The following is a 57,671-nucleotide window of genomic DNA, read 5'->3' on the forward strand; positions in this document are numbered from 1 at the left end:
AATTGGAGTTGAATGGGGTGACGGACGTGAGGATGACCATCGGCATCTGACCGGACGCGATCGTGGCGTTAAACTTCTCGTCGTAGGTGCCGTTCGGCACCCATTGAATCTGAAGGTCCGTATTCGTCAGCTTCTCGACCTCGGCGATCACAGGGTCGTTCTCCTTCGGCGGTTCGGCCAGTACCGACAAGTTCATCATGGTGATGACGAAAGGCTTCTCCGCCGCCGCGGGCGTATCCGAGTTCGTCGGCGTATCGTTCTCCTTCGCGACGGGCGCCGTCCCTCCGCCGCTGCAGCCCGCAAGCGCGATCGCCAACGAGAGTCCTGCGGCCCACCATTTGATCGAATTCGCGTTCCCCATCTTCGTCATACCCGACCCCTCCTTAATTGGATGCTTCCAACGCCAGTTCGTCAACGCGACGCGCGAAGAATGCGTTCGCGTGCAGCAAGTGGCCGACGGCCGCCCGCAGCGCTTGCCCGTATCGGCTTGCCGGAACCGCGGCGAGCGCCGCCTCGCGTTCCTCGGCCGTCGTCGTCCCACCGTTCCTAAGCCTGCTCGCCAGCGCCACGATCGCGTCGTCCGCCCGGTAGAAGTTCGTCTCGAGGACGTGCCGTCGTTCCCCGTCGGCGTCGGGCTCCGCGACAGCCTTCGCGAAGCGATCCATGTAGGCGTCCCATTCCTGCATGCCGGCGTACAGCGCGTCGAACCAGCCCTCGATGTCGTCGCCGTCCGGCTTGAACGTATGCATCTCGATGAAGTACCGCTGCTTCAGCACCTCGAACAATTCCGAGAGCGCGACGGCGTCGAGCGTCGCGTCCGGCGCCGCGTAGCGGGCTCGGAACAAGTAAGCGTCCCGGTACAAATCCGCTTCTTCCGAAGAAGCCGACAGCCGGCGATCCGCGACGCGGTGCGCAAGCCAACCAAGCGCGAGCGCCAGGACGGACTCGGCTTCGGTCTTCGTCGCGAGCGGCGCGGACCGGAAGCCGACGTCCTCTCTCACTGTCTTATATGTGTCCCAGTGTAAGCGATACCGGTCCAAGTAGGGAAGGGCGAACGCGTCGTCCGCGCTTCGCAGCGCGCCGAACTGCAGGAATGCCGCATGCTCGCCGGCCGCCTCCGCCAATGCTTCGCTCACGCCGTCCGTCGCGAGCAGGATTGCTGCGCTGTCTTCGATCAATGCGGTACGCGTCAGTTGGATGACCATATCTCAACCTCCATAATGGAAATAAGTTCCTTCTACCCTTTCACGGAACCGATTAAGGCGCCCTTCGCGAAATGCTTCTGCAGGAAGGGGTACACGAGCAGAATCGGCAGCGTCGAGATGACGATGACGGCCATCTTGATAATCTGTCCGGGCGGTACGATGTAGTTGGAGTCGAAGACGGCGGAATCGCCGAGGCCCCCGGAGGACAGAATGACGATCTGTCGCAGCCACACCTGAATCGGCCATTTGTAGTTGTCGTTGATGTACAGAATCGCCTGGAAGAACGAGTTCCAATGGTTCACGGCGTAGAACAACGCGAATGTGGCGATCGCCGGCAGCGAGAGCGGCAGCACGATCTGCCACAGAATGCGAAGGTCGTTGCAGCCGTCGATCTTCGCCGCCTCCTCCAGCCCTTCGGGGAGCTGTTGGAAGAAGTTCTTCAGCACGATCAAGTTGAACGCGCTGATCGCGCCGGGCAGCAGCAGCGACCAGTACGAGTTGATCAGGCCGAGCGACTTCACGACCAAGAACGTAGGAATCATGCCTCCGCTGAACAGCATCGAGAAGACGACCCCGAGCAAGATGATTCGTCGTCCGTCCAGGTCCTTCCTCGCGAGCGGATACGCCATCAAGCATGTGAACAGCAGATTGATCGCGGTGCCTGCGATCGTAATAAAGATCGTGACCCCCAAACTCCCTAACAGCACCTCCGTGGAGAAAATGTATCGGTACCCCTCCAACGAAAATTGCGTGGGAAATAACACGATCTTCTTGGTGATGAACTCCTGCGGCGAGGTGAACGAACCCGCGACGACGTACACGAACGGCAGCAACGTCGCTAACCCATACAACCCTAAGAACGTGTAATTAAAAGCATCGAAGAGCTTGCTTCCGATCGACGTTTTCATACGAACCTCTCCTTCCCTGCATTCGTCGCGCCGCCGTCTTAGAGGATGCCCTCCTCCCCGACCTTCTTCGCGAAATAATTCGCTCCCAGCACCATCACGAACCCGATCACCGATTTAAACAAGTTGACCGCCGTTGAGTAGCTGAAGTCGCCAAGTTGGATGCCTCGTTCGTACACGTACGTTTCGAACACTTCGCCGACGTCCCGGTTCATCGGGTTCAGCATAAGGAAAATTTGTTCGAAGCCGAGATCCAGGAACGAACCGAGCCGTAAGATGAGCAGCACGACAATGGTGCTTCGGATCGCCGGAAGGGTGACGTGAACCATCTGCTTCCAGCGGCCGGCGCCGTCCATCCGGGCGGCTTCGTACAGCTGCGGGTCGACCCCCGCCAATGCGGCCAGGAACAGGATCGTGCCCCAACCGGTCTCCTTCCAGATCATCTCGCCGACGACCATCGTCCGGAACCAGCTGTTGCTAAGCAGGAAATTGATTTTTTCGCCGCCGAGCTGAGCGATCAGCTCGTTGACGATGCCCCCTTCGGTCGTGAACAGGATGTACGCGAGACCGACGACGACGACCCAGGAGAGAAAATGGGGGATGTAGATTAGACTTTGGATCGTTCGTTTGTACGCCTCGACGCGCAGCTCGTTCAGAAGCAGCGCGATGACAATGGGCAGCGGAAAGAAGAACAAGATGTTGTAGATCGCCAGGATAAACGTGTTGCGGAACAATAACCAAAACTGAGGCTCGCCGAAGAACGTTCGGAAATGCTCGACGCCGACCCAGTCGCTGCTCCAAAATCCCCGAAACGGGGAGAAATCCTGGAACGCGATCAGCACGCCCCACATCGGGACATACTTAAAAATAATGAAGTACAGGACGCCGGGCGCCAGCATGTAGTACAGCCAGCGGTTCTTGAACAATCGTTTCTTTAAGGAATCTCCTGTGGCCGCGGTCAGCTGACTCCCCCGTTGGATCGTAGAAGTCGTTCTCAGTGCCTTCACCTTCCCTTCCGTATGATTACAGCCGCGTTCCGCTGTTACGATGAATCATAGCACCGGGTGTTGTAACCGGATACAATCCGCAAAGGGTCAAAATGAATACGTTTCCAAAACCGCCGCTGCGTCTGCGGTTCGGTCCGCGGCACCCGGGTTCGATAATCATTAGAGATCCACCGATAATCATGAGAAACTGTGCCGTAACGAAAGAAAGAGCCGACGCGTTGAACGCCGACTCCTTGGTTATGCCGTATGAATCGATTCGGATTATACGCGTTGTGCCAATCGCGCCTTGTATTCCTTTCTCCGCCGGTGCAGAATCGGCTCCGTATATCCGTTCGGCTGCTTTCGTCCTTCCAGAATCAACTCGCCGGCCGCTTGGAACGCGATCGAGCGTTCCAAGTCCTCGGTCATCGGACGGTACGACGGATCCGCGGCGTTCTGCGCATCCACCACGCTCGCCATCCGCCGCAGCGTCTCCTTCACTTGCTCCTCCGTACAGACGCCGTGATGCAGCCAGTTCGCGATATGCTGGCTGGAGATGCGCAGCGTCGCCCGATCCTCCATCAGGCCGACGTTGCGGACATCGGGCACCTTCGAGCAGCCGACGCCGTGATCGATCCAACGGACGACGTACCCCAGAATGCCTTGGACGTTATTGTCCAGCTCCTCTTGTATTTGTTCCTCCGACCACGACGTCGACGCCGCCGAAGGCAATTCGAGCATGCCGTCCTTCTCGGGGCGGGTGGCCGCCCGCTTCGCCCGTTGGACGTCGGCGACGTTCACCTCATGATAATGGAGCGCATGGAGCGTCGCCGCCGTCGGCGACGGCACCCAAGCCGTATTCGCCCCGGCCCCGGGATGCGCGACCTTCTGAACCAGCATCTCCTTCATCAGGTCCGGCATCGCCCACATGCCCTTGCCGATCTGGGCGCGACCTTGCAAGCCGCATTCCAGGCCCGTGTATACGTTGGCCGCTTCATAGGTTTGCAGCCATGCGGAGGATTTCATGTCGCCCTTGCGAATCATCGCCCCCGCTTCCATGGACGTATGGATCTCGTCCCCGGTGCGATCGAGGAAACCCGTATTAATGAAGACGATGCGGTCTTTCACCGCTCGAATACAAGCCTTCAGGTTGAGCGAAGTGCGCCGCTCTTCATCCATCACGCCGATCTTCAGCGTATATCGTCGCATGCCGAGCATATCTTCGATCCGATCGAACAATACGTTCGCGAAGGCGACTTCCTCCGAACCGTGCATCTTCGGCTTGACGATATAGATCGAACCGCGCTTGCCGTTCGGATACGGCGTCCAACCTTCGGCGTTCCGCTTGGCGATCAGGCTCGTGACGACGCCGTCCAAGATCCCTTCGGGGATTTCCCTGCCGTCCTTGTCGAGAATCGCGTCGATCGCCATCAGATGCCCGACGTTCCGTACGAACAACAGCGACCGTCCGGGCAAGCGAATCGGCTCGCCGGACGGAGCGCGATATTCGCGGTCCGGCTGCAGCGTCCGCGTCGTCCGGCGCCCCCCTTTCTCGAAGACGGCGGTTAAATCCCCTCGCATGAGCCCCAGCCAATTCCGGTACACCGCCACCTTGTCGTCCGCGTCCACGGCCGCGACCGAATCCTCGCAATCCATAATGGTCGTAAGCGCGGCTTCCAGCAGAATATCTTTCACTCCGGCGCCGTCCGTCCGGCCGACGGGATGCTCGCGGTCGATCTGGATCTCGAAATGAAGCCCGTGATTCCGGAGCAGCACCGCCTCCGGAGCGGACGGATCGCCTCGATAACCGGCGAGACGGCTTTCATCCTGTAGGCCGGTCGTCGATCCGCTCCGCAGCGCGACGCGCAGCCGGCCGTCCTCGACGGCATAACCGGCCGCCTCGGCATGCGAGCCTTCGCCGAGCGGCGCCGTTCGATCCAGGAACGACTTGGCGAAGGCGATGACGCGTTCCCCGCGAATCGGGTTATAGTCGTTCCGCCGCTCGGCCCCGTCCGCATCGTCGATCGCGTCCGTGCCGTACAAGGCGTCGTACAGGCTCCCCCAACGCGCGTTGGCGGCGTTCAGCGCGTAGCGCGCGTTATTGACCGGAACGACGAGCTGCGGCCCGGCCAAACGCGCGATCTCGTCGTCGACGCCTTCGGTCGCGACTTCGAAATCCGCGGGTTCCGGCTCCAGGTAGCCGATCTCCTGCAGGAACGCCTTGTACTCCTCCGGCGCGGAGACACGGTTCCGCTTGTGCCACGCGTCGATTCGCGCTTGCAGGTCGTCGCGCTTCTCGAGGAGCGCCCGGTTCCGCGGCGACAGCTCGTGAATCAACGCATCGAATCCGCTCCAGAACGCTTCCTCGTCCACCCCGCTGCCCGGCAGCGCCTCCGCGCGAATAAATTCGTAAAGCGTCGCGGCCACCTTAAGGTTCCCGACCGTCACGTACTCGGACATTGAAACGACCTCCTTGTTGTTCATAATAATGAACCAAGTTCATCAAGATGTTTGGTTCAGTTTACCATCGGCATTTCGGAGGGTCAATCGGAAAATCGGATCGGGACACCGGCACCTTTGACGCGAAAAGACCGCAGTGGTAGGATCAACTTAGTTCAAAATACGGAACGATAACCCAAAGGAAGGAGACGTGTTCGCGTGGATGAGCAAAAATATAGCGTTCCCGCCCTGGACCGGGCCAACGCGGTGCTGACGGCGCTCGTGGACGAACCGTACCGTTGGAAGCTGTCCGACCTATCGAAAAAGCTCGACATCAGCAAGAGCACGTTGTACTCGCTGCTCGCCACGATGGAGCGGTTGCAATGGATCGCCCGCGACCGCAACGACGCTTACGCGATCGGAAGCGCCATGGGGCGGCTCGGCGGCGCTTATTTTCGTCAATACGATCTTGTCGAGGCGTTCCGCACGCTGGCCGATCCCGCGATGCGCAAGCTCGAGGAATCGATTCAGCTCGCGGTGCTCGAGGGATCCGACGTCCTTTATTTGGCGAAGGTGGAGGCCCCGGGCCCGGTGCAAATGGTGTCCGGCCCCGGCGTACGGTTCCCCGCCCATGCGACCGGACTCGGGAAGGCGCTCCTGGCCGGAACGACGGAAGATCGAATAAGGGAACTGTTTCCCGAAGAATCGCTGCCGAAAATTACGGTTCACACGGTAGGCTCCCGCGAAGCGCTGCTTCAAGAAGTGAGAAAAGGCGAGCGGGAGGGGTATACGACGGATATCCAGGAAGGGGTCATGGGCTTCTGCTGCGTGGCCGCCCCCGTTCGCGCTTCGGGCGGCGGGGTCGTCGCGGCGGTGAGCTGCTCCATGCCGATTCACCGGTGGGAGGGCAAGAAAGAAACGGCGTTGCGAGAAATGCAGGAGCTGGCGAAACGGTTATCCCCCTTATAACGTGCGGCAAGTCGGACGCGTCCCGAAATTTCGGGCGCGTCTTTTTTTATTTGCCCATTGACTTTCCAACCGAATTGGTAGACGATGGTCTTATCAACATCTGGAACATTGTTCCGTATTATGAACGAAAAGGGGTCATTCCTGATGAAGTTGGTTCGGTATTCGATCGCGGGCGAAGCTTCCGTCCGCGGCGGAACGCTCGAGGGGGACGTCATCCGCGAATATGCCGGCGATTTGTTCGAGGGCATCGAGCTCACGGGGAGAACCTGCCGATTGGAGGAGGTAACGCTGCACGCGCCGTTCTCGCCCCGGCATATTATCGGCATCGGCGCGAACTTCGCCCCGGAGGGCGTCCCGAAGCCCGACATGCCGGAGCTCCCGGTTCTATTCTTCAAACCGACGACCGCGGTTATCGGTCCCGGCGCGCCGATCCGGCTGCCGCCCGGCGCGAAGAACGTGAAATTCGAGGCGGAGCTCGCCGTCGTCATCGGCCGAACGGCCAGACGGGTCGATCCGGAACGCGCGGGGGAGTACATCTTCGGCTTTACCGTCGCCAACGACGTCAGCGCGCCCGAATTCTTCCACCCGAACGGCCATTGGACGGTCGGCAAGTCGTTCGATACGTTCTGTCCGTTGGGACCCTGGCTCGACACGGCGTTCGACGATCGCGACGCCCGCATCCGAGCGACCGTGAACGGCGCCGAGAAGCAGAACGGCTCCGTCGAGCGGATGATTACGCCGGTACGCCATATGATCAGCCGCGTAAGCGAATTTATGACTTTACAGCCGGGAGACGTCCTGCTGACGGGAACGCCTCCGGGCGCCGACGTCATCCGGGGCGGCGATACCGTCATCTGTTCGATCGAAGGGCTAGGGAGCTTGAGCAATCCGGTGCTAGGCGCTGACGCGAAATAATCCATAAGGGGGATCTCGACATGTCTATCAGTACGACGATGATCTATCGCATCGAGATGAATACGGAGCAAGTCACGTTCGGGGAAGTCGCGACGGCGGTGAACGGGGCGGGCGGCGACGTGATCGCCGTGGACGTCATCCGCGCCGGGAAGCCTTATACCGTCCGGGATATTACCGTACAGCTGAAAGTCGACGTTCACCGGCGCGTGGCCGAAGCCGTCGCATCGCTTCCCGGCGTTCGGCTCGTCCACGAGTCGGACAGCACCTTCCTTGCACATCTCGGCGGCAAAATCGAAGTGGTGCCGAAGACGCCGATCAAGAACCGGGACGACTTGTCCAAGGTGTACACGCCGGGCGTCGCGCGGGTGAGCATGGCGATCCACGAGGACCCTTCCAAGGCGTTCACGTTAACAGCCAAGCGGAACACCGTCGCCGTCGTCACGGATGGCTCCGCGGTGCTGGGCCTCGGCAACATCGGACCCGAGGCCGCCATGCCGGTCATGGAAGGGAAAGCCGTGCTGTTCAAGCAGTTCGCCGACGTCGACGCGTTCCCGATCTGCCTGCGGACGCAAGATCCTGACGAGATCGTCGAGATCGTGAAGGGCATCTCCCCTACGTTCGGCGGCATCAATCTGGAAGATATCAGTTCTCCACGCTGCTTCGAGATCGAACGGCGTCTTCAGGAAGCGCTGGACATCCCGGTCTTTCATGACGACCAGCACGGCACCGCGGTCGTCATGCTGGCCGGGCTGCTCAACGCGCTGCGGCTCGTCGGCAAGACGATCGAGACCGTCAAGGTCGTGGTTTGCGGCGTAGGCGCGGCAGGCGCCGCTTGCATCGAGATGCTGCTGGCCGCCGGCGCGCGGCGGCTGATCGCCGTGGATCGTTGCGGCGCGCTGCTGCCGGGCGTCGATTACGGACAGCCGACGTTGAACCGAATCGCCGCCCGGACTAATCCCGAGCGGCTGAGCGGACCCGTCGACGAAGCGATCCGCGGCGCGGACGTGTTCATCGGCGTGTCCGGTCCGGGCGTGTTGACCGTCGCCGACGTACGAAGCATGGCGCGGGACGCGATCGTCTTCGCCATGGCGAATCCGGAGCCGGAGATCGATCCCGAGCTGGCGGAGCCGTTCGTCCGCGTGCTGGCGACGGGCCGCAGCGACTACCCGAACCAAATCAACAACGTTCTCTGCTTCCCCGGCATTTTCCGCGGCGCGCTCGACTGCCGCGCTTCGCGCATTAACGACGAGATGAAGCTGGCGGCCGCCAAAGCGATCGCTTCGCTCGTAACGGACGAGGAATTGAACGAGCAATACATCATTCCCAGCATTTTCAACGAAAAAGTGGTTAAACACGTGCAGGCGGCCGTCGTCGCCGCCGCCGTCCGAACCGGCGTCGCCAAGCGGATTCCTCCCGAGTACCCGATGGAAGTCGGCATGAGCGTCGTCCTTCCGTAATACCGGCGTTTCGGCAGCGCCATCCATTTTCAATCAGCGGAACAACTCGTAAAGAAATGCCGCGCGCGTCCGCTCGCACGCGTTGCCGGCGGAGGCGTTCGGGATCGGGTGACGGCGGGGTCGCGGCGAGGGGGATTATCGGTTCACGACGTTTACCGGGGCGCCGGCTTGATATGCGCTTATATTTCGAACGACGGATTGCAGCAACCGGCTCCGCGCCTCCTGCGTCGCCCATGCCACATGCGGCGTGATCACGCAGCGCTTCGCCGACGCCAGCGGGTGATCCGGATCCGGTGGCTCCGCCGACAAGACGTCCAGGCCCGCGCCGGCGATCCTCCCCTCGTTCAAGGCGTCTGCAAGATCCCGCTCCGCGATCAGCTTGCCGCGGGCCGTATTGATCAACAATGCCCCGGGCTTCATCATAGCGATCGTCGACGCGTTGATCATCCCTTCCGTCTCGGCGGTTAACGGGCAATGCAAGCTGACGACGTCGGAAACGGAAAACAGCTCGTGCAAGCCCACCCAGGCGAAATCCGGGGACGGAAGCTCCGTCGGGGGCGACCTGCGGTACGCGGCGACCTTCATGCCGAATCCATGGGCAATCCGAGCCGTTCGTTCCCCGATCGCTCCGTACCCGACGATGCCCATCGTCTTCCCCTCGAGCTCCGCCAGCGAAGACATCCGGCGGCACCAGTCGCCGCTTCGGCTCCACTCCCCGTCCGTCACGGATCGGGAATGGAGACCGACCTGATTAGTGAGCTCTAAGAGGAGCGCGAACACGTGCTGAGCGACCGAAGCGGAACCGTAGCCGGGGACGTTCGTTACGATCATGCCGCGCTCGCGCGCCGCCTTCGTATCCACGACGTCGTACCCCGTGGCGAGCAGGCCGATATAGCCCAATTCCGGCAGCTTCGACAACACGTCTCCAGGTAGGCGCGTCTTATTGGTCAGGATGATATGCGCGCCCCGGGCTCGTTCCATGACTTGCTCAGGAGACGTGCGCTCGAACACTTGCAACTTTCCGAGCGCGCCCAACGGCGCCCAGTCGAGATCGCCCGGATTCAGAGCATAACCGTCCAAAACGACGATGTTCAACATGGATCCCCCCTCGTTGCATAGAGATGGAACCTCTCTTCGTCCCGGATCGGACGAAGAGAGGTTCCATACGTTGTACGATTAGATGTATACGACGACTTTATTCGCCTCGATCTGCACCCTATAAGTTTCTACCGAAGGCTCTTCTTGCTCTTCCCGCACTTCTTCCACGGCCACCTCGTACGTCTTCACCAAGCATTTGTGCGGATCGAACAAGGATTTGCCGTTGGTCAGATCGAATTCCCAGCCATGCCAAGGACAGCGAATAATTTCTCCTTCGCGCGCATACCGGTACTCGCCCGGCTTAGAGGGTAAATTCGTTCCCTTGATCGGACCGGCGCACAGCGGCGCCGCCTGGTGAGGACAACTGTTCTTCAGGGCGTAGTAAGCGCCGTTCACATTAAATACGCCGATGCTTCGATTTTCCAGCGTTACGATCTTACGGGACCCCGGCGGAAGCTCCGCGGCATTCCCGACGACATGTCTTCCCACTTCGCACCATTCCTCCCGACGCTCTACAATTTGTAAAATTCCTTCGCGTTCTCGTAGAAGATCCGCCGCGCCATGGCGTCCGGCAGCTTGGGAAACGCGTGCTTCGGCGAATCGAAATCCCAATGCGGGTAGTCGCTCGCGAACATGAGGATATGCTCCGCGTCCATCATCGTCAACATTTGGAGCAGATGGCCGTCGTCGTCCGGCCGCTCCAACGGCTGCGACGAGATGCGGACGTGATCGCGCAAATATTCGCTGGGCCGCTTGGTCATCCAAGGCACCTCATACCGGAGCGCCTTGTACTCCTGGTCCAGACGCCACATCAATCCGGGCAGCCAGGAGACGCCGCCTTCCACCAAAACGATCTTGAATCCCGGAAACCGTTCGAACACGCCCTCCGTCAAGAAACTGACGAGATGCGCTTGGAACGCAAGCGAGAGGCAGGTATGCCACTCGATGTAATGCGTCGGATAACCCGGCGACGGCTGAACATTGATCCCCATGCCGTCCGTCCCCGGATGAATCGCGAACGGCAGACCATGTTTCTCGCACGCTTCGTATATCGGGTAATATTGCCGTTGTCCGAACGGAGCGCGCGCCCCCGAATCCGTCATGACCTGCACGAAATGCGGATGACCGGCCCATCGTTCGATTTCCCGCGCAGCGGCATGCGGGTCCTGATGGGCGATGGTGATTGAACCCTTGAATACGCCGTCGGCGTTATGTTTACCGAGCCAAGTGTCCGCCAGCCATTCGTTATAAGCCGCCGCGATCGCTGTCGCGTAATCCGGATCGGGCAGCAGATTGCAAAAGGCTCTCGGCATCAGGACGGCGTACTCGTGGCCGAACGGTTTCAAAAGCTGTTCCCGCACGAAATCCGGGTCCGTCCCGGCCCCGCCGCCGTTCGGCGGCGTCGCATCCAGCCGCATGCCGTGCACGGGATTGTCGAAGAACCCTCTGCCGCTCCCTCTGTACCGGCTCTTCCACGGCTCCTGCATGTACGAACGGATTTCGTCGACGCTCTTCGGATAAGGGTGAACGTCGCAATCGATGATCGCTCTCCCTGTGCTTCTGGTCGCCTTCATCTCTTCAACCTGTTCCATCGTAGTCCTCCCGTCGATCAAGATACTCTGTGTTTTTGGATATAAGCTTCCCGCACCTCCGTTCCCATGCCGGGAACGGAGGGCAGCAATATGCTTCCGTCAATCAATTGCAGTTCGGTCGCGAACATTCCTTGTTCTTGGTGCTTTAAACTGCCCGACTCAAGGAAGACGGCGTTCGGGAGAGCGCAAAGAATGTTCACGTTCCCGGCTCCGCCTCCGTGGCTGGCGATTTTCCTCCCGGCCGCCTCAGCCAGCGCACCGATCTCCATCCATTCCGTTACGCCGCCGGTTCTTCGATTATCCGGTTGATAGATCGCTCCGGCGTTCATGCGGATGGCGTCATAAAACTGGTGCCGCGTGTAATAGTTTTCTCCGAGAGCGATCGGAATGTCCAACTTTTGGGACAAGCGGACGTAGCCTTCCGTACGATACGGGGCAAGCGGTTCTTCGTACCAATAGATCCCCAGTTCCTGATATGCTCTTCCCCTGCGCAACGCTTCCGTCTCGTCGAAAATCTGGTTCGCGTCGACCATCAGCGTCACGTCCGGACCGACTTCGTTCCGGACGGATTCGATTCGCCGAATGTCGTCCTCCAACGAATGCTTGCCGACCTTGAGTTTAATCGCTTTAAAGCCTTCCTCCACCGCGGCGACGCAATGTTCCAAATAATCCCGTTCGCGTTCGTAGTACCACCCCACCATCGCGTACGCCGGAATCCTGTCGCGCGCGCCGCCAAGCAGATGACAGACCGGTTTCCCGCTGGCCTTCCCGACAATATCCCATAGACAGATGTCGACGGCCGCGACGGCGAACTGCGTAATCCCGGTCACACCGTAATATTCCGTCGCAAACCAAAGCTTCTCTCTGACTTTGCGGGAAAAATGCGGGTCTTCGCCGATCAAGAGCGGAGCGATCTCTTTATCCAATATCGTCTTAAGGATCGCCGCTCCGGCTTTCGCTCTGCCGAAGTGAGTCGTCGCGCAGCCGACGATCCCTTCGTCGGTATGCACCTTCGTGACGACCGTCGTCCCCGCGTCGAACGTATGCAGCGCGTCCGACACGGGACGCTTCACTTCGGACTGCAGCACGATGGATTCCAATCCGACAATGTTCACAGTCTCACCACCAACGGTTTCATATTGGCCTTCTTATTTCGCGCTTTCGTACCAATCGTTCGCTTCCTTCGTCAACTGCTCCCCGCCGTCTTGATACCATCTCGCGACCATGTCGTCGAACGTGGAATCGATGTCGATATCGCCGGCGATCGTCTTGATCACGTACTCCTTCACCCGAGTATCCAAGAGTTCCGAGTAGGTCGCCTGAGAAGGCAAGGATACCTTAAGTTTGTTTTCGTAGAACGCCCGATCTCTGACGACGTCCGCGGTTTTCTCGTATCGTTGTTTCGGCCGCGCCCCGCCGACGATCGCAAGCCAGTCGGGATTCGTCCATCGCATCGGATTCACTTTCCATTCGAGGCCGACGTTGGCCAACTGCGCATCGTAGAGCTCATGCTCGTTCCATTTCGGATTGTAGATCAGTTCGCCGTCGGCGTCCTTGACCAACAGCACTCCCTCGGGGCCGGCTTCGAGCATCTTGTAAGTCTCTTCGTCGGTGTGCAAAAACTCCATGATTTTCAAAAGCTTTTCGTATTTCCCCGGGTCCTCTTCCAACGGCTTGCCGAACAAGAGAATGGTCTCCTGATAACCCTGGCGCTGATAACCGGCTTGCCCGTTCGGTCCTTTCACGGGGGGCAAGAGAATGTAGTAAGGAGCTACCGGATGATCCGAGAAGTCGACGTCGACGGTTTTGGAATAAAACTCCTCCGGGTTTCCTTGTCTCTCGTCGAACCACTGTTTCCATTCGGGAGTGTTCGTGACCCATTTATAATTGACGTGACCGTCGTAATCCCACTGATAATCATCGAAGGAGACATGGTCCATATAACCGATCTTGTGTTTCGCGAACTTGGCGGCCACGTCTTCTTGATCCACGCTTCTCCCCAAATCCGTGATGAATTCCGGATCGATCAGCTCTTGTTCGTACCAGCTATGGAGACGCTTTAACGCCTGTTTCGCCTCCTCCGTCGTTAAGCCGAACTGCAGCTTGCCGTCCCGTTCGACCCACATGAAGGGATTGGCGCCGAACGCTCCGAAGATAGACTGGAACCAATATTGGCCGTCGTAATCGCTCGGATTGGAAAGCGCGTACGTGTCCTTGACTCCGTTGCCGTCCGGATCTTCGTTTCGGAATTTCAAGAAGGCCGCTTCCAGTTCGTCCAGCGTTTCCGGCAGCTTCGTAATGCCTACGTTTTCGAGCCAATCCGCGCGGATCGCCGCGGGGCGCGGAACGCCGCCGTTCGGGTAAAATCTCGGCAAGCCCATGTTCTTCCCGTCCACTCTGGCGACCGACAACAAACCCGGGTCATAGGTTTGCAGCGTATTGTAATATTCCGGCATATGCTCCTTAAGCATGTCCTCGGGGATCTCCGCGAGCAGCCCTTGCTTGGCGTATTCCGGGACCAGATTTAAAGTCCCGGCGACGAGATCGGGGATCGTCCCCGTGGCGTACATCAGGTTCAACTGCTCGATCCGGTCTCCGCCGTCGAGTCGGATCACCTTTAACTTCACATTAAACTTCTTCTCGAAATACCGTTGACCGAACGTCTCGTCGTTCGTCACGCTGTCGCCGAGCTGTATCGTATATTCGTAGGCCGGCGTATTCTTGAAGTAGTCCGGCGTAACGGTTTCGTCCAACGTCTTCTGAAAGATTTGTTCGGCGTATGCTTTGGACAAGGGGTCGTCGGCATTGCCGGTCGAAGGACTATCCGCGTCGCCGGATTCGTTCGCCGTTCCGGTTTCCGCGCCGCTGTCGTTACAGCCGGCCAGCAACCCGCCGATCAAACATGTTATCAATGCTAAGGGGATCAACTTTCCTTTAATAGTAGTCATTGGACATCCTCCTATAAGGCAACGATTGATTTACGGAATGAGATTTACTATACTTCAAGTCGGGTGCTTCCCTATTCATGGTTATTGCAACCGCCAAGTCCAGTATCCGATGGTTCGGGAGCACTCCTACCTGCGCTTTCGACGCTTCTCGTTTTCCATGCAATCGCCTCCTTTCGTCGCCGCGAACGTTGCCGATGCGGGAAATCGCTTGCCTCACCTCCCTCGAGAGAGATCGATTTCGCAAGGGACACTATCCTTTCACGGCCCCCATGACGACGCCCTTCACGAAATATCGCTGGACGAACGGGTATACGCATAGAATCGGAAACATCGTAATAAGAATGGCGGCGGCCTTGATGCTTTCCCCGGTCGGCGCCTCGGCTTTATCGAAGAAACTCACCGTTTGGCTCATCATTCGCGCGCTTTGTTCGATAATTAACTTCCGAATATGCACCTGAATCACTTGTTTTTCCGGGGACTGCATGTAGATGATCGAATCGAACCACGAGTTCCAATGGTTTACCGCCACCCAAAGACTGATCGTCGCGATGGCCGGCGCCGCGAGCGGAACCATGATCGTAAAGAAGAGGCGCAGGTCGTTCGCCCCGTCGATCTTCGCCGATTCTTCGAGGCTGCCGGGGATCGTCATGAAGAAGTTTCTCAAGATCAGCATATAGAACGTGTTATATAAGAACGGCGGAGCCAAGATGTACACCAGCGGATTATCGATGAGTCCCACATTTTTAATGAGCAGATAAGTCGGGATTAACCCTCCGCTGAAAAACATCGTTAGGATAAAGTAAAACGTAATCGATTTCTTAAACGGGATATATTTCGACAACGCATAACCCGCCAAGGACATAAACAGGACGGAAAGGAAGGTGCCGATCAGCGTTCGGCCTACGGTATAAGCGTAGCCGGTGTAAATATAGCTTTGTTTTACGAACCCCTCGTACGCCCCCCAAGAAAACCCTTGCGGCCACAGCAATATGGAGCTGCTTGCCTCGGCCAAGCCCTCGCGCGTGCTTACCGATAGAAAGAAGAGATACATGATCGGATAAAGCACGGAAGCGCAAAGGACGACCATGAACAAATAATTGACGTAATCGAAGAGCGTAAATCGTCTTCTTTGTCCTACGATGGCCAACTTCCATCGCCTCCTACCATAATCCGGTTTGACCGTACCGATTCGCCATGCGATTGACGAGCAAGACAAGGATCAAGCCTATAACGTTCTTGAACAATCCGACCGCCGTGGAAAAACTGAAATCCATCTGTACGAGACCGACGCGGTACACGTACGTATCGATGATATCGGCCACTTCGTACACCATCGGGTTATATAAGTTGAAGATTTGATCGAACCCGGCGTTCATCATATTCCCTACGTTGAAGATCATCATGATAATGATGACATTCGCGATGGAGGGCAGCGTGATGTGCCAAATTTTCTTGAATCGTCCCGCCCCGTCCATCGTTGCCGCTTCATACAGCTGCGGGTCCACGCCCGCGATCGCCGCCAAATAAATAATCGAACCCCAGCCTACGCTCTGCCATACGTCCGACAAGATCAAGACGGGTACGAACCACTCGGTTTCCGCCAAGAAATAAATCGGCTTCCCGCCGAACGCTTTAATCATGTAGTTAACCAATCCGCTGGAGGGAGAAAGAATCTCCACCATGATGCTGCCGATGATGACCCAGGATAAAAAATGCGGAAGATACGAGATGCTCTGGACGATCTTCTTGAATTTGTCGTGAAACAACTCGTTCAACGCTAGCGCCAAGAACAAGCCGGAGGTATACACGAAGATGAGCTTCAAGAAGGAAATGATCAAGGTGTTCCTCAATACCCTAGTAAACTCGGGCGCTCCGAACATGCGCTCGAAGTGATCGAAACCGATCCACTCGCTCCCCAGAATGCCGTCCATAATGGAGAAATCTTTAAAAGCGATGGTGACGCCGTAGATCGGAATGTAATAAAAGATAAAAAACCAAACGATCGCCGGGAATAAAAATAAGTACATGTATTTATGCTTAATGATTTCTCTGACCAACTGATTTTGCCGCATCATCGCACACCTCCGATTCGAACGTCATCGAAAACTGTTATAAGGTGTCTTAAACCGCTTTCAACCGTTCGTTCGAGATTCCGGTCGATACCTTCCTTTCGTATCATTTGGTTGAAGCGTACGCACACCCGTGGTACCGATTGGTTATTACTGTATGACATGCATGGAACGAAACTCAATGAACACGTTTTCTCCCGATACACAATTCACTGAATTTCCGCCACGGAATGGCGCCGGAACCGAATGATTCCGCCGGAAAACGGCAGCTCCCCGAATGCGGTTTTTTTGCGTCTTTCTTTTCGCAATACACCATTCTCCGCCGCAATGCACAAGAAAAAAGAGCCCCCTCGGAGCCCTCGCGCCAATGACATCGCTATGGATACACTTTTTTTCGACCGTCCCGCTTTTTTTCGCTATTTCCGAAATTCTCCCGGGGTCTTCCCCACGAGCTTTTTGAAGGCTCTGATAAAGGAGAAGGCATGCAGATAGCCGACTTTATTGGCGATGTCCTGAATCGGCTCGGACGTGTTCTGCAACAGCTTCTTTGCTTTCTCGATCCTGATTCCCACTAGATAATCTACGAATTTTTCGCCGAACTCGTCCTTAAATAACTGGCTTAGATAGCTGGGACTTAAATTGTATGTGCGACTTAGAAGATTCAAGGACAAGTCGGGACTCGCGTAATTTTCGTCTATATATTGCCTGACATCATGAATCATTTGATTATTGTTCTGATTATCGCGTTGGCGTTGGATTTCGTCGCTCATCGACTCCAGCAGCGGATACGACCGCTTCTCGAATTCTTCTAAGGTTTCGAAGCGGTCCAGCAGCTCGGCCAAAGCGGGCATCGTCCGTTGTTGCCAGCTCTCCCGCAGCTTATTCGAGAGTTCATTCATGCTTCGATCCAAGTAATAGAGGAAATAATGGATGATACTAACGATATCCTCCCGCGGGAACATGCCCGATCTTAAGTTTTGGAAAAATGCTTGATATTGCGAATGCCACGTCGGATTGCCCGAACGATAAGTATGAGCAAGCGTGCCTACGAACTCTACATGGTTGAAAATCTCGGTCTTCGGCTTCGCCAACAGCTCCTCCGGATGAATGACGCGATCATTTCCGAAAATAGGCTTGTACTTCAGCGCCTGCATAGCGCTCTCGTATAAATCCGGAACGTCGTCGATCTGATCCGTCTCGCCGCCGATGCCGACGGTCGCGGTAAACTTCAGATTATCCTTGATCCAAGAGATGTAATTTTCCGGCATTTGCCGTATTTTTTGCGATGAAATTTTGGCCGCTTCTTCGTCCGGATCGTCGATCATATACAGAATACCGAGTCGTTCGTTGGACAACCATTCCGTCCAAGCGTGAATTCCGTGGTTTTGTGCGATTTCTTGCACTACGCTGTTCAAAATGAACTTGAGCAAGTACTGATCTTTATCGGAATAGACGGCGGTAAACTCGTAGTATTTATCGATCTCCAACACGTTAAAGGCAATCTTGTCGAACGTTTCTTTCAGCCCTAGTCGCCGCATCTCATGTTTCCACTCTTCAAGCTCGATCGGACGGTTTCCCTCGACGGTCTCCTTGAAGAAACCTTTCCGGATCCGAATGAGATCCTCCTCCTGCCGACTTTGGAATTTGTTCGCTTGCTCCATTAAATCTACGATCGCTAATTCGATAAATCGAATCTCGTCGGGGTTGCCTTTGGCGAACAAATCCCGATTCTTCAGGCTGAACGTCTCATTGAGCCGTTTCATGATCGTCTCGATCGGTTTATAATTTCTTCGGGTAATGAAGATGATCCAGATGGCCCCGACTCCAATGGACACGAGACCCAGAACGACCCAGAAATAGGGGAACACCGCAAAAAAGGCGAACATTCTCCCGTTCTGAAACCCGCTGTACACTTCCCAACCGGTATAGTCGGACGTCGATTTCGCATATGCATCGTCGACGTCCGCCGCGCGATAGGCCGTCGACGCCGATTGTTCCGTGCTAAGAATAAAGCTCCCTTCCCCGTCGAAGATATGAACGACGCCGGTCTCCAGGCTCGACATCTCGGCAACCATCGCCTGGACCGTATCCACGCGAATGTTGATGACGACAAGTCCTTGCGAACCGGTGTGGAACGGATATTTCTTTACGAGAGAGACCACCGATTGCGTATCGTTCTTCCTTACGTCCGTATACATCCTTCGTCCGGTCCACGACGAACCGATCTGTCTTTCGCTTAATTGCTCTTCGATGAACGCTTGATCGCTGAATTGTTCCAACGGCGTAAAGACGCTGTCGCTGATCACGAGGCGGTTCCCTTGATAATAGATGTAAGCGGATTCAATAATGGGGAAATTGAGGATGAGTTTCTTCAGTGCTTTTGAGATCTCGTAAATATCGTATTTTTGAAGGTCTTCGGCTTCGAACGATCGATTCAGCGTCCCGTTGGTCAACATTTCGTTGACGACCATCTTCTCGACGGGAGAAAGAATATTGTTGACGGACTGGTTGATTTGCATCACGAAAAATTCGTTCGATTTCGTGGTCGTCTTCTTGATATTTTCGCTGAACGCCAAAAACAAGATCAGAAACAATATGGAGGTCACAAGAAAAAAAACGGGAAGATAGGAAAATAGAGTCTTATAAAACCAAAGCTTCTTCTTGTATTCTATATTCATGCATCCTCCGCACCCTTTCTCGATTCATGTCCCCGTAATAATGTCTTAGGTATTCATTATAGGCTCTGTCCGCTGTCCATCGCAATCGAAGATTGCCTTCCGGCCGATGCCGTAGGTTCTGATAGATCTTCATAAACAGCATCGTTGTATGCCTTGTCGTATCCTCGTCGTTTCTTCATTTCTCCCCCGCTTCTTATTTTATTTTAGTTTTATGATAACAAAGGGGCATTCATGTAGCCGCTGCCCCAACTCAATAAAAAACACTGTGGATTATACAACTATGCATAAATATGCAATGTTGTAATCCACAGTGTTTGCAATCACTTACTTCCAGGAGAGTTCCGCCTCCTTGAGCACTCCCATCGGGACGACGCCGCGGGAGGCGTCGCTGCAATCGCGCAGACGGTTGGATGCCGCGACGCTGCGCTGACGCAACCGAATGCTCTCGATGCGCGATTGTCCTAAAGCTCCCCGGTCCCGCTGCAAATCGCCCGAGTAAGGGACGATATGCCCCAGCTCGAACTGATTCGGATCTAGCAAAATAATTTGTTTATTTCGGAGTTGAAGACGAAGTACGTCTGCGTCTTCCAAATAAAGTATTCCTCCGCCGTGCAGCGCTTCCGGCGTCATATGGCCTATTGCCGCGCCTTGGGTAACGCCGGAATAACGTCCGTCGCTGATCAAAGTCACGAGCTTTCTTAGTCTCCGGTCTGCGTTAATATGTTGCATCGGCGTCATCATCTCCGGCATGCCGAAAGCTTCAGGCCCTTGACCCGAGATCACTACGGTCAAGCGCATTACGCCTTCCTCTACCATACAGTCGAACAAGCTATCGTAATCGGTCATAGCTTCATAATACGATGGATCGGCAGCATTGAAGGCAGCCATTTGGCGTAGACGCGCCATGGGTAACGTCCGGTTTATTTTTAAATTGTCGATCAATTTCACGTTCAGTAATTCGCGGTTTGCCTGCTCTTCGTTCTCGTAATAAAGCACGAATGAAACTTTACTATCGAACCGATCGAGTTGTTTGCTCTCCATTCCGCTGATTTTCACGACGGCCGAATCGAAGAAGTTTCCGCGCAGCACATCGACTCCGCTAAAACTGCGCTTAGGTGTACTCAGAATAATCCTGTTCTCGCGCACTCCCTCCGCACTTAGACCCTTCTCGAAGGAAAGCCGCTCCTTCCAAGATTGTCCGGTAACCGTTAACGCATCCAAGTCCATGGATACCCCATTACGATTCAATTCATATATCAACGTTTCCATGCCTCTAATCTGTCCGGAACAGCATTGCTGCGCGAGCGCGAAGATGTCCCGACCATCCGTAAGACTGTAATCGAATAAATCCGGGACCGGTTGTTCCATAAGTATTTCTTCCATATCCTTCAAGGAAAAATCGTATCCGGCGTAAATCATCGCCCCAACGATATGCATCACAAGGTTTGACGATCCGCCGCTGGCGCTGTGAATCCGGATGGCATTCCGAATATTTGCTTTCATAAGCTCGCTTACACTGCATTCCGGTCTTAAGAAAATAGAGAAAAGGCCATTCACGCTCTTTCGAACCTGCTCAAGCGTAGGCGGGGCGACCAACAATTCGACCTCAGGACTTACGAACCCGAGACCCGCCGTGATTTCCCGCGAACTGTTTCCCGTTCCGTGGAAAGCGCAGATGCCGCCCTTGGAATCGCATGTATTCACGGCTAATTGTTTTTCAATCCGTTTGTGCTCCTCTTCGCTTAGAAGCTTATAGTCCACGGCGCGTTGAAGGACCCCTTGAAACGATGTATTCGACGAACATTGCAAGATGTAGCTCATCGCGTCGTCGATGTCGGCTGCCACGTCCGGGTAACCTTGTTCCAAGGCATATTCGGACAATTGCCGGAGCTCCAGCTTCAACTCCGGAGGAATCGTTCCGCCTTTCAACACATGTGAAGGCGCGAACGTCGCGAAGACCGGGTGTTCCCCTCTAAATCTCCTAAGTCGGTCTAAGTGCGCAAGTCCGCTTAAGACGCCAAGCGGTTGCTTATCGCAACCTTGAATGACGAACGCCCCATGATAAGAATGGGCTTCCATTTGATTTACGACCATCTCTGCGATGGCATTCCGACTTTGAAGCGAATAAGACATTCCAATGTTGTTTTGGGCCGTCCCGTCGCATAATACGGGCGTGCTGAAATAAAAAGGCAATCCGCCTGCCTGCCAAATCGTTATTGCCGCTTTAGAAACCGTCTGATGATCGAGAATATGCGCAGGATGATCGGCGGACCCGCCGATGATTGCTACCCGGGGGGAGTTTTGTTCTAATCGGTCGTATATACGATCGAGCGTCCAATCCGGGACTCCGGTAAATTGCTCCCCCAACTCCCTTCGTGATCGATCCAACAATCCCGCCACCGTGATCGGTTCATTCGCCTTTCCTTGGACATTATGCTTATAAGCATTCACTGGACTAGGTATTACGATCATTCGATCACCTCCCTTTTGCCGTTACTGCCTAGATGTGGATATCGATATCGTCTGCAGCGCAGTGAAGAACTCGATGGCCGCCCTGCCTTGTTCCCGGGAATGGGAGCTCGACCTTTTCATCCCTCCGAATGGAGCGTGCGGTTCTACCCCTGCAGTTTCGCCGTTAATTTTTATGAGTCCAGCTTCAATCCGATTAAGGAACGTAAACATTCGATCGATGTCCTTCGTGAAGATGGATGCGCTTAACCCGAATTCGACATCGTTAGCAATTTCCAGAGCTTGCTCTAAATCATCCGCTGGAATGATCGATAACACCGGCCCGAAAATCTCATGCTGCGCCAATTCGGATCTCGGGTGTACCCGGTCGAAAATCGTGGGCTCGATAAAACAGCCGTTAGACAAGCTCCCCTCGGGGGCTTTACCGCCGATTAACAATCGCGCCCCGTCCCGCACGCCCTGCTCGATTGCGGCAAGTATCGATCGCTGTTGGTTCTCATTGACGACCGGCCCCAAATAACAGTCAGGCTCCAACGGATCCGAAAGCCTTATTTCCTTTGCCTTCTGCAACAGCAGCGCGGTGAACGATTCCAGAACGCTTTGCTCGACGATTACTCGGCTTGTCGCTGTACATTTCTGGCCGGCGGAACGCATAGCCGCGCTTAGAGTCAGCGCACTGGCCTTCTCAAGATCGGCGTCTGCAGCTACGATCGTCGGATTTTTCCCGCCCATCTCTAATTGATATTTAGCCCCTCGCTCCACGGCTGCACGAGCAACCAGCTTCCCCACCTCGTTCGAGCCGGTGAAGGTGATCCCATCCACGAGAGGATGGGAGATGATGGTTTGACCCACGATGCTCCCTTTCCCGGTAACCATGTTGATTACGCCCTTAGGGAAGCCCGCCTTCTCTAACACTTGCATCAGTCGGAAAGCGGTAATCGAAGCGGGATCGGCAGGTTTCCATACGACCGCATTCCCATAAATCAGCGCAGGCGCAATCTTCCATATCGGTATTGCCACCGGGAAGTTCCATGGCGTAATCGCGCCGATGACACCTAACGGTACCCGGTTCGTGTAAAGCAACGATTTGCCGTCGGAAGCCGGATAAGTTTCTCCGAGGGCTCTCATGCCTTCCCCCGCATAGTAGCGCAGAAGCGCGACGCCGCGTTTGACTTCGGCGATGGCCTCACCGACCGGTTTCCCCATTTCTCGGCACACAATGTTCGCGATATCCGCAATCTCGTTTTCCAACTGTTGCGCAGCGCGAAACAACACCTCGCCTCTTGACGTCCCGGACAATGATCGCCAAGCCTTCGAGGCTGCCTTCGCGGCTGTAATGGCGAGTTCCGCTTCTTCTTTCGTAGCAAGCGTGTATTCGCCGATCGTTTCGTACAGATTTGCAGGGTTGCTTCGATTCTGTTTTTCCCCTGATGCTCCGTCCAACCACTCGCCGTTTATATATAGCTTCGCATGAAACATCTACACTCGCTCCTTACTTACAATGGGAATCCCTAAATCCGGCGCTCCCGGTGCCGATACAACGGCATTCGGGTAATACCGCTCCACCATGGCAAGGCCAAGCGCAGCTCGACGAACTCTTTCTCGGCACAACGATACGTTTACGGATTCTAGATGTTTACCGGAAGGATACACGTCGGGGTGATTGCGGAGGCCGAACTTTATGTACACTGGAGAAAGAATCCGAATGATTTCAGGGATTTCGTAATGCCGAATGAACCCGCCGAACGTATCGGGAACTTCGACGTAGAGGTCCAACGGCAGGTCTACCGATTGACGAATGGCCGCAAGCTTGGGAAGCGTAAGAGCTGTGGGCAGATTGTATGTATCCGCACCCAGATCCTCCATGATCTTCACCGAAACCGGATTCGACGCCATCATCTGTACGGAACATTTAATGATAAAATCGGAAGGGAGGACGCCGCTTCGTTTCATCTCTTTAGTTAAGAGCAACAATCCTTCATCCCCGACTAGCGCGCCTCTTATTCCTAATCGGGCCGCCCTCTTCAAGTCCTCCATTGCATATACGAGTTGATCGGAGCCTTCGTGACGGATACCGACCGCTTTGCCTGCGGGCGTCATCGGCAGCGGACTAATGTCCCATGTCCCTCGCGGACCTACAAATAAACTGAGCTCCATGCCTCTCGATTCGCACATGGAGCCCATCTCGCGAATTTCATCGTCGGACAACAGCATAATGCCGCTTCCTTGGGAGATTCGATGCACCGTGATCCCGTAATTGTCGATTTCCTCCAAAGTCGCTTCTAAAGCAGCGGCTCCTTCGACGCTGGGAAGTTCCACTCGGTACTGCGCTCCGTCCGGAAATCTCTTCGTCGAGGATGGAAGATCATACAAGTCTTGCCCCGGGTAACCAAGGGCACGCAGGAAATCGCGCGATTCGTTCATGGCAACTCCTCCTCCATTCCATCTTTCATGGCGTCCAGTTCTCTCAATCGCAAGAAATCTTGTTTAACGTCGTTCAAGTGGAAGCTCATCATATCCTTCGCCATCTGAGGATTGCGTTGCTCGATAGCTAGGGCAATCAACATGTGGAAATGCGATGCGCGTTGAGCGCTCCCCGGGATCCGGATCGTGTTTCTTCGGCTCTCTAGAAGCAAATCTGAAATATCCTTCATCACTTTCGCCATGATTTCGTTCGCGCAAGCTTCGGCAATATACTCGTGAAAGGCGATATCGGCCTCGAAGTAATCCTCGCCCTTCTCAATATTCGCAATCATCCGGCTCGCCGCATCTTTAATTAATCGGATTTGACCGGTCGACCCCCGTTCCGCGGCAAGGCGAGCCATCTCAGGCTCCAACAAATTTCTAAACTCTAACAAGGAGGTCATATTCCCGATCGGCAGCCCGCTCAATTCGAACATATCATCGGAACGCCAATAGCTTTGCGCCCTGACGAACATTCCCCTGCCGTGCTCAATGAGGACGTACCCCTTCTCTTCCAGAATTCGCATGACTTCGCGCAGCGTGGATACGCTTATAGAAAATTCGGAGGCTAAAGCGGATAACGAAGGAAGCTTCTCTCCCGGCTTCCAATCCCCTTTTTCAATCTTTTCCGTGATCTCGCTGAGTACTTTAGTACTTACTAGAACTTTCATGTTTTTCTCCCCGTTGTCTACAGTCTCTGTATAAACCTTCCGACCTCGTTCGGTCACGCAAGCGGACGAGAAGACTCGCCCACTTGCGTTACCCGCTCATACACGCCTACATTTATGCCTAGTTATCGCCCGGAGCTACCATCGTAAATTTCCACTGCTGCGGAGGCCACTTAGCCGCTTGCGTAAGATTTCCTGCCTGATGATCGCCGTCTCTCCGATAATTACCGACGACAGCGGTACCGATTACGCCGTTTTCGTTCTCGATTTCCAAAGCAAGGTTGGCGTTCTTGACGACGAGCCGATGGAACCCATGACCCGTGTCATCGAAATACCATTGTTGCAACGGGTTGTCGCCGCCGCGGCACGGCTTAAGCGATACGTCGGTGTAATCGGCGCCGGATGCGTTAGACATCGTCAGGCAATAAGCCCGGTCATCCAGTGTACTCCTTAACCTGTAGAAACCGTCGTATTCCTGTTCCAATTGCCAGATTTGCTCCTGAGCGTCGTTGCATTCAGATTGTATCACATTTAGATTTCCTCGATTACCTTCATTTACCGCTGTTAAACAGCGATTGCCGGCAACAGGGTTTTGCAAGGTGTTCGGATCCGAAATGATGCCGTCCTGGTTTACAAGCTTGTAATAGGCTCCGTCTCGAAGGTCGTACGGACCGCCGTCGTCCTCGTAGAAATACGGCCAGTGGTCGTGCCAATCCATCTCCCGAATTCCAAGTACGGTTTGGGGGCGGTACGAATGATATACCATGTAATACGTTCCATCTTCGATGAAGAAATCCATTCCGCCCGGAGCTCGGTGCAATCCTGCCGGCGTAACGCCTTCCTGCGTCGTGCGGCTATTTAATATGATGCTCCCCCCCCCTTGAGCCATATCCACCCCGCCCTTATCAAGGTAAGGGCCGTCGATCGTTTGGGAACGGCCGATAACGACCTTATATGTATTGTCGTTACCGTTTCCGCGACAGCACCAGTCCCATGCCACGACAAGGTAATAATACCCGTCGCGTTCGAAGATGGCTGGGCCTTCGATACGATTAAAGTTCGGTTGCGGCACCGGGAAGCGTTCGCTATCGCGCGAAGCTACCAGCTTGCGGGTACCCGGCACGAGAGTGACCATGTCTTCTTCCAATTGCTGTACATAGATGCCGTCGAAATGGGATCCCCACACGATCCACCAAGTCCCATTCCGATCTTGATGAACCGCTGCATCGATGGCATTCATGGTTGTATGCGTTTCGCCCGTCAGGCGGCTCATGTTGCCTGACGCAATGATCGGTCGCCCCAAGTCCGTCCAGCTGCTGGGATCCCCCGGCGTCTTCGTCGTTTTCACCCCGATAGCGGAATCGTTCGTTCCGAAGTTGGACTGCGAATAATAATAATAAAACGTGTCCCCGACCTTCCTTACGTGAGGCGCCCAAAGTCCCCCGCGACTTACTTCATTCGTCCACTCCGCCTTAGGTACCCCACCGATTCCGATCCATGGCCCGTTCAAACTGTTCGATCGATAGAGCCCTCCGCCCGTTGCGGAAATATAGTAGGTGTCCCCATCCTTGAATAAGGTCGGATCATGCTGATTCGTTGAACCGGTTAGGGGAAGCTGTGCGGCTTTCGTCATTTTTCCCCCCATGAATACGATACTAGAAAACAATAATGCAAAAAGGGTAGCCCCCATTATGCAAATAAGTAAATTCCGTTTGATTCTCATCGTCATACCTGGCACAGCTCCTTTCAGAATAAGACCATTGTATACATGCTCGCATCTGAGTTGTCGCGTTTTGCCGGTTCCGCCCCCCCTTCCCTCCCGCGATTTCAGCCTCGGTGAAACCGCATTCGTTTGCGGACGCCAACTTACGTTTGATAGCGGCAGCACCGGCGCCCTCCACCGTACACATGTAAATTTTCACGCCACATGTCATACGATGTGTTATGTGATACATACTATCACCTTGGTATTTTTACTGTCAACGAGGAGTTAATTTATTTTTTTTCTTCGTTGACAGCGATTACACCGGAAATGTATATTTAGCTTGAGTTGAGGGCGTCGACCCTTCATGCAGCAGGAAATTTCAGAACATCGCACCGCTTGTGCGCACATTCAGGTGCATCCAAGGAATTAGTTCGCCGGAGCAAGGTGTGTTAACAGAGTTGAGGAAAATGAAATCAGGGAGGACGTGTTGGAATGGGTAAGCAACCTAAGGTATTAGCAGTTCTGTTGTCGGCCATGACGCTCATGCTTGGCGCATGCACCGGTGGAACCGCCAACCCGGCGACCGTCGATAACGCGAGTGGCAAAGCGGTCGCCGACGCGAATAACAGCGATGCGGAACCGAGCACGGACGCGCCGAAACCCGCAGCGCCTACCAAGCTAGCGCTTTGGACGTTCCAAGAAGTGCATGCGAAATATTACAACGGCATGGCCGAATCTTGGAATGCCGCAAACCCGAACAAACCGATTGAACTCGAGGTCACAACGTTACCTGATGCGGATATGCATAGCAAGTTATTGATCTCCCTGCAATCGGGAGTAGGCGCCCCTGATCTTTCCGATATTGAGATTAGCAAATTCCCTAATTTCCTGCGGGGAGATATCCCGTTAGCCGAATTGAACGATGTTATAGACCCGGTGAAAGATAACATCGTTCAAGCCCGGGTAGACATGTACGCCAAGGATGGGAAGTACTACGGCGTAGACTTCCACGTCGGTGCGTCTGTAATGTACTACAACAAGGAAATTCTCGATCAAGCGGGCGTGAATGCGGATGATATCGTTACGTGGGCGGACTTCGTGGAGGCCGGCAAAACCGTTCTCGCCAAGACCGGTAAACCGATGACCGCAGTAGAGACGATCGGCGAATGGCAATTCTGGCAAATGATCTCGCAACAAGGTTCCGATTTCCTTGACGCCGACGGCAACGTCATTCTTGATAATGAAATTAATGTGAAGACCGTCGATTTCTTAAAGCAAATGATTAAGGACGAAGTAGCGGTAATCGCGCCCGGAGGAAAATACCATACCGAAGATTTCTATGGGTTTATGAATGGCGGAGGAGCCGCCGCGATCGCAATGCCGATGTGGTTCATGGGCAGATTTACCGACTACATGCCCGATCTGTCCGGCAAGATGATCATTCGTCCGCTGCCGAGCTGGGAACCGGGAGGCAATCGTTCCGCCGGTATGGGCGGAACCGGTACGGCCGTCATCAAATCCTCTCCTAACGCGGAGCTCGCGAAGGAGTTTCTGGCGTACACCAAGCTTTCGAAAGAGGGGAACATTGAAATTTGGAAGCAGCTCGGATTCGATCCCATCCGCAAGGACGTATGGGAATTGCCGGAGTTGAAAGAGGAGAACAAATTCACAGCTTACTTCGGCACCAACTTGTTCGATACTCTAATGGAAGTGAAAGACGAAATTCACACCGTAAACATTAAAGACAAGACGCCCCAAATTAACGCCGCTGTGAAGACGATCGCCTTGTTCCAAGCCATTCAGGAAGGTAAAGACACGTTAACAACCTTGAAGACTGTTGCGGACGTGATCAGAAAGTAATAACCATACTTTCCTGAATAATCAATCGCTAGCTTTGTACGGAGGACCCCGCCGGCGAAGCTAGCGATTTCTAGAGGGGGATATTGAGTGCGAGTAGTATCGACGGCCGTTCCTCACCGCAAGATAACGCATACTCTAAGATCATTGCTGTATTCCCAACGTTTTGCCCCTTTTCTATTTGTATGGCCTTTTATTGTCACGTTCCTGCTCTTCTTTGCTTATCCTGCGGTAAACACGGTCGTCATGAGCTTTCAACTTGTGTTGCCCGGAGACGTTCGATTCATAGGCTTTGAAAATTATCACAAACTATGGAATGCACAGTTTCGGCAGGCGTTAATCGTCAGCACGAAGTATACGTTTTGGACGTTATTGGTACTGATTCCGGTCCCGCTTGTGCTGGCGGTGTTTCTGAATTCCAAACTGGTTCTCGCTCGAAACTTCTTCCGATCCGTATTATTCGTCCCCGCTTTAACTTCAGTCGTTGTAGCGGGGGTCATTTTCCGGCTCATTTTCGGAGAAGTAGAAGGATCGGTAATGAATACGATCGTTGGTTGGTTCGGGATCCCCGCGCAAAAATGGCTGTTTCATTCAGAGACCGGCATGTTAGTTTTAGTGCTTTTAGCAAGTTGGAGATGGATGGGGATTAACATCGTGTATTTCCTATCCGCCCTGCAAAATATTCCGAAGGAGCTTTATGAATCCGCGGAAATCGACGGGGCCGGAGTATTCGACAAGTTTTGGAAAATTACATTGCCTCTCTTAAAGCCGATTACAATATATGTCCTAACGATTAGTATTTATGGCGGCTTCGCCATGTTTACCGAAAGTTACGTCTTCTGGACGAACAACTCCCCAGGAGATATCGGTTTAACGATTGTCGGTTATTTGTACAAACAAGGGTTCGAGTTCTTTGAACTGGGATACGGTTCTGCGATCGGCATCACGCTCCTCGCTCTGATCCTAGCCATTAATATCGTACAGCTCAAATTCTTCGGTCTTTTTAGGAAGGAGAGCTAGGATGTCTACACGCAGTCGATGGGCAACGTGTCTATTTCTTTTCTTTTTTGTGTCGTTAAGCATTATCGTTTTGTATCCGTTGGTCGGCTTGCTTCTTGCCTCCTTCAAACCCGCGACGGAATTGCTCAGGAACGGATTAAGCCTCAAGTTGCAAACAGAACTGTTTACATTAAATAATTACTCGTATCTATTTTCCGATGCCGGTCGCAAATATTTCTTCTGGTACCGAAACAGCTTGGTAATTACCTCCTTATTTACTTTGCTATCGCTGCTGCTATCGGCCATGGTCGGGTACGGCCTTGCGATTTATCAATTCAAGGGTAAGAATATACTGTTCGTTCTCGTACTCGTGGTCATGATGATTCCCGTTGAAATTATCATTCTTCCGTTATACAAACTTACCATTTCATTACAACTAATCAATAACTACTGGGGAGTTATCCTTCCTTTTGTCGTCGCGCCGCTGCCTATTTTCTTCTTTCGACAGTTTGCCAGTTCATTGCCGAAGGATTACCTCGATGCGGGCAGGGTCGATGGATGTACGGAGCTTGGCATCTTCTTTCGTTTAATGATGCCGCTGATGCTCCCCGCATTCGGAGCGATGGCGATCCTTCAGGCGCTGCACAGTTGGAATAACTTCTTGTGGCCGCTGATCGTACTGCGCACGGACGACATGCTTACTCTGCCGATCGGTCTCGCTTCGATGATTACGCCTTACGGTAACAATTACGACATGCTCCTGTCGGGGGCCGTTCTTTCCATTGTTCCGATTGTTGTTTTGTTTGCTGCTTTCCAACGTTTTTTTATCTCCGGATTAACCGCCGGAGGCGTGAAGGGATAACTCAGACATCATATAGGCGAGGCGGGTGGGTTTCTTCGTGGCAATGAGCACTACGGTAGTTTTTCGAATCGAGATGGACACGAAACGAGTAACGTTCGGTGAAGTAGCGACGGCGGTCAACGAGGCCGGCGGCGATATCATTGCCGTGGACATGATTCGAACGTCGAAGCAAGGAACCGTTAGGGATGTTACAATACAGTTCAATGTAGACGCCCATGAACGAATCCACCTGTTACTTCAAGGAATGAATGGCATTCATGTCCTTCACTCATCCGACCGCACATTCCTGGATCACCTTGGGGGTAAAATTCAGGTGCTGCCGAAGATGCCGATTAAAAACCGAGACGATTTATCGAGAATTTACACCCCCGGCGTTGCTAGAGTGTGCATGGCGATACATGACGATCCCTCCAAAGTATATACGTTAACTGCGAAACGTAATTTAGTCGCCGTAATTACGGACGGAAGCGCCGTACTCGGGCTTGGCGATATCGGTCCCAAAGCTGCCATTCCCGTAATGGAAGGGAAATCGGCACTGTTTAAACAGTTTGCGGACGTAGACGCCTTCCCGATCTGTTTGCAAACGAAAGACGTGGAGGAAATCGTTAATACCGTCCAATTGATTTCTCCTATGTTCGGCGGCATCAATCTAGAAGATATTAGCGCTCCTCGCTGTTTCGAGATCGAAAGGAAACTAGAGGAGAAGTTGGACATCCCCGTCTTTCATGACGACCAACACGGAACGGCGGTTGTCATGTTGGCCGGACTCTATAACTCGTTAAAACTGGTACATAAGTCGTTACCGTCCGCCAAAATCGTCGTATGCGGCGTTGGCGCAGCCGGCAGCGCATGCATTGATCTGCTCCTCGCAGCCGGATCGCGTCAAGTCATTGCCGTTGATCGGTACGGCGCGCTGCTTCCGGATACGTCGTATGACGACCCGAATTGGCGGCGTATCGCAGCTATGACGAACCCCGAAAAGCGCGGCGGCGCCTTGACGGATGTCATTGCAGGCGCAGACGTGTTCATCGGAGTTTCCGGACCCGGAGTATTGACTGTGAACGATATCGAACGAATGGCCCCGGATCCGATCGTCTTTGCGATGGCTAACCCTGAACCTGAAATCGAACCCGAGATCGCAGAACCAGCGGTGAAGGTGTTGGCTACGGGACGAAGCGACTACCCGAATCAAATCAATAATGTGCTGTGTTTCCCCGGCATGTTCCGCGGCGTCCTAGACTGCCGAGCCTCCCGGATTACCATGGAGATGAAGCTGGCCGCCGCTCAAGCGATCGCTTCGATCGTTACCGATGAGGAAAGGAACGAACAATACATCATCCCCAGCATCTTTAATGAAAAAGTCGTTCAACAAGTACGCGCATCGGTTATTGCGTCAGCCATTCAGACCGGCGTAGCCAAGAGAATCCCCCCCGATTTCGCATAGGGAAAGAACGCTTGAAGGGCGCAAGTCCGGTATTACACCGGGCTCACGCCCTTCAATTTTGGTATAACGGTCAATAGGCTGTTCCCGGTCTCCCTTCATTACGCATCCTTAGCAAAGTATGTCGATTACTCCGTTTCATCAAATCTGACATGAATCGTTCATCTCTCTTCCCTTCTGCCGGTTGATTTCAGCAATCTTTCGTACGCACCGCAACCTCATTGCCGTCCCATTCATAATGGGAGTTGAGACCGGTTTCATAACGATGCGGCTGTTTATATATTAACCTAATCATTTTCAAGCTTGGAAAAGCGCTTATTTGCATTCTTCACATTCCTAATACGTGCACAAGTCTTTACCTCCCCGAGCCTTCTCTGCAGAATCGGCATATCCGATTGTTTTCTTCTCCGAGATAGAGCCTCCCCCATCTTAATAAACCTGAATTATTCACCTGACCCCGACTAAAAAATGTTCCGCGATTTCGGCTGCGGAAAGCGCCTTTGAGTAGAAGGCGACATCGTCTATTCCACCCGTAAACCTTCGAACGCGATCGTCGCCCCGCGCTCCGATCTTGAGCGAGATCGGTCCCGCTTCCGGTATTATCGCTTTCTCATTGCGCCCGACCTCGATCCCGTCGAGGTAGATGACTAGCGACACACCGTCAAATACGGCAGCCACATGATGCCATTCGCCTAGGCCAATGCTCGGGCCGCCGACGACGTAGCTTGCATCGGTGCTCGACATCGTAAATGCCATTAACCGATTGCCTCCGTCCAGACGAATTAGATAACCGTTGCGGGCCGGTGCTGAATACTTCTCCACGATGCCCTGACCGTCGCCCCCGGCTACAACCTCCGGCCGGATCCACGCTTCGATCGTAAAGGGACCTACGGGCGATACTTCGGATGTGCTTGGCACCTCGGCATAGCCTCCTGCGAAACGTACCGCTGCGTTACCGTCGTTTGTCGCTCCAGGAACACCTCGTTCTACCTCGGAACGGTAAATCCCGTGCAGGTCATTGCCGGATATGTCGACTAACGTATTCGATAGATCGTCAAGTCTCCAAAACGCGTTCGGCGCGTCCGCAAGAACCAGCTCGCGGTATCCTTCGTTCGTCATGTTTGCAGGCTGTACATACATACTTGCCGTAACGACGCGACCTTCGTCTTCTTCGAAGCGGAAATGGATATATCCCGGTAAAGCACCGGCCGGAACGGTCACGTCCGCTCCGTAGGCATAAGCGGAAGTCCTTCCATTACCGGGGAGCGCTATTTGCTGAACCGCGTCCTTGACTATCCATCCCTCGGGAAACTCGACCTTGAGCGTTCCTCTCACTTCGTCCGGAGACGACGCATATAGAATAACTTCAGCCTCCGTGGCCACTCCGACAGGGAAAGCTCGCATACCGTAAGGCAATGCCAGGGCAAGATATCGCTGTTTCAACTTGTGATATTCTTCCGAAGCAAAAGCGACGAAGGGATCGACGACCCCAGTTGCAGTCTCCTTAGGGTTCGCACGCAGCGCTTCTAGAGATTGCTCTAAACGCTTTAGAGCGGCGTCAGCGGAAGGGTCATCCCGATCTGCCATGGCTTGAAGCAAATCGAGCGCATCGTTTACGGCAACGGCGGATCGTTCTAACTTATCCAACCAAGGCGCTGTTTCATCCGCCAAGCCGGGCAACTTCCGCCGCAATTCATCCGGCGCGTTAGACATCTTTTGTACGTATTCCTTCAATGCTCCGGCCGGAACCGAGAGATCTGCCCCCGCTTCGTACGCCTCCCGTACTGCTTGGGTCAAGCTAGCTAACGTCGGGGCTTGTAAATTACCCAGAAACCGACCGGACCGATTCGCGTCCGCGAACACCTTGAGCGCTTCGTACGCTTCTCCTCCGATCTCTTGAAGCGCAGCCTCCCATGCCAGGTCTGGCGAATATACCGCAGGATTCCAAGCATATTCGGCCTCGGTGAACAACGCAATTTGAGAGGCTTTTTGTTCATTCATTTCGTTCCATGAAATACCTGCGAGATAATGCGACAGCGAAGCCGCCCTCCGATCTAGCGGGCCGAGCAATAATCGATTCCGGTTATAATCGTTGACCGGATAATTATCGAAGACAAGAAGTCTGTGACGAGGGAATGCCTGTTGCGCAGCAATGACATCCGGCTCCTCGATTTCCAACGAAGTGACATGACATGCGGCCCAGTCCAGTAGAAATCCATCGATTCCGTCACCAGTTCGTCAAAGGTACTACGGTACGGAGTCGGCTCGTTCAACCAATATTGCGACGGAATCGTAATTCCGCGTTCGACATCCGGAAAAACATCAAAGAACCGCTCCTGAATGTCGTTCAGCACCTCCGCTTGCGCGGTGGCCAATGCGATGGGGCCGGATCCGTAACGCTGAGCGTCCTCCTCGCAGGTGAACGTCTCGGTAACGTCATCCCACGAAATGACGAATGTGCGCACGCCGATCGAATACATCTGTTCAAGCCGTTGAATGAGCGCATCCCGATCGGCGGTTCGTGCATGACATATTCCTAAGGCGCTGCCGCCGATCTGCGGCGATTCGGGTCCGATCCGGTACAGAAAATTCACATGTTTGGCACGCGAGTACTCCACGAGTCGGCGGAATTTCTCCAACTCTTCCGGCGGATACAAGTCACGCCATGCGCGTCCGGTCGTACGATCATCCTCCGCTGGCCCATAGAAGAAATAGTTCATCTTGTGCTCGGATAGAAAATCTACCTGATCGTACCGATCTTCCCATGACCACTGCGGACCGTAAAACGATTCTTCACCTCCTCGGAAAGGAAAGTTAGGATAATCTCGAATATATACCGCGGGCAGTCGCACCGACTCTCCCTGGCGTTGGATCAGTTGACTCATCGTGAGTGCCGCATAATAGGTGCCGGTCGCATCTTTCCCAGATAATACAATCTTGATGCCTTGACTCCGCTCGATCGCAAGCACGTATCCATCGGCCGGCAATGCTTCGGGGCCTTCGCGTCCTAGCTTCGCTAAGATGCCTTCCGATTCCGGCGTTTCTTCAGGACCGCCCACATAAATTTCAAAATTTCCTGCTTTATCATTAATTCGTACGCCGTGATTCTCGAGCGTTTCCCGCACAAGGGCAACGGCTGTCAGGTCCGCCCCCATTCCGAAAACCAGCTTCGCCTGCTTCGGCAATGTAATACTCGCCCCGTTCGACTCCATCGATTGCGGAGGAGGCGATACTCTCGGCAAAGGAACCACCGGCGTTGCGTTCGCAGCGTTTGGAGCTGCCGGCGTACAGAGCCCTACGATGAATGTAATGTACAAGAGTACATGAAACACACGATGTTTCGACAGGAACATCATCGTCATACGCCACCTCCTCAAAATTACACGAAACCCATTCATATGATTTACACCTTCTCTACCCATGATATTGCTTCTATCCGTACACTAAGCTAGCGATTGATCACCCCCTTTGATCCTTATCCCTCAAACGCGACAATTAGCCTTTTCCGATTGCCGGAGTTGGTTGTACCTATTGCCAGTCGTTTGTAACGCTCCGCCCTGCGAGGAATCAGCTCCCTTGCCTCTGCACAACATTTTTCATTTTGAAAATAGCGGACACGCTGAATTCAACGTATCCGCCGCGAACTGCATATGCTAAGTCGTACCTTCTTCTCTGAAACCACCGCCAGTATTCAGGTGTTGACATGATACGAGGCGATGACCTTCCGGAACGCCTTGGCAATATCCTCAATCGCCGATTCGTCGCTCAAGAGCACGTTCTGGTGAAGCCATAACACCCTCTTTGCGCACAGCTCTTCGCACACCGGGCATGCATCATACCGCTCCTGTCCCGTCCATTCCCGAATCGAAGACAATATTGCTCGGTTCTGGTTTAGCGGTACATATCCGTAAGCCAATGGAATGCCCTCTGCGTTCATCCTCCGAATAAATTCGTCCTTATCGATCCGGCCCGCAAATTCTTTATCGAGCGTCAACATATATAAGTGGTGCGCATGCTTCGTCGTCCCCTCCGGTGCCGGTACGGGTGAAATTCCGTCTATGGTCGACAGCAACGAGTCTAACAGCGCCGTTCTGCTCTCCCTTATTTGCATTTGCTCTTCCAAGCGAGTCATCTGCGCCAACAAGATCGCGGCTTGAAATTCCGTAATCCGATAATTCTGACCGACAAGCTCGTGTTGGTACCATGCGCCGCCTGGGATCCGGCCTACGTTGACGATCGACCACACCCTCTCCCACAGTTCGCGCGAATTGGTAACGATCATGCCTCCTTCCCCCGAATTTAGATTCTTGGAGGATTGGAAAGAGAAGGTGCCGATATCCCCGATCGCGCCGATCTTCCGTCCTTCCCATTCGGCGCCCACAGCCTGCGCGGCGTCTTCGATCAAGACCAGTCCGTGCTTCGTCGTGACCTCCTTGAGTTTCGTCAAATCGGCGGGGGCTCCCGCAATGTGCACCGCGATGACGGCTCTCGTCTTCGGCGTCACCGCGCGCTCTACCGCTTCGGGATCGATTAATAGCGTATTCTCGTCGATATCCGCGAACACGGGAATGACGCCGTAAGCCAACGCGCCGAAGGCTGTGGCGATGAACGTATAGGGCGGAACGATCACTTCGTCCCCCGGCCTAACGCCTGCGGCTTGAAGCGCGATCGTCAACGCTACGGTCCCATTGCAACAAGCCACCGCGAAATCAGCGTCGTGAAGCTCCGCGAACTTCTTCTCGGCCTGCGGAATCATGGGGGAATAGTCATCCGACTTGACCGGTCCAACGCCGCCCCACTTCGAGGAATGAAGCACGCGAAGCAGATACTGCTCCTCGAGCTCGTCGTAAATCGGCCACTCGGCGAAGCCTTCCTTCCTGACGGGCGTTCCTCCATGAATGGCTAGGGTTTGATCGTTGTTGCTCATGTTTTGTTCCTCCGTATATCATGAATTTGAAAACTCCGTGCTGGGACAGGTCACCGTACGTCCGCACGCCGCTACGGCTGCTTCGGAATGACGTCCATGACGTCGATTTCCGCGTAATGGTTTCCTTTGGCGAATCGAACGATGTTGCTTCCTGCCGCGAACTGAACTTCTACGGTCTCGATTCCCCATTGATCCCACCCCGAATAAGCGATTGCAACAGGAATACTCGCCCCTCCGTTTACAGACATCATGTGCGTGGCCGTAGGCGAGCCCGACGTTCCGTTGCCGGTACGGGATGAGCAGGACGTAGCTCCCCGCATTCTCCACTGCCACATTGAATTCCACGTAGCTGTTCGCGGCATCGATGTACCCTGCTTTCTTCCCGTTGGAGGATGTCGCGTCCTCGATCGCCCTCGCTCCGTTCAGATCCGGGAAGTCCCGAACCGATACGACTCGGATCGACGTCGAATCGCCGCTCGTCTGGATCAATTGAGCCGCGCTCGTCGCTCCGTAGTAGGCGCCGATTCCTTCCCGGCCCGTGATCAAGTACAAATCTCGGCTTTGTACCTGGTGCCGTTCGATGGCATACCCCTCGGTATGATCCGGAACGTCGATTCGGTGAGCGCCGTTCACCGCGTTGGAACCTTCCGTCCCTACGGCGATCAATACCGAATACCCGCCATGAGGTTGATCGTCATACAGAACCGGAATGCTCCCCCCGGATTGCCTCGCGATGACCCGCTGAAGCAATTGGGCGCCTTCCAGCTCTGCCTGGGAAGCATCTCTCCCGATGACGATCGCAGCCTGGAACACTCCCCCCTGACGAAGCGGAAGGAACTGCTCCGTATAAGTGACCTGTTGAGGCGTAAGGACGATTTTCTCGACTTCCGAGATGGCATGGGCGGTCTCCGCCTTACCGAATGCGAAGATAATCGCCAGGACGACGACAATGCCTAAAATCGACTGGAACAACCCGATTTTTGTACGTTTATAATTGCACGTATGGATCACTCCTTCAGCGATCCCAGCATTGCCCCCTTAACGAAATATTTTTGTAGGAATGGATATACCAGCAAAATCGGGATCGTTGCGAATACGATGATGCCCGCGCTCATCATTTCCGGGGTGACCGGCATGCTCAATTCGAACTGTACGTCGCCCATAAAGTTGTTTACGCCCTTCTTGACGACGAGATTTTGCAGCAGCACCTGAAGCGGATAGAGTTCCTTGGACCGGATAAACATCAATGCCGGAAAATAAGCGTTCCAATGATACACGGCTTGGAACAAACCGATCGTCGCAAGAACTGATTTCGACAGAGGCAATACGATTCTCGTGAAAATGCCCGCCTCGGTGCAGCCGTCGATTTTAGCGGCATCGAGCAATTCATTGGAAACCCCTTGAAAAAAAGTTTTCATAATAATGACGCCGAAAGCGCTCGTAGCGGCCGGAATCATCAGCGCCCACAGCGTATCTAGCATCCCTATCGACTTGACTAACAGAAAGCTGGGGATGATCGGCGCCGGGAAAACGAACGTGATCAAGATCAACTTCATGACGAGCTTGCGGTAAGGCATCCTCCCCCTCGTCAAGGAGTAGGAAAGCATGGATGTCAGCACAAGCGTAATCAATGTTCCGCCAACGGTCACGACGATGCTGACGCCCATCGCCCTCCACATCTCATCCATAGCGAAGATTTTCTGGTACACGCCGAACTGCAAGCCTTTCGGCCAGAAGTACACAAGCTTCGCTTGGGCGAACAGCGGATCGCTTAATGAAATGGAGATGATGTGGATCAATGGCGCCAACATCAGCCCGCATAAGAACAAGAGGACAGTGGCCAGACCGACGTCAAAGACGGATACGCGTTTCGTCATATACCCTCCACTAGTAAATGCTCTCTCCCGTTAGTCTTCTGCTCAGCGCATTAAGGCCGAACACGAGCGCAATGCCTATCGTTGCTTTAAAGAGACCGATCGCCGTCGTATAGCTGTACTGCCCGCCGACCAGACCGATGTTATACACATACGTATCGAAGACTTCCCCGACATCCCGAACTAAGGGATTCAAAAAGATAAGTACTTGCTCTACGTTCGCGTCAAGAATTTGACCGACCGAAAGCAGCAGCACGACGATCATCGTAGGCCATAGACAAGGCAACGTGACGTACCACATCTGTTTCCATCTTCCCGCGCCGTCCACCATAGCCGCTTCGTATAAGTTCGGGTTAATGCCCGATAACGCCGCCAAGTAGATAATCGTGCCCCACCCTACCTCTTTCCATATTCCGGTTCCGATTAAGACGCTCAGGAAGAAATTGTCCTCCGTCACGAAATCCGTCCGTGACAAGCCCAGCCAGTGAAGGAATTGATTCACGATGCCTTCATAAGAGAGAAGGTTAATAAAAATCGATCCGACGATCACCCACGACAGAAAATGCGGCATGTATACAATTGTCTGTACTGTCTTCTTAAACCATAGATGCTTTACTTCATTAATGAGCAATGCGAGTACAATCGGTGCCGGAAATCCGAACAGCAAAGAAAAGAAACCCAATCGGATCGAATTCATGAGTACGCGGAAAAATTCATCGAACGTAAACATTCGAGAAAAATGAGCGAAACCGACCCATGGACTATCCCATATCCCTTTGAAAATATTGTAATTTTGGAAGGCAATGACGTTCCCTAGCAATGGCATGTACTTAAACACCAGGAAGTAGAGCAAGCCCGGCACGGCAAACAACATCAAGATGAACTCGTCTCTAGACGCCAGTCGCTTGATCACCCGATCACCCTTTTTCTCGCGATCTGTAATAGAGGGGAAGGCCACCTTGCGGTTCTCCCGTACCGTGGCCTTCCGTCCTTTACTTAATGAAACTCGTTATACCAGGCGGTCGCTTCCTCGATCGCCTTGTCGCCGCCCCGCTTCTTCCAATCCTCCACGAATGTATCGAACGAATCCAGCGGCGCCTTACCGGTCATAACGTTGGCGAATACTTCCACGAACATACTGCCCCAGGTCGATATTTCCGGATTCATCTTGAAGGTTTCCAGCGCGGGCATATATAAGCTGTCGTGTTCGAGCGCGATTTCGGCCGACAGCTTGTAGCCCGAAATAATTTTTTCGGACTCGGGCAGCATCTTCAACACAAGCTCGTTGTTAAAACCGATTTCTCTCGGATTGACGGATAATTGATACATCTGGAACGCGTTCTTATCCGAATTGATCGGGGCCGAAGAATCGTATCGGATTTCGCCGTTCTCGACCGTATAGTTTTCCCCTTCGATTCCATATGCGAAAAAGTTATCCGCCTCTTCGTTCCCCCATGCCCAGTTTAAATACGAAATGATTTTCTCCGGATTCTTTACCGTTTCCGGTATGACCCAGACGAAATAGATGCCGTCGCCGACGACGCCCATGCTGCGATCTCCGTACGGCCCCACCGGCGGAGCTACCATTTCGTATTCGACTTGGTCGGGTTGATTCACGAAACGCTTCGGCGCATTAGCTTCACTGAAATCAGGAAGATATTGGTATACGGCTGCGGCGAGACTGCCCGACTTCCCGTTATAGATATCTGCTCTGAAGTCGGATTCTTTCTTTGTAAATAAATCGCGATTCACATATCCGTTCTCATAAAGCTTCCTAAAGAAGGCGAAGGCTTCTTTCATCTTCGGGCTGATCATATCCGGAACCAGCTTCCCGTCCTCCATGTGCCACACGCCGGGATCGACGCCGAAGGAGCCGAAGAACATAGAACTCCAACCGATCCCTTCGAACATCGTGACGCCGTATTCGTCGTCCGGATCGCCGTTCCCGTTCATATCTTCCTTCTTTACTGCTTCGAAATAGGCTAGCCAATCCTCCATCGTTTCGGGAGTACCCATGCCTAACGTGTCAAGCCAGTCCTTTCGAATGAGTCCGATGCGGTCGTTCGCCGTTCCGACCAATACCGGGATTCCATAGATTTTCCCGTCCTTCGACACTCTGGGGCTATTCCAGGCGGTAGCGGGAATTTTGGACATGAGATTGCTGCCGTATTGCTCCAGTAACGGACCCAATTCTTTAAAGATCCCTTGCTCCACGGCACCCTCGTGCACGGTGGAATTAATGCCCGACGTGCGTACCAGGTCCGCCAACTCTCCGGATGCGAACCGTAACGATAGCTGCTGATCATAATCCGCGTGTCCTAAGAACTCGAATGATAAGTTGAAGCCGGACAATTCATTGAGTTTTTTAATGTACTTATCGCCGGGTTCGACGGTCTTCGCATACTCGGCTTCCGCGTGAGAGAGCAGCACGCTGATGGACGTATCCCCCGATGCGCCGTCTTGCTTTCCGGAGTTTGCTTCCCGGTTTTCTTTCGGGCCGGAACCGGCCCCCTGCGAGCACCCAGCGAAGACGACTGTTGCCAGAATTGCAAAAACGAGTGTTTTCCGCATTCTTGAAACCCCTTCCCCTTATCAAATAGTTTCTATTAATAAAGCGGCCATTTTTGGTTGGAATAGCCGCCGGTAATAGACTCGAATTAATGTTGACCATCTATCAAATCTGAAAGACTATGTAAAACCATTCTCTCGGCATCATGGCGGAACGGCGCGGGCAACCCGAAATATAGGGTTGAACCGATCGGCTCGTAACCGCCTTCTTCGCGTTGCTTCGCCGTCGTCACATACCCTGACATTCCATTGGAATACGCGACCGGAATAATCTTGTTACCTGAGAGTTGTTTAATGAATAACCCATATTCTACGACCATCTCTCCGCTCATAGATAACAAGGCCAACCCGTCAGCGATATCGACTCTGCCGAGTTCAAGAGGGATGGATGGGGAGAGCGCATCGGGTTCGTCCAATAATCGTTCGGCCCACGCTCGAATTTCGGGTGGTTGCGCGGAAGTTAGCATGTCGCGAAGCTGCTCCGGCGCCGGTAATCGGTCGAAGGGGAGGTCCACGTAAACCCTTCGATACCGAATCGCTGCAGGTCCGACAGACTCCAAACCGGATCGCAGCGTAAGTCGGACCGAATCGGCCAATCGTCGCCCTAAGGAATCGACGGTGTCCAGATCGCTTCGGACGGCGGGATTGATATCGCCGCAACAGCCCTGTAAATAACCGCTGACCCCACCCTCCTGCTCCTCCAGTAGATCCATAGCGACCCCGATAAATTCGGAGGAGACCCGATTGGCATTCGTTACGGTCGGATGACAGGCGTAATGCGTCAACAGCGCTTTCGTTCGATTCGTCCCTTCCACGGCAAACCGCACGACCGTAAGCTCCTGATCTCGAATTCCGGATTCGTTCAATCCGATCTCGATCGCATCGCCAATCTTTACTCGCCGGTTCACCCCGATATCGCAGCTGCCGACGCCGCGCTCGATCGTGACCGGTTCTGCGCAAGCGATGGCCGCCTCAACGCTGGCGAGCGTTTCGGTTTCAAGGAAAGATACATATTCCGGTACCGGGTCGCCGATATGAATCGTCCGATACGATACGGAAGGCCCGGAGTGCGTATGCGTCGCATGAAGGATAATCGCCTCCTCCGGGATCCCCCAAGTCCGATGAATCATTCTTTGAAGCGCTTTCACTCTGCGGCTGTCCCAAAACAAAATGTCCGCAATCGCAAGAAGGGCTTTCTCAACCGCATTCGTTTCCGTCCTACGTTCAAAGTAAAATGTCCTTACGTAAAGACGCTTGTCGATCCCATCGAAACCTTTCCCGTTCCGGCTCGCAAATCCTGCGAGGGGGACCGATCCCCAAGGGGTGATATCCCGTTTCGCGACTCCGAGTCTCATACGTCATCCCCTTCTTAACCCTCTATTACCAAGCCCAAGGATAAACTGAAATGTACTATGAACATCATGTTAAATGATTTACTATATCTTTATAGGTCATTTTTTTTGCCCATTAAGTCAATTCGTAGCACAACAACGGTAGGAGGGCATCCACATGGTCTCGTTTCCGGAATACGAGGAAATCTTAGTCGCCTCCAATGTACAGGACAAGCGATTCTCCTGCGTTGTCACAACGCATACCATTAAGAAACATTACCCCCTCCATTATCATGACATGCTGGAACTAGCCCTAGTTGTGAGGGGGACAGGAGTCGAATACATTAATGGCGAACCGCATCGCCTGCAACCCGGCTCGGTTACGTTTTTGCGACCTAACCAGATGCACGAGATTTTCTGCGATTCCGACAATCTAGAGGTTGAAATCTACTGCTGCATGTTCGACATCAGCGTCCTCTTCGGCGCGGATATCGACAATGATTTCGGAAGAGCGACTTTCTACCACAACATCGATCAGCCATCATACGTCGACTTGAATGACATGCAGCTCGATAACATGACTCGAATCTTTAAGCAGATGTTAGCCGAATATCGGGGCAATGCCTTCGCCAAGAACAATTTCGTTCGCTGCAAGCTGATCGAGGCGCTAATCTTGTACATGAGAATGTACCGTCAAAGCGAACACGAGACGCTTTCGGACAACCGTATCCGTTCCAACAAAATGATCTGGGAAGTCATTCAGTTTCTGAACACGCGTTATATGGACGATATTTCCCTTGAGGATTTGGCACGAAAATACGGATCGAGCGTTTCGACGATCAGCACTCTAATTAAAGAGGCGTTGGGGACTACGTTACTTCAGTACCTCCACACGCTAAGGATCCGCCGCGCGGAGGGACTGCTGTCGAATACGACGATGTCGATCATGGATGTCGCGATCGAGACCGGCTTTCAGTCGTTTCGAACTTTCTCCAGAGTATTTAAAAGGATTCATGGCGTTTCCCCGCGCGAGTTCCGAAACAGGCTTCCTAACCGCACCGGTTTACCGATTCGGGCCGACTCCTGAGCGGCCGCCGCCGCCTCATAAACTCGACTGTCGTCCGACCGGAAGTCATACCCGTCGGTTCGGGTCGAAGCGATCGCCGCATCCACGAAGGTGGCATGAAGGTCATCCCCCCAATGCGACCACGCTCGGGTCGAATGAATGCCCCCGGACGATTCGTTCCTTTGCCGGAAGGCGTCCAACGTCAGATTTCCTTCGGTGCCGACGAGTTCCAGTCTGAACTCCCGGCCGACCGGGGAGATAAGAGGCGACGAACGGGTTAGATCGATCGTCGCCGTTGCGCCGTTGGCGAAAGCAGCGTGCAAGAATACCGCATCAGGGCCGCTTCCCGCTTCCGCTGCACAATCGCAGCCAGCTTCAGCGTAGACCTCTACGATCGGACTCTCAATCATCCATACCAATGCGTCCGCCATGTGAACGACGTCTTGGAATGCGCCCCCATAGCCATGAACCCTTTCGCTCCTCCAGGCCGCTTCCCCGCCCCGATGAAATGCTTTCACGGCCATGATTTCGCCGATGTCTCCGCGCGCGATCGCTTTCTTCGTTTCTATCACAGACGACAACGTCCTAAAGGGGAACGCCTCAACCGCGTTCGACCTCCCTGAAAGCCATCCGATTGCCGCTCCATCCGTCCCCTCACCCGGTATTTGAAAGTAGAACTCGGGACAAATGAGGATTAGATCCTGTTCCGACTCCCATATACGCCTTGGGTCCAGGCCGTAACGAACCTTTCCAGTATCGAGCGAACGAACGCCTGTCGCTTCCGGGGGAAACGCGCTTACGCTCACGGAAGACACATCCGCTCTGCGAAGCAGAGCGAAGAGGTACCCCTCCGCATCGGAAAAAGCGGCAGTTATGATTCCTACGTTAAACCCGTTCATTGAAATTCCTCCACCGGGATAGGTACGCCCGACTTGACCGACATTGCCGCCGCTTTCGCCAGCGCGACTGCATTGCATGCTTCGCCGACCGTAATTCGCGGAGTTGCTCCGCTTCGGATACAGTCCATAAAGTGCATGAATTGCCTCAAGTACGGGGATCGCGTCAGCGGTTGATCGGGGATCAATGTCCCTTTCCGCCCGGAATTGTCCGCATCCGCCGTTTTCCTTATGATCATTGGTTTCGAAATCTGATTGTCGACATGGATGACGCCTTGCCGTCCCGCGACCTCCATCTGTGTCGTGAATGGCCCGGGGTATCCCCACATCGCTTCCACGTTGGCAAGTATGCCGTTCGAAAAGCGAAGCGTAGCATTGGCGTATGCCTTCCCTTCGGACTTCCGTTCGACTGCGTACACAGATTCCACAGGGTCGTCGGCAATCCACCGAACGAAGTCGAGATCGTGAATCATGAGATCGAAGATCACCCCTCCGCTCTTCTCCTCATCGAGGAACCAACTATTCCATAGCGGATAAGCGCTAGCCCTCTTCGCATGAATGACGCGCAATGGGCCGATATCTCCTTGTCGAACGCCTACGAAGACATTGTGATATTCGGGGAAGAAACGCACGACATGTGCGACGAAGAGGTGCACCCCCATACTCCGGCACGCTTGTTCCATAGCCGCTCCATCGATCGGGTCGAGGGCCAGCGGCTTTTCGCAAATGACGTGCTTCTTTCGTTCTAGTGCCTGTATGACATACAGTTTGTGCAAGTGGGTAGGCAGGGTGATACAGACTGCGTCAAGATGTGGGTGTTGCAGGAACCTTAAGTAGTCCTCGTAGGGATGAGCCCCGTACTTAAGGGCAAAGGCTTTCGCTTGCTCCATTCGATAATGGCACACAGCTTGAATTTGCACACCTTCTATTGATGCGAAGTTATCGGCATAAATTTTGCCCATCGTACCGCATCCAACGATACCGATATTCATCCATGCCCCTCCAATGCTTGCTAGATGGCCTAATTATAGGCGACGACCGAAAGCCGGTTCGGACATTTCTCAACGAATTTCGGACATTTCCCGCGAATTCCGATATTTCCGAAGGAAGGTACCAAGCGAACCCAAGGCGGACATACCTAAGTGACTGAACGACGCAGTCGAAAAATCCATGGTTCCTTGTGCTGCCTGCTTGCTTACATTCCTCTTATTCCAGCGAAAATGAGTGCAAGGAAGCAACGGACGAGGAACGAAACTTGCAACAAATAAATGCACCATAATAGACATGACCGTTGAGCATCTGCTGCTAGCCTGATCAGACTGGCTTTTAAGTTCTCCTGCCCTTTTAATAAGCAACATCAATTTTTTAGGCCAATACTTTATTGTCCCAATGCAGATTGCCGAGAAGAAGGTACCTACCTACTATTGAACTTTTCATTTACGTTTAATAAGTAAGAAACCCAACCAACTTTTTGACGTTGGTCGGGTTTCTATGCGCTGCATAATTATAAAACCGGGTTTTATATCTCAAATTTTTAAACAAAATTTACAACTTATTGTGAACCATTTACAACTTTTGGTGAAACATCGCAAATCGTGTGTTGTTTCACCAAAAATTATAAATCGGAGCACGAAAAACCGCGTGGCTCCGCTGTTGGTGTTTCATAATTAACTGTAAAGAGCATGAAAAATCATCAAAGCAAACCGATTGTTTCATGAATAAATGATGGCTCCAACCCCCATTTATTCATCGAATGCATAAAAATTCACCATGACACTAAAGCATAATGTGAACCCAATAGCATTTGTTGACGTTATAAAAAATCGCCAAGCTTGGCGCGTTACTTGTATAGGATTGACCGTATCTACTATCACGTCGAGGCCCAATCGGAGATTTTGCGATGCAATTGCATAACAAACTATGTAGCCCCGCAGGTCCATCGACCCACGTTCCAGCAGCCCGCATAGCCTGCTTAACGACATCGACCCGAAGATACGTTGCCTGTAACTCTCTAACCAAAGCTGATTAGACTAAACCCCATACTTCTCTTGCAGACGAAAAAACCGACGGCCGTACGCATCCACGAGCTGGAATGTATTGTGCGTCTTGCGATGAGCTGCGTCGTACCCATGCGTCATGAGGATACGACCTCAGCCGGAAAACGTTTTCATCAATTTCACTGACTTCCCGAAGCCCGTAAATCGATGAGAGCACAGTGAATTTTTAAGAAAACTAAGGTAAGCCCATTGGCTAAAGGATAACAAAACAGCAGGTGCCTAGGACTGAAAGATGCGTCCTAGACTGCTGCTGCGCTGTAAATAACGCAAGTTCGAACCTGCCCCTGAACGTCTAACGTGCCCCATTGAACCGCTAAAAGCGTTTGTTTCCGTAATGCTTCAACACATGATACAGGGTCACCCATAAACTCAAGACCATCAAATATATCACGAAAGAATAATAGAGGTTATAACCATGTCTGTAATGGAAGATCCCGACGATCACGGACAATCGCTCGATCCCGGCGCTCACGAACGCCCAAACCAAAATATACAACAGCGAATGACGCGGCTTGATGCGAATGAAATCATATAGATAAAAGAAAATATAACTGTACGGGGCATACATGACATCTGAAAAGAAATCCATCACCTCGAAGCGGGACGAATCATTAATGACATAATAACTTACCGGAAGCACGCTTAAGGTATGGTCGAAGAAGAACCCGATAAACGCGCCGCAAATGAGGTACAAGCCGGTGGTCTTTTTATCAAAGCGACGCGGCAGCCATAACACCGCTAGAATTCCAACGAGGAGGGAAACAACGATAAACCACTCGTTCAGATTGAAATCATGGTCGTAACGAACTTCACTCAAGATTGACTCAGAACCTCCTTGCCAAAGCCGATATACCAACGGGCAATCCGCCAGATCAAGATGACGAATACCCCGTACATCAAAATCGAAATGACTGCGTTCCATCTCTCGTACTCCATGAGTTCAAGCCGCAAATAGACCCAGTCTGCCCCGCTCAAAATGAATACGATGGTTGCCGATAACGCTATGCGCCACTGCGTTTTCAATCGCGAAAGGAGGACGCATACAGCCAAGAGAACAAGAGGGGGGATGAAAAAAAATCGACAAATGTACATAGCGAGGGCACCTTCCACACTTCGTGTGAGCGGAACCCAGTGCAAATTGGCGTCCAGCGTGGTGAATACGGCAATCGTCATAATCACGATCACGAAATACAGAAATACCAAGTCCAGCAGCGACAATCCCTTAGGAACCATACCGAATACAAGGAGTACAAACCATGCCATTAACGCAAGAACCGCGAGGGACACCATAATCATCCTTCGAATGTGTTCTGGAAGATAAAAGTTTTGTTATTCCCTTATGGCCTTGAAATCATCCGATGATCCATTCAATTGAGTTTTCTCAAGTAGTGAAATCGACAAAACAAACGGCAACCGATTATCCAGTCGGTTGCCGTTGCTTATTTCTTAACCAACCGCCGTCGTTGGGCGGATGCATATTGTCTTCCCACAGCCGAATACGCGTCTCCACATATGTTATTTTCACAGGATTGCCGTTTCGAGTAAATAGGTAACGCAGAAGGCGAACAGCTTCATCTCTTTCCGTACTTCCTCCGTCAGCGCAACCGGGTCCGACCGGACGCGGGAGTTCGACGGCTTGCTCTCATAATAAAGCGTCTTCAATAAAGAAAAAATCGGGTGCTGGAGCCTCCGTCGACCGTGATAATCTGCCCTGTGACGTAGTCCGCAGCCGGGGACGCCAGGAACGCGACGACGTTCGCGACATCCTCCGGTTCACCGATGCGGCCGAGCGGGATCAAGCCGCCGATATGTTCTTTGTCGTACAAGGGATCGTCCGCTAGCTTCTCCACCTCCGTCGCCCCCGGAGCGACCGCATTGACTTGGATGTTATATTTCGCCAAGTCCAGAGCCAGCTGCCGGGTCATCGCGTTGATCCCCCCTTTGGTGGCAGCGTACACGGCGTAACGAGGCATCGTGAGCGACCCGTGCACCGAGCTGATATTAATAATCTTCCCTTTTCCCGTCTTGACCATCTCCCTTGCGCACGCTTGCGCGCAGAAAAAGGCGCCTTTCAAATTCGTATCGACGACCCGATCCCAGAACGATTCCGTCACTTCAAAGAAATCCTCCGTCGGATCGACGGCTGCATTGTTCACCAGCATATCGATTCGGCCGAATGCGCCGACGGCTTGCCGTACCAAACGGTCGACTCCTTCGAGCGAAGAAATATCCGCCTTCACGGCGATGGCGGAGCCGTTCCTGTTCGATATTTCGTCTACGATCTCCAAAGCTCCCTGCTCGCTGTGAGCGTAATTCACCACAACGCATACTCCCGAATTCGCCAGCTCGATCGCGATTTTCTTGCCGATTCCGCGGCCGGCGCCGGTTACGACCGCTACTTTTCCCGTAAGCGCAGACATCTTGCACCTCCTTAATGTATTTGAAGGAACTCCTCGCCCTCAGCGGATCGAGCCGTGCCATGCCCGCCATTTGTGATTCGCTTCATGATAGGTACCGGTTTGGAATTGATAGGAGGACATCGCCGGCGTCACGAACAGATCCGATCCCTTGTAGCGAAGCCCGATGCCGTTGACGAATCCGTACCTCCTAGAGCCGGAGCCTTCCGTTGTCACACACGAGAAATCGGCATCCGTTTCGATGCTTCCGTAAGAAAGGCGGCTTTGATCCCATGAATATTTAGGGTAATGCGGAACATCGAGAAATCCCTTATTCAAATCCAATTTATACGTCAATTCATTCGTTTTGTCTGGTCCGGAGTAGGCGACTGCGAGTTGATCGTTGGCTGGAGAAAGCGCTGTTACCGTCGTTCTGCCGATGAATTCCTGAGCGTTCTGGCGTACCGGAATCGGGGTCAGCGTCGTCACGAAACAATTCATGCCGCCTGCCGCTATGTACCGGCTGTCCGCTTCGAAGATCATATCGCTTTCGGCGTAGCAGCGCCTGATCCGCTCATGCCCGGTGGGACGACTGCTGCCGGGAAATTCGATCAGCAAGGCGAGCTCCCGCCGGTTCGCGAACGGCTTCGGATCGCCGGCAGCGCTGTGAATGTGCCGAACCTGCCCGACATAGAAATCTTTGTTCGCCTCCATCACCGTACCGGGATGCCATAGATTTACCGTGCTAAGCGATTGATCGGCCTGCGACATCGTCCAATCCACGACGATATATGCCCCGTCTTCCTTCAAATACGTGATGCAGCGGTCCCATATCACCTGGCGGTACGGATCGTTTAATCGGGTTCTGCTATACTCGATTCCGTCGAAGGAGTGGAAATGCAGCAGCTCCGTGGATACACGTCTATAGGTCCCGTCGTCATGTATAAAATCATACATGCTCCCTTCCGGGTCGGGACGTCCGCTGCGGAATACGAGACGGTTGTGATAAATGTCCGCCCGGTATTTGCCGTTAGGAGCCTGGTCGCGGTATCCGCCGTCGTGCAGCAAAATGTTTTGCTCCTTGACCAGCATCAGAATCGAATTTTCATCGGCATGGCCGTGATGCGCTTTCTCCGCAGGGGCGTTAATCGTACGGCGCAAATATTCGCGCGGCGTAAACGCGTAATCGCCTTCGTCCCGGTAATTATAGAGCATATAGGAAGAGTCATCTTGAGCGCCGTCGCGGAAGACGATCTTCTTGCCGATCACGTCTTCAAGAAGCAGCTCGCTTTTCCAGTCCGGCTTCACCGGGTCCAGCGTATCGTCCCCCCACAGATAGGCATAGGTGAAATAAGCAGCCACAAATAGCGACGGCGGTCCATCCAGCTGACCCATTCCGTACTCGCGGATCTGTTTCGCCGCGTACTTCATGTGCCCGCAGCGGTAGCGCGCCGCTCCCTTTTCCAAATAGACGGACCAGAGCAGCCAATGACTGTTGAACATCGCATCCCCGTAATCCGGAATGAGCCCGTACGGCGTAATCGCGCGCGTCATGAAATCGAAATAATATTTCGTCTGCGGCTTGGCGAAATAGTCCGCTTCCTTTCCCGTTTGCTCGGCGTACACGATGCACGAAATCAGCCATAGCGGCAGGTACAGCTCCGAATCCTCGATCGACCAACGGCCGTACGATTCCTCGGCAAGCAAGTCGCGAAGCTGGGCCCACTGCCTCGTTTCCTCCGTATCCCCAAGTGCGGTTATGGCCAAAGACAGCGCGAATACCCGCAGCATCGAACGGTTGTGAGCCCCCCATTCGGGATAATGCAGCATGCCGTGAATGGCGCTGCGGATCGAATCCTCGATCCGGCTCGTTTCCGCTTCGCTTAACAGCTCCGACCCTTTCATGAATAAGTACCCTTGAATATAGTGCGTCCCTTGGAACATCGTCTCGAAGGACGGAATCCCCTTGGCGTATTCGGGATGCCGCTGCGCAAGGTCTGCAGGCACAATCGCCTTGAACTCCTCGATCGCGAGCAGCATCCGCTTCGCCTGCTCTCCATATTCGCGTTCGCCGGTTACCCGGTACAGAAAGCCTTCGGTGTGAGCTCGTTGCGGGATAATCCCCGGAGGAGAGTACATGCCCAGAAAACGATTCGGATCGAAGGACGATTTCCAACTTTCGATTTGCTTCTCGTACTGCCGACGCGCTTCCAGGACAGCCTCTTGAATGTATTTCAGGTACGATTGCCGATTCATCTACCGGTTGTCCTCCGTCTCAGGGAATCGGATACGGAGCGTCCGGTCCGTCGGAGTCACCCAGTTGACGGTCAAGTTCAGCGCATCGCGGTTGATCTTATCGTTGCGCATCGAGACATCACGATGTTCGAGAGCCCCCGCCGAAATCCGGATGGCGTCCTCTCCGACCGCGAATACAGCGTCGCCTTCCGTCAGCTGTACAACGCTAGGGGCGGCTTCCTTCAAGCCTTGACCGGATAGTTCGCCTTTGGGGTCAAACATACAGACCGCTTGCAAATAGATGTTCGGGATGGATTCGGACCGAACGCGAACGTCTACGCCGCGTTCCAGCAGCGTAATTTCTACCGCTACCGTTAAAAACTGAACATGCGTTTTCTCGCGCAAATGATTGGGCATCTTGACGTACATGCCGTTCGTCCCTTCCGTCAAGTGCTTCGGAAGCGGGTTCCAGTAACAGCCTTCCAGCTCCACATCCATCCGGTACGTATGCTCGCCGACCTTCTTGATCGAGGGGAACGCCGCGGCGCCGACGCCGAACCACCCTGCACCGAGCTTCAAGCCGTACATCGCCGCTTTGCCGTATCGGATATGCAGCAGCTCCGGCTGCCCTGCCATGGCCGTTACGCTGATCTTTCCCTTCCGGTGACGAAGTACGGAGGCCCCGTGCGGATGCTGCACAAGCTTGCCGAGATACGGAACGTTCTTCGGTACCGGAACCTCGTTCTCTTCGCCGAATAACATCGTGTAGTCGTCCGAAAGCGGCCCGATCAAGTCCAACGCGTTCATCTCTTCCGGATACAGCATCCAAAAAATCAATGCATGCGAACCGCGAGGCGCGGTCTTTGCGGCGACGCCGGCCATCGCCCCGAATACGGGATTCCGGTCCTGCTTCGCCATCAGATGATAAATCACGTAATACCAGTCGTCCATCATCATCGTCTGCCCAAAATCCTGGCGTCCGGAATACTCGGTGACGATGGAATCATCCGGATGCAGCATGTACTGCATCATATTCAAATTCGAACGAATCGCTTCGAACGCCGGCTCGTATCCGAAAATCAGCCCGACGTCGTACAAGTGGATCGCGCACGCGCCGTTGTAAATCGCGTTGCTGCGCTCCGTCCATTCGCCGTAATCCGTAATATCGAGGCCCTCGTCCAGAAATTGAAACGCGCGGTCGCGGAACGCTTCGTCGCCGAAAATCTCATACAACTTCGCAAGCGCCCCCGCCATCACCCAGCGATGGTTCGGCGTATGAATACCTCCGTTCAGCAGGCAGGGCTTCGCCCGTTCGAGAAAAAGAAGCAGCGACGCGCGAGCCTCCGCCAGCTCGTCCAGCCCGGATCGCTCAGCGATCTGATAGAGCAACGCCGCAAGATGCGAGGTAAAGGCCGTATCCGGCGGCGAATCGATATTGCAGTTCACCAACGAGATGCAGCCGCTCGCCAGCTGAGATTTCAAAAATTGCGCCATCGCTTCTTCGATGTCAATCAATAGCGATGCATCTCGGTAATAGCCGGACTCCGGGTTCGCAAACAAGGGCAGCATGAGGGAAGCGGAGACGAGTCCGAGCGGCTCGGGAGCTGCTCCCGAAGCGATTGCCTCCTGGCGCCTACTTCGAAACTGGCGTAAACGTTCATCTTGTAGCTTCACAATCTCGCGAACCGTCTCCGCGGTGGAACTATTCAAAAGGCTCAACTCCTGTTTCGGTTTATTGGACATCCCCAGTATAAAATCGGCTGAAAGCGTTTCACATCATGTGATCTTGTTCTTTTATTAGGTTTATTGCGCTTTGCGCTCGCGATGATTGACAGGCCGGCGGGCACGGGATAAGTTGAAAAAGCGATGAGCAGATGGGAGGAGTTTTGGAATGGATCAGGAAACAATGAACATGTTTCGGACCTTGACGGAGCTTCCGGGAGCGCCGGGCTTCGAGCACGAAGTGCGCAGGTTCGTACGCGGGGAATTGGCGAAACACACCGATGAGTTTGTGGAGGATCGGTTAGGCAGTATATTCGGAGTGCTGCACGGGGATCCGGCCGGTCCCCGTATCATGGCGGCCGGCCATATGGACGAAGTCGGTTTCATGGTAACGGCCGTTCTCGACAACGGGATGATCCGCTTTCAACCGTTAGGCGGCTGGTGGAATCAGGTGTTGCTCGCGCAGCGATTGCAGATCGTCACCCCTCGCGGACCCGTACTGGGGGTCGTCGCGTCCACGCCGCGTCACCTGCTTGACGAGGCGCAGCGAAGCAAACCGGTCGAGATCGCCGCGATGCATTTGGATATCGGCGCGGACAACCGCGATCATGCAATGAGCATGGGCGTGCGGCCGGGACTGTCCATCGTGCCCGTGAGCGCGTTTACGCCGCTAAGCAACGAAAAGAAAATATTGTCCAAAGCGTGGGACAACCGGTTCGGCGTCGGCCTCGCCATCGAGCTGGCGCGAGAACTGAAGTCCGCGCCGCTGCCGAACACGTTATATGCCGGAGCGACCGTTCAGGAAGAAGTCGGTATGCGCGGAGCCCAGACCGCGGCCGCGCTGATCGATCCGGATCTGTGTTATACGCTGGAAGCGGGACCCGCGGGAGATACCGGCGGAGACCCGCATGCTCTCGGCCGCATCGGGAAAGGCGCCGTCGTTCGGATCTTGGACAGCGCCATCGTCCCGAACCGCACGTTGACCGAATTCATTCTCGATCTTGCCGAAACCCATAAGATCCCGTACCAATATTTCATCTCGCCGGGGGCGACCGACGGAGGCAAAATTCAACTGCACGGCCGGGGCGTGCCGACCGCGGTGCTTGGAATCTGCGCCCGCTACATCCATACGCCGGCTTCCATGATTCATACGGACGATTATGATGCGGCCAAAGAACTATTGATCAAGCTGATTCAAGCTTCGGACAAGACGATGTACGAAACCGTCATTTCCTTCGCATGAGGCATCAAAAAAAGCAGCCTGCGCCTTCCGGGTTACCGGTCGGTGCAGGCTTTTTCATGCTTCATTACTTATTGATAATTACCTGTTGTTGAGTTCGGCAAGCTTCTCCGTAATTTCCTGGTCGAACTCTTTACCGCCGAGTTTATACCAACCGTCCAGCACATTCGCCCATTCCTTCTCGAAATCAGGGGCGATTACCGCCTTGGAGAGCGCCTCATATGCGTATTTGGTAAGATTGACGGATTTCTCTTGAGCAACCGGACGAGGGCTGTCGATCCCCTTACCCGAACCGCCGAATTTTTCGAATTGCTCATAGTGAGGCGACATCAATTCGGCATATTCCGGATCGGGGTTCAATTTCAGCATCTGTTCTTTCGACGGCGAGCTCATGTAGCCCTGCGTCAGCAAGTTCAAGTCGCCGAGATACCAGTCGATTTCCTTCTTGTTCTTCTCGATATCGATCGGAACGCGAAGCCCGTCTTCGACATTGTAATGCTGACCCTCGAATCCGCTCTGGACGACGGTAATATTTTTGGCCAAGAAGTTCAAATATTTAACCGCCGCTTCCGGATTTTTGGTGCTCTTCGGGATCAGATTCAACAACCCATTGGCGGGGACCTTGTCCATGTACTGGCTGCCGTCTTTCTGTTTGAACGGCATGACCGTTACCCACTTGGCTTCGGGAACCGACTTCCTCGTATTCGTCGTCATGACATACGGATCTTCGTTGGAATCTACGAAGCCGGCTTGGCCCGATGTAAGATGCTGGGTAAACATCTGCCCGTTAACGTCCGTTACGAACTCTTTGGAAATGAGCCCTTCTTTGTACAGCTTATTCAAAAAGGCGAAGAACTCTTTCCCTTCCGGCGTGTCGATGGCCGAATGGAACTGACCGTCCACCAGGTTGCCTTTAGGCATATAGAGATCCACCAACCCCGGACCGTCGCTGTTCACGCCGGCGCCCCACATCGGACCGAATAAGAATCCTTTCATCGATTGGTTAATGGCCGGCAAAGCCCACGGTACGACGTTCTCCTTGCCGATGCCGCCGGGATCCTGTTCCTTAAACGCTTTCAGTACGGTGTAGAGCTCGTCAAGGGTAGTCGGAGCTTGCATGCCCAGCTTATCGAGCCAATCTTGACGGATCTTCATCGAAGGGCCGCTGTTCCGATTCATCCGGAGGGCCGGAATTCCGTAGCGCACACCTTTATAAGTGCCCGCAGCTTCAAGTGACGGTTGGATCAGGTTCTTGATATCTGGACCATATTGATCAAGCAGATCGTCGAGTTCCCAAAGTCCGCCCTGCTCGGCATACTGGAACATCAAATCTTGATTGTACGTAATGACAATGTCAGGAGCTTCACCGGAAGCCATCCACACGTTCAGCTTGTCGGTTTCCTGCGAACGGGGCAGCGTGACGTATTCCACTTCCAGATTTGCTTCTTCCAATGCTTTTTCTTGCAGCCATTTTACGACGATGCTGTCTGTGATCTTCGTTCCGTCCGGAGAATTGGAGCGATCCCAGAGTGAAACGCGTACCTTCTGAGGTTTCTCCGAAGCATTCGCCGCAGGTTGCTCTGATGTAGTAGTCCCAGGTTTCGTACTCTCGGAATTTCCAGTGCCGGCTTCGTTGCCCTGAGAGCAGCCTGCAAAAACAGTCGTGACCATGGCGAGCGCCATGCCAAGCATAAGACCTTTTTTCACGTCTTTTCCTCCCTTTTTTCATCTACAGGTATATGATTAAAGGAAGCTCTTCCGTCAGCTGATGCGGAAGGTACTCCCTGTCAGCCTTTGATGGAGCCCAGCATGGCACCCTTGACAAAGTACTTCTGCAGGAACGGATAAACGATCAGGATCGGCAATGTAGCAAATACGACAGTGGCGGCCTTAAGCGATTCCGCGATTATTTGCAGATCATTTTGCTGCTGCAGCGTCTCGAGCGAAGTATCCATCTGTGCCAGAAGCAGGATATTTCTCAACTTGACCTGCAGCGGGTAATAGTCGGGATCGTTGATAAACAGCACTGCATTAAAATAAGAATTCCAGTGGCCCACGGCATAAAACAACCCGATCGTCGCGAGCGAAGCGCCCGACAACGGCAATAGGATACGGATCAGGTAGCGGATGTTGCCGCAGCCGTCGACCACGGCGGCCTCGCGCAATTCGTCCGGTATATTTTGGAGAAATGTCTTCATAATAATGACGTTGAATGAGCTGATGAGTCCGGGAATGATGAGCGACCAAATCGAATCCAGCAAGCCGAGAGCCTTCACCAATAAGAAGAACGGAATTAAGCCCCCGCCGAACAACATCGTGATAATCATATAGTTCATGAAAAACGTACGGCCCTTCAAATCGCGCCTGGATAACGGATAAGCGGTAATGACCGTAAACAGCAAATTCAGCAACGTACCGACGACCGTAATAAATACGGTTACTAGTAATGACCGAATTACCTGCTCGTCGCCGAGCACGGTCTTCATCGCATCCCATTGCCAGTCCACCGGGAAGATGGTGACCGCTCCGGTCTGGATCGCATGATTACTGCTGAAAGCGTTCGCAAGGGAGTTTAGAAAAGGAAACACACAGGCAAACGTAATCAGCGCGAGCATGCCGTAGTTGATCACATTGAAGATGATGTCGCCCGTCGTATATTTCCGGAAAAAACTTCGCGACCTTGTTTGAACATTTGTTTGCGTCATAGCCGGCCTCCTTCCAAAGCTCGCATTACCATATTCCCTCGTTCCCCAGCCTCTTGGCCGTATAGTTCGCACCAAGGACGAGAATGAGATTGATGACGGATTGAACCATGCCGACGGCGGTCGTCAGACCGAATTCGCCTTGTTTAATCCCGACGGAATAAATATAAGTACTGATGACCTCCGAAACATCGGTGACGACGGGATTGGTGAGCGCGAGCGGCTGCTCGATCCCGATTGAAACCATATGCCCAATGTTCAAGATTAGCAATACAACGATGGTCGACATAATGCCGGGAAGGGTAATATTCCAAATTTTACGGAAGCGGCCTGCCCCGTCGATCACCGCCGCTTCATACAGATGCGGGTCGATGGCCGTCATGGCCGCCAAATAAATGATCGTACCCCATCCCGCTGCCGCCCAGACGCCCGAAAACGTATAAGCGACGATCCACCACACTTTATCGACCATAAAATAAATTTCTGGCAAGCCGATCTGCCGCATGATTTCGTTCACAACCCCGTTTTCGGGAGACAACAGATTGTACACGATGCCGCCAAGCACGATCCACGACATAAAGTGAGGCAAATACAGGAGCGATTGAGATATTTTCTTGAAGTATTTGGCCCTGACTTCATTCAGCATCAATGCAAGGATGATCGGGGCCGGAAAGCCGATAACCAAACTGAGAACGTTCAGCGTCAGTGTATTCCGAATCATCTGCCAGAAAGCAGGGATATCCAACATTTCCTTGAAATGATCCAATCCAACCCAATCGCTCGCGAAAATACCTTTAAATATATTGTAATCTTTGAATGCGATGATCAAGCCGCCCATCGGGATGTAGGAGAAGATCAGAAAAAACAAAAAACCGGGAACGAGCAGCAAATACAGATCATAATTTTTCTTTATTTCTTTCCGAAAAGGTCCC

General features: G+C 53.5%; 44 protein-coding genes (2 of these 44 running past the window's edge). 9 read left to right on the forward strand and 35 right to left on the reverse strand.

Features of this window, described 5'->3' with window-relative positions:
• The 5 genes from FE782_RS00415 to FE782_RS00435 all read right to left on the reverse strand — a co-directional run.
• Window positions 1–370: the 5' portion of an extracellular solute-binding protein gene (locus FE782_RS00415; RefSeq protein ID WP_138191390.1), read on the reverse strand. It extends 1,193 nt beyond the left edge of the window; the window shows 370 of its 1,563 coding nt (coding positions 1–370); the start codon lies at window positions 368–370; its stop codon lies beyond the left edge, outside the window.
• Window positions 371–383: 13 nt separating this feature from the next.
• Window positions 384–1,205 (reverse strand): hypothetical protein, encoded by an 822-nt coding sequence (locus tag FE782_RS00420; protein ID WP_138191392.1) that lies wholly within the window; start codon window positions 1,203–1,205, stop codon window positions 384–386.
• A 32-nt stretch (window positions 1,206–1,237) separates the two neighbouring features.
• A complete protein-coding gene (locus FE782_RS00425) occupies window positions 1,238–2,113 on the reverse strand; it encodes a carbohydrate ABC transporter permease (RefSeq protein ID WP_138191394.1) in 876 nt (291 codons plus the stop codon).
• Window positions 2,114–2,151: 38 nt separating this feature from the next.
• Window positions 2,152–3,072 carry an ABC transporter permease gene (locus FE782_RS00430; protein WP_439116414.1) on the reverse strand — a complete coding sequence of 307 codons (921 nt, stop codon included), beginning with the start codon at window positions 3,070–3,072 and terminating at the stop codon, window positions 2,152–2,154.
• 306 nt (window positions 3,073–3,378) lie between these two features.
• Window positions 3,379–5,556, reverse strand: a complete 2,178-nt coding sequence (locus FE782_RS00435; RefSeq protein WP_138191396.1) for a malate synthase G — start codon at window positions 5,554–5,556, stop codon at window positions 3,379–3,381.
• A gap of 198 nt (window positions 5,557–5,754) precedes the next feature.
• Here FE782_RS00435 and FE782_RS00440 point away from each other — a divergent pair, with 198 nt between their 5' ends.
• From FE782_RS00440 to FE782_RS00450, 3 genes are all read left to right on the forward strand, one after another.
• Window positions 5,755–6,504 (forward strand): IclR family transcriptional regulator, encoded by a 750-nt coding sequence (locus tag FE782_RS00440; RefSeq protein ID WP_138191398.1) that lies wholly within the window; start codon window positions 5,755–5,757, stop codon window positions 6,502–6,504.
• 144 nt (window positions 6,505–6,648) lie between these two features.
• Window positions 6,649–7,419, forward strand: coding sequence for a fumarylacetoacetate hydrolase family protein (locus FE782_RS00445; protein WP_138191400.1), 771 nt, complete (start codon window positions 6,649–6,651; stop codon window positions 7,417–7,419).
• A 20-nt stretch (window positions 7,420–7,439) separates the two neighbouring features.
• Entirely contained in the window at window positions 7,440–8,876 is a 1,437-nt protein-coding gene (locus tag FE782_RS00450; RefSeq protein WP_138191402.1) for an NAD-dependent malic enzyme, read from the forward strand.
• A 135-nt stretch (window positions 8,877–9,011) separates the two neighbouring features.
• Here the strand turns inward: FE782_RS00450 and FE782_RS00455 are convergent, their stop codons facing one another.
• From FE782_RS00455 to FE782_RS00515, 13 genes are all read right to left on the reverse strand, one after another.
• Window positions 9,012–9,971, reverse strand: a complete 960-nt coding sequence (locus FE782_RS00455) for a D-2-hydroxyacid dehydrogenase (RefSeq protein WP_138191405.1) — start codon at window positions 9,969–9,971, stop codon at window positions 9,012–9,014.
• Between the two features lie 81 nt (window positions 9,972–10,052).
• Window positions 10,053–10,463 (reverse strand): Rieske (2Fe-2S) protein, encoded by a 411-nt coding sequence (locus FE782_RS00460; RefSeq protein WP_138191407.1) that lies wholly within the window; start codon window positions 10,461–10,463, stop codon window positions 10,053–10,055.
• Between the two features lie 23 nt (window positions 10,464–10,486).
• Complete coding sequence (locus tag FE782_RS00465) at window positions 10,487–11,566, reverse strand: amidohydrolase family protein (RefSeq protein ID WP_238392278.1); 1,080 nt, start codon at window positions 11,564–11,566, stop codon at window positions 10,487–10,489.
• Between the two features lie 17 nt (window positions 11,567–11,583).
• Window positions 11,584–12,681 carry a mandelate racemase/muconate lactonizing enzyme family protein gene (locus tag FE782_RS00470; RefSeq protein WP_138191410.1) on the reverse strand — a complete coding sequence of 366 codons (1,098 nt, stop codon included), beginning with the start codon at window positions 12,679–12,681 and terminating at the stop codon, window positions 11,584–11,586.
• A 33-nt stretch (window positions 12,682–12,714) separates the two neighbouring features.
• Entirely contained in the window at window positions 12,715–14,514 is a 1,800-nt protein-coding gene (locus FE782_RS00475) for an extracellular solute-binding protein (protein ID WP_138191412.1), read from the reverse strand.
• A 250-nt stretch (window positions 14,515–14,764) separates the two neighbouring features.
• Entirely contained in the window at window positions 14,765–15,661 is an 897-nt protein-coding gene (locus FE782_RS00480; protein WP_138191414.1) for a carbohydrate ABC transporter permease, read from the reverse strand.
• A gap of 13 nt (window positions 15,662–15,674) precedes the next feature.
• Entirely contained in the window at window positions 15,675–16,589 is a 915-nt protein-coding gene (locus FE782_RS00485; RefSeq protein WP_138191416.1) for an ABC transporter permease, read from the reverse strand.
• A 410-nt stretch (window positions 16,590–16,999) separates the two neighbouring features.
• Window positions 17,000–19,261, reverse strand: a complete 2,262-nt coding sequence (locus tag FE782_RS00490) for an AraC family transcriptional regulator (RefSeq protein ID WP_138191418.1) — start codon at window positions 19,259–19,261, stop codon at window positions 17,000–17,002.
• A 324-nt stretch (window positions 19,262–19,585) separates the two neighbouring features.
• The gene (locus FE782_RS00495; protein WP_138191420.1) at window positions 19,586–21,733 is read right to left on the reverse strand and encodes a dihydroxy-acid dehydratase domain-containing protein; all 2,148 of its coding nucleotides are present in this window, start codon (window positions 21,731–21,733) and stop codon (window positions 19,586–19,588) included.
• 21 nt (window positions 21,734–21,754) lie between these two features.
• The gene (locus tag FE782_RS00500) at window positions 21,755–23,209 is read right to left on the reverse strand and encodes an aldehyde dehydrogenase family protein (RefSeq protein ID WP_138191422.1); all 1,455 of its coding nucleotides are present in this window, start codon (window positions 23,207–23,209) and stop codon (window positions 21,755–21,757) included.
• Window positions 23,210–24,154, reverse strand: a complete 945-nt coding sequence (locus tag FE782_RS00505; protein WP_138191424.1) for a U32 family peptidase — start codon at window positions 24,152–24,154, stop codon at window positions 23,210–23,212.
• Window positions 24,151–24,864, reverse strand: coding sequence for a FadR/GntR family transcriptional regulator (locus FE782_RS00510; protein WP_138191426.1), 714 nt, complete (start codon window positions 24,862–24,864; stop codon window positions 24,151–24,153). Before FE782_RS00510 ends, FE782_RS00505 begins: the two co-directional genes overlap by 4 nt.
• Before the next feature lie 118 nt (window positions 24,865–24,982).
• Window positions 24,983–26,590, reverse strand: coding sequence for a family 43 glycosylhydrolase (locus FE782_RS00515; RefSeq protein WP_138191428.1), 1,608 nt, complete (start codon window positions 26,588–26,590; stop codon window positions 24,983–24,985).
• A 468-nt stretch (window positions 26,591–27,058) separates the two neighbouring features.
• Between FE782_RS00515 and FE782_RS00520 the strand changes: the two genes are divergently transcribed.
• The 4 genes from FE782_RS00520 to FE782_RS00535 all read left to right on the forward strand — a co-directional run bounded on the left by FE782_RS00520 (window position 27,059) and on the right by FE782_RS00535 (window position 31,728).
• Window positions 27,059–28,426: an ABC transporter substrate-binding protein gene (locus FE782_RS00520; RefSeq protein WP_138191430.1), complete on the forward strand. Its 1,368-nt coding sequence runs from the start codon at window positions 27,059–27,061 to the stop codon at window positions 28,424–28,426.
• An 87-nt stretch (window positions 28,427–28,513) separates the two neighbouring features.
• Window positions 28,514–29,443 carry a carbohydrate ABC transporter permease gene (locus FE782_RS00525; protein ID WP_238392279.1) on the forward strand — a complete coding sequence of 310 codons (930 nt, stop codon included), beginning with the start codon at window positions 28,514–28,516 and terminating at the stop codon, window positions 29,441–29,443.
• 1 nt (window position 29,444) lies between these two features.
• Window positions 29,445–30,284, forward strand: coding sequence for a carbohydrate ABC transporter permease (locus FE782_RS00530; protein WP_138191433.1), 840 nt, complete (start codon window positions 29,445–29,447; stop codon window positions 30,282–30,284).
• 43 nt (window positions 30,285–30,327) lie between these two features.
• Complete coding sequence (locus FE782_RS00535; protein WP_238392316.1) at window positions 30,328–31,728, forward strand: NAD-dependent malic enzyme; 1,401 nt, start codon at window positions 30,328–30,330, stop codon at window positions 31,726–31,728.
• Between the two features lie 444 nt (window positions 31,729–32,172).
• Here the strand turns inward: FE782_RS00535 and FE782_RS00540 are convergent, their stop codons facing one another.
• The 8 genes from FE782_RS00540 to FE782_RS00575 all read right to left on the reverse strand — a co-directional run bounded on the left by FE782_RS00540 (window position 32,173) and on the right by FE782_RS00575 (window position 42,449).
• Window positions 32,173–33,897, reverse strand: a complete 1,725-nt coding sequence (locus FE782_RS00540; RefSeq protein WP_238392317.1) for a LamG-like jellyroll fold domain-containing protein — start codon at window positions 33,895–33,897, stop codon at window positions 32,173–32,175.
• Complete coding sequence (locus FE782_RS00545; RefSeq protein ID WP_158299187.1) at window positions 33,780–35,087, reverse strand: beta-N-acetylglucosaminidase domain-containing protein; 1,308 nt, start codon at window positions 35,085–35,087, stop codon at window positions 33,780–33,782. Before FE782_RS00545 ends, FE782_RS00540 begins: the two co-directional genes overlap by 118 nt.
• Window positions 35,088–35,416: 329 nt before the next feature.
• A complete protein-coding gene (locus FE782_RS00550; RefSeq protein WP_138191439.1) occupies window positions 35,417–36,652 on the reverse strand; it encodes a DegT/DnrJ/EryC1/StrS family aminotransferase in 1,236 nt (411 codons plus the stop codon).
• 18 nt (window positions 36,653–36,670) lie between these two features.
• Window positions 36,671–37,663 (reverse strand): beta-N-acetylhexosaminidase family protein, encoded by a 993-nt coding sequence (locus tag FE782_RS00555; RefSeq protein WP_138191440.1) that lies wholly within the window; start codon window positions 37,661–37,663, stop codon window positions 36,671–36,673.
• Window positions 37,660–38,529 (reverse strand): carbohydrate ABC transporter permease, encoded by an 870-nt coding sequence (locus FE782_RS00560; RefSeq protein ID WP_138191442.1) that lies wholly within the window; start codon window positions 38,527–38,529, stop codon window positions 37,660–37,662. Before FE782_RS00560 ends, FE782_RS00555 begins: the two co-directional genes overlap by 4 nt.
• 10 nt (window positions 38,530–38,539) lie before the next feature.
• On the reverse strand, window positions 38,540–39,484 hold the full coding sequence (locus tag FE782_RS00565; RefSeq protein WP_238392280.1) for an ABC transporter permease: 945 nt from the start codon (window positions 39,482–39,484) through the stop codon (window positions 38,540–38,542).
• Between the two features lie 38 nt (window positions 39,485–39,522).
• A complete protein-coding gene (locus tag FE782_RS00570; protein WP_138191444.1) occupies window positions 39,523–41,097 on the reverse strand; it encodes an extracellular solute-binding protein in 1,575 nt (524 codons plus the stop codon).
• Between the two features lie 86 nt (window positions 41,098–41,183).
• Entirely contained in the window at window positions 41,184–42,449 is a 1,266-nt protein-coding gene (locus FE782_RS00575; protein ID WP_138191446.1) for a neutral/alkaline non-lysosomal ceramidase N-terminal domain-containing protein, read from the reverse strand.
• A gap of 154 nt (window positions 42,450–42,603) precedes the next feature.
• Here FE782_RS00575 and FE782_RS00580 point away from each other — a divergent pair, with 154 nt between their 5' ends.
• Window positions 42,604–43,512 carry an AraC family transcriptional regulator gene (locus FE782_RS00580; RefSeq protein WP_138191448.1) on the forward strand — a complete coding sequence of 303 codons (909 nt, stop codon included), beginning with the start codon at window positions 42,604–42,606 and terminating at the stop codon, window positions 43,510–43,512.
• Here the strand turns inward: FE782_RS00580 and FE782_RS32160 are convergent.
• The 6 genes from FE782_RS32160 to FE782_RS00620 all read right to left on the reverse strand — a co-directional run bounded on the left by FE782_RS32160 (window position 43,437) and on the right by FE782_RS00620 (window position 52,590).
• Window positions 43,437–44,063, reverse strand: a complete 627-nt coding sequence (locus FE782_RS32160; protein WP_158299188.1) for a Gfo/Idh/MocA family protein — start codon at window positions 44,061–44,063, stop codon at window positions 43,437–43,439. The genes FE782_RS00580 and FE782_RS32160 overlap by 76 nt on opposite strands.
• A 323-nt stretch (window positions 44,064–44,386) precedes the next feature.
• Window positions 44,387–45,379 carry a Gfo/Idh/MocA family protein gene (locus FE782_RS00590; RefSeq protein ID WP_138191452.1) on the reverse strand — a complete coding sequence of 331 codons (993 nt, stop codon included), beginning with the start codon at window positions 45,377–45,379 and terminating at the stop codon, window positions 44,387–44,389.
• 1,378 nt (window positions 45,380–46,757) lie between these two features.
• The gene (locus tag FE782_RS00600; RefSeq protein WP_238392281.1) at window positions 46,758–47,366 is read right to left on the reverse strand and encodes a hypothetical protein; all 609 of its coding nucleotides are present in this window, start codon (window positions 47,364–47,366) and stop codon (window positions 46,758–46,760) included.
• 736 nt (window positions 47,367–48,102) lie between these two features.
• Complete coding sequence (locus tag FE782_RS00610; RefSeq protein ID WP_138191458.1) at window positions 48,103–48,864, reverse strand: SDR family NAD(P)-dependent oxidoreductase; 762 nt, start codon at window positions 48,862–48,864, stop codon at window positions 48,103–48,105.
• A 39-nt stretch (window positions 48,865–48,903) separates the two neighbouring features.
• On the reverse strand, window positions 48,904–51,096 hold the full coding sequence (locus tag FE782_RS00615) for a hypothetical protein (RefSeq protein ID WP_138191460.1): 2,193 nt from the start codon (window positions 51,094–51,096) through the stop codon (window positions 48,904–48,906).
• On the reverse strand, window positions 51,097–52,590 hold the full coding sequence (locus tag FE782_RS00620; protein ID WP_138191462.1) for an AGE family epimerase/isomerase: 1,494 nt from the start codon (window positions 52,588–52,590) through the stop codon (window positions 51,097–51,099).
• Window positions 52,591–52,966: 376 nt separating this feature from the next.
• Here FE782_RS00620 and FE782_RS00625 point away from each other — a divergent pair, with 376 nt between their 5' ends.
• Window positions 52,967–54,040, forward strand: coding sequence for a M42 family metallopeptidase (locus tag FE782_RS00625; RefSeq protein ID WP_138191464.1), 1,074 nt, complete (start codon window positions 52,967–52,969; stop codon window positions 54,038–54,040).
• Window positions 54,041–54,118: 78 nt separating this feature from the next.
• On the opposite strand, the gene FE782_RS00630 is transcribed toward FE782_RS00625, so the two are convergent.
• From FE782_RS00630 to FE782_RS00640, 3 genes are all read right to left on the reverse strand, one after another.
• Entirely contained in the window at window positions 54,119–55,744 is a 1,626-nt protein-coding gene (locus FE782_RS00630) for an extracellular solute-binding protein (protein WP_138191466.1), read from the reverse strand.
• Window positions 55,745–55,824: 80 nt separating this feature from the next.
• Window positions 55,825–56,742 carry a carbohydrate ABC transporter permease gene (locus tag FE782_RS00635; protein WP_138191468.1) on the reverse strand — a complete coding sequence of 306 codons (918 nt, stop codon included), beginning with the start codon at window positions 56,740–56,742 and terminating at the stop codon, window positions 55,825–55,827.
• Window positions 56,743–56,767: 25 nt separating this feature from the next.
• Window positions 56,768–57,671, reverse strand: the 3' portion of a protein-coding gene (locus FE782_RS00640; RefSeq protein WP_138191470.1) for an ABC transporter permease. It continues 29 nt past the right edge of the window; 904 of the gene's 933 nt are visible here — the last part of the coding sequence; its start codon lies off the right edge, out of view — the gene reads right to left on this strand; it ends in the stop codon at window positions 56,768–56,770.

Source organism: Paenibacillus antri (genome assembly GCF_005765165.1).
In the GTDB taxonomy this organism is placed as follows: Bacteria; Bacillota; Bacilli; order Paenibacillales; family YIM-B00363; genus Paenibacillus_AE; species Paenibacillus_AE antri.

Excerpts from the sequence above, each read along its gene's own strand:
- FE782_RS00495 (WP_138191420.1), bottom strand. The coding sequence starts at position 21,733 with ATGATCGTAATACCTAGTCCAGTGAATGCTTATAAGCATAATGTCCAA.
- FE782_RS00465 (WP_238392278.1), bottom strand. The coding sequence starts at position 11,566 with ATGGAACAGGTTGAAGAGATGAAGGCGACCAGAAGCACAGGGAGAGCG.
- FE782_RS00500 (WP_138191422.1), bottom strand. The coding sequence starts at position 23,209 with ATGTTTCATGCGAAGCTATATATAAACGGCGAGTGGTTGGACGGAGCA.
- FE782_RS00600 (WP_238392281.1), bottom strand. The coding sequence starts at position 47,366 with ATGGAACGCAGTCATTTCGATTTTGATGTACGGGGTATTCGTCATCTT.
- FE782_RS00520 (WP_138191430.1), top strand. The coding sequence starts at position 27,059 with ATGGGTAAGCAACCTAAGGTATTAGCAGTTCTGTTGTCGGCCATGACG.
- FE782_RS00550 (WP_138191439.1), bottom strand. The coding sequence starts at position 36,652 with ATGAGCAACAACGATCAAACCCTAGCCATTCATGGAGGAACGCCCGTC.
- FE782_RS00420 (WP_138191392.1), bottom strand. The coding sequence starts at position 1,205 with ATGGTCATCCAACTGACGCGTACCGCATTGATCGAAGACAGCGCAGCA.
- FE782_RS00490 (WP_138191418.1), bottom strand. The coding sequence starts at position 19,261 with ATGAATATAGAATACAAGAAGAAGCTTTGGTTTTATAAGACTCTATTT.
- FE782_RS00445 (WP_138191400.1), top strand. The coding sequence starts at position 6,649 with ATGAAGTTGGTTCGGTATTCGATCGCGGGCGAAGCTTCCGTCCGCGGC.
- FE782_RS00505 (WP_138191424.1), bottom strand. The coding sequence starts at position 24,154 with ATGAACGAATCGCGCGATTTCCTGCGTGCCCTTGGTTACCCGGGGCAA.
- FE782_RS00545 (WP_158299187.1), bottom strand. The coding sequence starts at position 35,087 with ATGACGATGATGTTCCTGTCGAAACATCGTGTGTTTCATGTACTCTTG.
- FE782_RS00450 (WP_138191402.1), top strand. The coding sequence starts at position 7,440 with ATGTCTATCAGTACGACGATGATCTATCGCATCGAGATGAATACGGAG.
- FE782_RS00615 (WP_138191460.1), bottom strand. The coding sequence starts at position 51,096 with ATGAATCGGCAATCGTACCTGAAATACATTCAAGAGGCTGTCCTGGAA.
- FE782_RS00535 (WP_238392316.1), top strand. The coding sequence starts at position 30,328 with ATGAGCACTACGGTAGTTTTTCGAATCGAGATGGACACGAAACGAGTA.
- FE782_RS00625 (WP_138191464.1), top strand. The coding sequence starts at position 52,967 with ATGGATCAGGAAACAATGAACATGTTTCGGACCTTGACGGAGCTTCCG.
- FE782_RS00515 (WP_138191428.1), bottom strand. The coding sequence starts at position 26,590 with ATGACGATGAGAATCAAACGGAATTTACTTATTTGCATAATGGGGGCT.
- FE782_RS00530 (WP_138191433.1), top strand. The coding sequence starts at position 29,445 with ATGTCTACACGCAGTCGATGGGCAACGTGTCTATTTCTTTTCTTTTTT.
- FE782_RS00610 (WP_138191458.1), bottom strand. The coding sequence starts at position 48,864 with ATGTCTGCGCTTACGGGAAAAGTAGCGGTCGTAACCGGCGCCGGCCGC.
- FE782_RS00580 (WP_138191448.1), top strand. The coding sequence starts at position 42,604 with ATGGTCTCGTTTCCGGAATACGAGGAAATCTTAGTCGCCTCCAATGTA.
- FE782_RS00575 (WP_138191446.1), bottom strand. The coding sequence starts at position 42,449 with ATGAGACTCGGAGTCGCGAAACGGGATATCACCCCTTGGGGATCGGTC.
- FE782_RS00485 (WP_138191416.1), bottom strand. The coding sequence starts at position 16,589 with ATGATGCGGCAAAATCAGTTGGTCAGAGAAATCATTAAGCATAAATAC.
- FE782_RS00510 (WP_138191426.1), bottom strand. The coding sequence starts at position 24,864 with ATGAAAGTTCTAGTAAGTACTAAAGTACTCAGCGAGATCACGGAAAAG.
- FE782_RS00425 (WP_138191394.1), bottom strand. The coding sequence starts at position 2,113 with ATGAAAACGTCGATCGGAAGCAAGCTCTTCGATGCTTTTAATTACACG.
- FE782_RS00475 (WP_138191412.1), bottom strand. The coding sequence starts at position 14,514 with ATGACTACTATTAAAGGAAAGTTGATCCCCTTAGCATTGATAACATGT.
- FE782_RS00570 (WP_138191444.1), bottom strand. The coding sequence starts at position 41,097 with ATGCGGAAAACACTCGTTTTTGCAATTCTGGCAACAGTCGTCTTCGCT.
- FE782_RS00435 (WP_138191396.1), bottom strand. The coding sequence starts at position 5,556 with ATGTCCGAGTACGTGACGGTCGGGAACCTTAAGGTGGCCGCGACGCTT.
- FE782_RS00560 (WP_138191442.1), bottom strand. The coding sequence starts at position 38,529 with ATGACGAAACGCGTATCCGTCTTTGACGTCGGTCTGGCCACTGTCCTC.
- FE782_RS00635 (WP_138191468.1), bottom strand. The coding sequence starts at position 56,742 with ATGACGCAAACAAATGTTCAAACAAGGTCGCGAAGTTTTTTCCGGAAA.
- FE782_RS00590 (WP_138191452.1), bottom strand. The coding sequence starts at position 45,379 with ATGAATATCGGTATCGTTGGATGCGGTACGATGGGCAAAATTTATGCC.